Raw genomic sequence first — 57671 nt, 5'->3', positions numbered from 1 at the left:
TTCAAGTGCTCGGCGAAGTGGACGATATTCTCGTCATTGACGATTATGCTCATCACCCGACCGAGATTGAAGCCACGATCAGCGCAGCCAAATCGACAGGTAAGAAGATTATCGCCGTATTTCAGCCGCAGCGCTACACGCGCACGTACTTCCTGTTCGAGCAATTCAGCAGGGCATTCTCCGAAGCCGACGAGGTCATCATTACGGACATTTATTCTCCGGCGGGAGAGAAGCGGATCGAGGGGATATCCTCGGATAAGCTCGTAGAGCTGATTCGTCAGAACAGCAATGCGAATGTCCGCTACATTCCGACCAAGGAAGAAGTGCAGGCGGATTTGCTCGCTCGTGTGAAAAAAGGCGATCTGATCATCACGATGGGAGCAGGGGATATTTGGAAGGCAGCGGACGGATTGGCCAAAGCTCTCAAAGCCCGTGCGGGACTTTAATAGCAAAGAATGATAAAAGAACTGTGTGCAGATAAGGAGCTATCCGTTCTGGCGCGGTTCTTTTTCAGATACATAAGATTCGCTTGCAGTAGCAGTAGAAACCTGGACTAGCCGTACCTTCTCGCTACCTCAGTGTTCCGCATCTCTGTATTGACAATGATAATGATAACTATTATCATTTGAATGGAATATAGGGAGAGAAGGGAAGGCTTATGAAGAAGATCAAATACTGCTGCCGCAATTTTAAGCATGGCTCCAAGAGCGTATACAAGACGATGAAAAAGATGTTTCCCGATATTAAGCAAAAGAAGAAGGACTGCTTGGGAGAATGCAAGCTGTGCTCGAAGACCTGTATGGTCATGATAGGGAAGTCGAAAGTCGTCTGTGCGTCTTCAGCCGATAAGCTGTATGACGAGCTCTTGGATTTGATCGGGTAAATCTTCAGGGCATCTACAGATCGTACCTACATACGGGAAAGGTTGTGTTTTTGTGTTAAACGATGCATTAAGCCAAGCTCTCAACGAACAAATGAACTTCGAATTCTATTCCTCCCACGTCTATTTGGCTATGGCAGCGTACTGCTCCGGTGAAAGCCTGGACGGATTCGCAAATTTCTTTATCGTTCAGGCGGAAGAAGAACGGTTTCACGCGATGAAAATTTACAAATATCTGAACGACCGGGGAAGAAGAGCCACGCTTAGCGGCATGGAACACCCGAACAATGAGTATAAATCGGTGCTCGATGTATTCGAGCATGCCTAACATCATGAGCAAATCGTTACCAAACGGATTTACGATTTGTCCGATATTGCGTTGAACGACCGCGAACATGCGACGATCCATTTCTTGAAATGGTTTATCGATGAGCAGGTGGAGGAAGAAGCGATGTTCGACAGCATCGTGCAGAAGCTGAAACGGATCGATAAGGACAGCAACGCCTTCTTCATGCTGGATACCGAATTCTCCCAGCGCGTATTTACACCTCCGGCTAACTAAAATTCCGGTTTTACAGCCATGCAGCTGATACAGCTTGTTCTAATCGTCTACTCTCTCTCATAGTCTAGTAATACGATAATTGGACAAAGGGAGAGAAGTAGAATGAACAACAAAATGACCTTTCGATTTGATCATAGCCAGGGACGCAAACGCGGATCGGAACGGTCCGTGAAGGAAGAATCCAAGGTGATCCCGCTTCACGTCGACGAATACAAGGTGGTCGAGCCGCCGGCCAAGGACGACGATGCGATACTGATTAAAGAATGGGCTACGCCAAGCATGCAGGAGACGCCGGCGCCGGCGGCGGACGATACGAATGGTTCCAAGCAGCCGGCAAAACCGGTGCTCGTCGACGCCCAGCCGTTAAATCTGTATACGACGGATTACGGCGGCTGGCAGAGCTCTTTTGATACGGAAACGAACCGGGTGGAACGAATCATTCGTGAATCGGGCGGACGGAATACGGATATGGAAACCGGCTACATGCGTCAGCCGGACGAGCAAGATTCCCGCGATCCGCACCGCGACGAGCCGACGGAGCCGTTAAGGGATCACCGGTGGTACGTTCCGGAGGAGCCTGTCTACATAACGCATCCGAGAAAGCCTGCCACCTCGTGGATCAAAATTGCAACGTCGGTAGCGGGAGCTATCGTAACGGGCATCGCATTCGGTTTCTTCGTGCTCTCGATGTTCTCTTCGGATTCTACGGACAAAGGCAGCAACGTCGTGCCTCCGGGCCAGAACAGCACGGCGGGAACGGCGCAGACGCAGGGTGCGGTGTCCGGACAGCAAGGCGCCAATGCAGGTGTTGCAGCTCCGGTGACGGCCCAGTCGGGAACAGCGGCAGCCAGTGCGGTGAATATTCCGGCCAAAACGTACAGCTTCTTGCAAGGCGGCGTATTCAGCACGGTCCAAAGCGCAGACGCGGCGATTGCCGATTTGAAGAAAAAAGGCTTCACCGGTGTGCGTGACAGCACCGACAAATTCCCTGTGTATGTAGGGATGACCATGACTCGCGACGAAGCGCTCGGGTTAACGGAGAAGTTCAAGCAAAGCAATGTCGAGGTACTCGTAAAAAATGTGGAGCTGCCAGCCGTTACCAAAATGAAATGGAACGGGAAGGCGTCCGATGCACTCCCTAACTATATTGCTCAGGGCGACAAGCTGCTGCAGTCGATGACACCCTTGACCGTTCAGCAATTGTCGGTCTCAAAGCCTGCTGCGCTGGATGCAGCGGCGTTGCAGTCGGTCAAGACGGCCCATCAGACATGGACCGGTCTCTCCTCGGCAGCGTCCGAAGGGCTCGCGGAAGACGCAAAGGCGGCGATTCAGAAGATGAATCAGGCCATGAATACGGCTGTCGTCTCCTTGGACGAATTTAAGAAAAATGCCGCACCGTCGCTGATGTGGCAGGCTCAAAGCTCGCTGATGCAGTTTGTGGTGGCGGAAAAAGAGCTGCGCAAAGCGATTTCGGTGCAATAGCAATATCGCGCGCGCATTGCGCGCAATATACAAGAAAGCCTGGTGGTCCTCCACCAGGCTTTTTCTTTTGCAAAAAAACCGGCGAATCGCCGGCAGCTCTAAGGCTGGCGATTCGCCGGTTTGCTTTGTACATAGCGGTCGAGCAGCGCCGCCGCATCACCTCTCGCCATGCGGCGGTCCGGCATAAACCGGTCCGCCGTCATGCCGTCAATCCAGCCTGATTGCTTCAGGCTGGCGATGGCCCGTGCCGACCAGGCGTCGGTCGGCACATCCTTGAACGGCTGCTGCGCTGGCGCAGCCGAATTGCTTGCCAGCGGCAGCGCCAGCCGCTGGAACATCGCCGCCACCTCGGCGCGCGTTACGGGCCGGTCGGGACGAAGCGTCCCGTCCTCGTACCCGTTCAGCACGCCTGCGGCGACGGCTTCGGCCAAGGTCGCGCCAGCCCAATGGCCGGCCGGCACGTCCTTGAAGGCAGCGGCGGTCTTAGGGGCGCAAACCGCCCCGCCGCCGTATACCCCTCCGGCAACCGAAGCGCTCTCGCACTTGCCGGCGGCTGCAGCAGACTGGTCCTTCGACAAGTCGAAGACACGGTCCAGCAGCGTAACCCACTCCGCTCGCGTCAGCTCGCGGTCCGGCTGAAACAGCTTGCCGACGCCGTCGATAATCCCCTGCGTCTTCAGCCTCAAGATCGCCTCGCGCGCCCAGTGTCCGCGAATGTCGGTGAATACCTCCGCCTGCGAGTCCGGCGGCAGGTAAGCCTCAATGCCCTGCTGGATCGCCTTCGCCATTTGCGTTCTGACACTGTCGTTCGCAAGCAGCTCGGCATCCTTCGCATTGGACAAGAAGGCCGTTTCCACGAGGATGCTCGGAATCGTGCCCATTCGCACGACGTAGACCGAGCTTTCCATAAGTCCGAGATTAGTGGAGCCGGTAGACTGAACGAACTTGTCCAGTACGGTTTGCGCCAGCAAGCGGCTTTGCGGCGTCAATGCCGCCATCTCCGGGCTGGCGGGATAATCCGCTTGGGGAAAAGCGTTGTCGTAATAAAGCACCATAGCTCCTCTTGAATTCGGATTCGAGTAAGAGTTCGCATGGACCGAGACGAACAGTTCGGCATTTTGGGCGTTCGTGAACGCTACCCGATCGCTGAGCGACACATAAGTGTCGTCGGTTCGGGACATAGCGACCTCGTAGCCGCTTTGAACAAGCATATCTTTTAGTTTGCGTGCGATATCCAGGTTTACGGTTTTTTCTTGGAGTCCATTGACTCCGATAGCTCCAGGGTCCGAGCCGCCATGGCCGGCATCCACGACTATTTTGGCCGCCATGGATGAGGATGGAAAAGCTATCAGCATTGCTAGGATGAACATCATGATGGTATAAAGCCGGCGCATCGAAACAAATCCCTCCTCAGGTTATTGTACAAGCCTCCGATGTGTGTTGTAAGCAGGTAACATTCTCCAAATGTGTGCTATAATACGAGTTGTGTTATCTACGGATCAATACTTTGGGCAGAGGAATGGGACTATCATGAAAAAAAATACATTTACTTTTATTTTATTGCTTATCCTAGGACTAGTAGCGGGAGCGCTGGTAGGTCAGCTGTTAGCTCCGGTGCCTGCGCTGTCGTTTTTGACGAAAACCGTCCAGCTGGTCTGGCAGCCGAAAGCCGACCTGCTTGTGCTGAAATATGATCTTCACATCGAATTGAAGCTGAGCTTGATCAGCTTGCTCGGGCTTGCGGCATCGTTCTGGCTTTATCGGAAGCTGTAGCGCGAAGCTTGTCGAAATTTGCAAACAATGCATCCATACTATTCGGAATAAGGAGATTGTATATGACGATCACTATGCAAAAAAAACTGATTTTGGCTTCTTCATCGCCAAGAAGGCAAGAGCTGATAGCCTCGCTTCGGCTGCCTTTCGAAATCAAGGTTAGCGATGTAAGCGAAGATACCGAGCCGGGTCTTAGTCCTGCGGAGGTCGTGGAACAATTATCCAGTCGCAAAGCGGCGGCTGTGTGCGAAATGTATAAGGAGCAGCAGCGAAATGACGGAATCGTCATCGGATCGGATACGATTGTTGTGCTGAACGGGGAAATTCTCGGCAAACCGAAGGATAAAGCGGATGCGTTCCGGATGCTGAACGGACTTCAGGGCAGGGAGCATTACGTATATTCAGGCGTTGCGTGCATCGATTTAAGTACGGGGAAGCAGATCGTATCTCATCAGGTTACATTAGTTTACATGAAGCCGTTGACGAAGACCCAGATTGAGCGTTATATTGATACGGGCGAACCGATGGACAAGGCCGGCTCTTATGGGATCCAGGGACTGGGAGCGACGATTGTCGAGCGGATCGAAGGCGATTATTTCAATGTCGTGGGGCTTCCCGTGTCGCTGCTGAGCGACCTGCTGCAGCAGTTTGGCATTGCTGTTATTTGAGTTCCTGTCATGATATAATTAGGGTTCAACAACTTTTATAAGAAAGAGGGGAATGAATGGAATCGCCCAATTTGACATTGCGCGATGTCCCAAACGAAGAACGACCTAGAGAACGCATGATGCAGTATGGGGCTCAAGCATTAAATAACGCGGAATTGTTAGCTATTCTACTCCGCACTGGAACGGTTCAGGAATCGGCTGTACGTTTGGCCGAGCGTCTGCTGAGTCAATCCGGCGGGCTGCGGAGTCTTGTCGATATGAGCCTGCAGCAGCTAACCGAAATCAAAGGGATCGGTGCGGCCAAAGCGCTGCAGATCCAGGCTGGAATCGAGCTTGGCCGAAGGCTGGCGCGAAGCGGGACGAAGGAGACGGTAACGGTTCGTTCTCCCGAGGATGTATCCAGTTTGCTGATGGAGGACATGCGTTATTTGCAAAAAGAGCATTTTGTATGCTTGTTTTTAAATACTAAAAATCACGTCATAGGTCAGGAAACGCTGTCAATGGGAAGCTTGAACGCGTCGATCGTTCACCCGAGGGAAGTATTTCTTGCGGCGATCAAACGGAGCAGCGCCTCCATTATTTGCGTTCACAACCACCCGAGCGGCGATCCGACCCCAAGCTCCGAGGATATTCAAATGACGCAGCGTCTCGTCGAAGCAGGCGATATTATAGGTATCGATGTGCTTGATCATATCGTGATCGGAGACCGGACGTACATAAGTTTGAAGGAGCAAGGCTTGATGTAATATAATCGGAATATAGCAGTTGATTCTTTATAGAGCATGCTTTTTCCGGTGATATATAGGACTTAAAAGAATGTGAACAATCCGTTGTGGGCAAAAGTAACATTTAAGTGAGAGTTCAAAAAGTAGGGTTTTCAGCACCGAGAAGTACAAGTTTTCGTAGAAAACTAGCTTCGGAAGCATTATTTCTTCGAGGGTGAACGAAAGATTCGATGTCGAAATAGCTTCATGACCTGCTTCGTGATCAAAAGACGACTTTTTGAACAGCCTCTTTACGAAAGAAACTGGAGATTCAAGCGTCCAAAGGAAGGGAGTACCAAGCATGTTCGGTGGTTTTACAAAGGACCTGGGAATCGATCTGGGTACAGCAAATACATTGGTTTATGTCAAAGGAAAAGGGATCGTCGTTCGCGAGCCTTCGGTTGTAGCGCTCCGCACCGACACCAAATCGATAGAGGCCGTCGGGAACGATGCCAAAAAAATGATCGGCCGCACTCCCGGCAACATCCGGGCTGTACGTCCGATGAAGGACGGAGTTATCGCCGATTTCGACACGACCTCGACGATGATCAAATATTTTATCCGCCAGGCGCAAAAGGACCGCTGGCTGTTTCAGCGTCATCCGAGCGTTATGGTATGCGTGCCGTCCGGCATTACGGCCGTAGAGAAACGCGCGGTGGAGGATGCGACCCGTCAAGCGGGCGCGCGCGACGCGTTTACCATCGAGGAGCCGTTCGCAGCGGCGATCGGAGCGGACCTGCCGGTATGGGAGCCGACAGGCAGCATGGTCGTCGATATCGGAGGCGGGACGACGGAGGTTGCCGTCATTTCACTTGGCGGTATCGTAACGAGCCGTTCGATCCGGGTGGCCGGAGACGAGATGGACGACGCCATAACGCAGTACATTAAACGCACGTACAATTTGATGATCGGAGAACGTACGGCGGAATCGATCAAGATGGAGATCGGCTCGGCGCTGCCGATGGAATCCCCTGTCACATTCGAAATCCGCGGCCGGGACCTCGTGAGCGGTCTTCCGAAGACGATGACGGTAACTTCAACCGAAATTACCGAAGCGCTGGCCGATACGGTGAACAGCATCGTCGATGCGGTGAAGGTTACCCTGGAGAAATGTCCTCCAGAGCTGTCTGCGGACATTATGGATCGCGGCATTGTGCTTACAGGCGGAGGCGGTTTGCTTCGCAACCTGGACAAGCTGCTGTCGCGCGAGACAGGGATGCCGGTGCTGGTTGCGGAGAATCCGTTGGACTGCGTAGCTATAGGTACGGGAAGAGCATTGGAGAACATTCATCTGTTCAAGATGAAGTCGGGTCCGACAAGCAAATCCAGACGCTAACATAAATGCGGTAAAAGTTAGAAGGTGTGTATGCTTTGAAATTGTTGGGGAATAAGAGGCTGTTGATATTGATGCTCGGCCTCATCTTTTTTATCGCTTTAATGGGACTGACGCTCGGGAAGCGCGAGCGTATGAGCTGGCCCGAGAAGTTTATTACCGATACGGTTTCCTGGACTCAAGGACTGTTTTATAAGCCCGCTGGCTATATAGCGGGTTTCTTTGAGGATATGAAGCAAATGCGTACGATTTTTATCGAGAACAAGGTGCTGAAACAGACTTTGACGAAGTATGCGCGGGATACGACGCGTCTGAATGACTTGGAGCAGCAAAATAAACGGCTGCAGGACGCGCTCGGCTTTACCGAGCGTCAGAAGCAGGCGAACAATTACACGTTCCGCATAGCGGAGGTAGTCGCGATTAGTCCGGACTCGCTTAACAATACGGTTCGCATCAACCTGGGAGAGCAGGACGGCGTCAAGCCGAACATGGCGGTAATGTCCGTCGAGGGTCTTGTAGGGCGCGTTGTTCAGGTATCGTCCTTTTATTCCAATGTCCAGCTCTTGAAAGGGATTGACGACACAGCGAACGATTCCAAGGCGATTGCCGTCACAGTCAAGAACAAGGAGAACGAATCGTTCGGCATTATCGAGAGCTATGACAGGGATAAGCAGAAGCTGATCATGACGAAGATCGATCCGAACGACAAGCTGGAGGTCGGCGATGTCGTCATCACCTCCGGGCTGGGACAAATTTTCCCGAGAGGCATTGAGATCGGGAAAGTCATATCCAGAGAGCCGGGCAACTTCGGCATATCCCATGAAGCGGTAGTTCAGCCGTTCGCTTCGTTCGATCATCTCCGCGAAGTGTTCGTTGTTATCGTTCCGGAGCAGGGGTGAGCCAATGACTCGGAAATGGCTGTGGATCATTTTAGCCGCATTGTTCATATTGGAAGGGACCCTTCTGCAATGGCTGATTCCCGAAGCCTGGCGCTCCAAGGTATATGTCGCCCCTCATTTTATTCTCGTCATCGTCCTTTATATCGGGTTATATATTAACCGGCATACGGCGTTGGTGTACGGCCTTATTTTCGGATTGCTGCAGGATATTCTATACTCCTCGCCGATGCTCGGTCCTCTGTCCTTTTCCATGGGATTGGCGGGGTATTTGGCTGGACTGACGCATCGCCGGCTGTATTCCAATATTATCGTCAGCATGATGGTCATTGCAGTCGGCAATTTGTTCTTCGAATGGCTGCTGTATGGGCTGTACCGTCTGTTCCAAACTACGCATCTTGATCTGCAATGGGCTTTCTTCCATCAAATGCTTCCGAGCATGCTGATCAATCTATTGTTTGCTCTGGCTGTGTATGTACCTGTAAGGAAGCTGTTCGAAAGCATGAACAGCGGAGTTTCCGCCTCAGAGGAATAATTTTCAGCGCGAAAGCAGGAAAAACGCTGAAAAAAGCCGAATTGTATAGGCTAGGAGGTTGGAGGACAGTATGACCGCAGCAAAGCACCATGTGACCATTAAAGGCGTTAAGGACGGCCTCGTATTTTTGCTGGACGATACTTGCGAGTTCGGCGAAGTGATCGGAGAGCTTCAGCACAAGCTGGAGAAAACCCATCAGCAAATATTGACAGGCCCGATTATTCATGTACACGTAAAGCTAGGGTCCCGAATCGCCTCGGATGAAGAGAAGGAGCAGATCCGCTCGATCATCGGCCAGAAGGGGAATTTGCTGATCCAATCCATTGAGTCGCAAGTCATGGACCCTGCGGCGTCCGTTTTTAATATACCGGATATCAAGCTGCTTAAAGGAATGGTACGTTCCGGTCAGACGCTGTCGGAGGACGGCAATATTTTGTTCCTCGGAGATGTGAATCCGGGCGGGACGATAATCAGCTCGGGCAGCATTTATATTATGGGCTCCTTAAGAGGAATGGCCCATGCCGGCTTCGATGGAGACGAGACAGCGATTATTGCCGCTTCCCATCTGAGGCCGACGCAGCTCCGGATTGCCTCCATTATCAGCAGACCGCCGGACGAGTGGGGAATTAATGAAGCGTTCATGGAGTTTGCCTATGTGAAGGAAGGCAAGATGGAAATAGATAAAATACACCATATGCATAAATTGGTTTCAAAGCAGTAACTAGAAGGAGTGGACCGTATGGGAGAGGCAATCGTCATTACTTCGGGGAAAGGCGGCGTCGGCAAGACGACCACATCCGCTAATATTGGTACGGCGCTGGCGCTTCAGGGGAAGAAGGTATGTATGGTCGATACCGATATCGGCCTGCGTAATCTGGACGTCGTCATGGGTCTCGAGAACCGTATCATTTATGATCTGGTGGATGTGGCGGAAGGACGATGCCGGCTGCAGCAAGCTTTGGTGAAGGACAAGCGGTTCGACGAGCTGTATATGCTGCCGGCGGCGCAGACCAAGGACAAGCATGCGGTTTCCCCGGAAGCCGTGCGGGATATCGTACTGGAGCTAAAACGCGATTTCGAATTTGTTATTATCGATTGTCCTGCCGGCATCGAGCAGGGCTTCAAAAATGCGGTGGCGGGAGCGGACAAAGCGATTGTCGTTACGACGCCTGAAAATGCGGCGGTGCGGGACGCGGACCGGATCATCGGCTTGCTCGAGAACGAACGGATTGAATCGCCGAAGCTCGTCATCAACCGGATTCGCGCCAACATGGTCAAGAAGGGTGAAATGCTCGATATCGATGAGATCTGCTCCGTGTTGGCCATCGATCTGCTGGGCATCGTACCGGATGACGAATATGTCATCAAAGCGGCCAATATGGGCGAGCCGACCGTGATGAATCCGAATTCCCGGGCAGCCATCGCCTACCGCAACATTGCCCGGCGCATTCTGGGCGATACCGTGCCTTTGATGCCGATGGACGAGAAGCAGGGCGTGCTGCACAAATTCAAGAAGTTTATCGGGATAGGATGATGATTCGGTTTGCTGCATAAATTGAAAAAAATCGATATCCCCATCGTTGTCATCCTGTTAACATTCATGGTCATAAGCACGCTGCTAGTATACAGTGCGACAATCGATGATCACAACATCGAATTCGACTTGAAGAAAATGATCGTCATTTACGTCATCACCATCTTGGCTTTTATAGGCATTACGTTTATGGATTTTCGCGCATTGCTCAAAATCGCGCCTTATTTATATATTGTCGGTTTGGGGATGCTGGGTGCGGTTTACAAGTTCGGGATGGAAATCAACGGCGCCAAAAGCTGGTTCCAGCTTCCAGGCGGATTGTTGTTCCAGCCGGCGGAATTGATGAAGCTCATGCTGATCATCGCAGTGGCTGCCTTTATTGCCAGGAGGCAAGGGGAGCCGCTGTTGTTTCTTACGGATGTGTTCCCGGTAGGTCTTATTGTATTCGTTCCTTTCGTCCTGGTGCTGATTCAGCCGGACTTGGGGAACGCCATTATATTTCTTGTCATTTTCGTCGGCATGCTGTGGATCGGAAACGTGAAGTACGTGCACTTTCTTATCGGCGTCTTGATCGTGATAGCGGGTCTGATATTATTTACGTATTTGTTCACGCACTATCATGATCCGATCAAAACGTATTTTACGGAGAAGGGCAAAGGCCACTGGGTTGCGAGAATCGATACGTTCCTGGATCCGGAGAGTGCGACCAAGGACCAGAAATTCCAGGTCGACAACTCCATTAAGGCTATCGGCTCAGGTGGATTGACCGGGGAGAAATACCTGCAAGGGTCGTCGGTTCATCGCCACTTTATCCCTTATGCTTACTCGGATTCCATCTTTGTCGTTCTGGCGGAGGAATTCGGCTTCGTAGGCTCGTCCGTGCTTCTGCTGCTGTATTTCGTGCTTATTTACCGAATGATCCTTATCTCTATCCAATGCAGGGATAAGGGGGGCGTCTTTGTCATTGTCGGCGTCGTTTCCATGTTCGTGTTTCAAATCTTCGAGAACGTGGGAATGCTCATCGGCATTATGCCGCTCACCGGTATTACTTTGCCGTTTATCAGCTACGGAGGCACTTCACTACTGATCAATATGATGAGCATTGGCCTGGTGATGAGTATTCGCGTCCATCAGGAAAAAGAACCGAGCTATTGACAGCTCTGTTGAAACCAAGTAAAGAGCACGCTGCCCCGGCAGTGTGCTTTTTTGCGTTGTCTTGTCTTCGGCTGCGGGCTGCGGGTTGCCGTGAGGAATATAGTTTCATAAAGGGGTGTACAGGCTCATAAGATGAAATAGAAGTGAAGCGTTAGGACAGATCGATTTTTTAGGGCTACGCAGCCCTGAAGCGAACGGTAATAAAAGGCTTCCGCACGCCTATGATCACAGCTTTCCTGGAGGAAGGCGCCTGGGGGGTATAATGGAAATGAGTACCAAAGATAATATTCGCCAAAGAAGGCTGGAGCGGCTTCGGGCGCTTAAAGAATCGGCGGAACGGCCGCCTTTTCCGCTGCCGGAGCATTCCCGTCCTCCGCACGGCTATCCGCTGGACGAGCGCCGCAGAGCCGATGCCGATGAATCGGTACGCTGGGAGGATCCGGAATATGTCTGGAAGCAGAAGTGGAATCGCGAAATGACGCTGCATGACGATCGTTACGGTGACCTTCGCTATGGAGGGAGCGGTCAAAGACCCGGGATGAACCGGCTGCGGACGAAGCTCATTGTCAGCTGCTTTCTTTTTGCCGCCGTATGGGGGCTGTTTCAATGGGACCATCCTTTGGCTAATAAGGGGAAAGCCTATATTAGCTCTGCGCTGAACGATTCGTTCCAATTCCAATCGGTCGCTCTGTGGTACGAGCAGCGGTTCGGCGGCTCTCCGTCCTTGCTTCCTGCTTTGAATACGCTGTACCAGGAGGAAGCGCAAAAGGTGGATGTGGTGTCGAAGCATTATTTTGCTCCGGTGAAAGGAAAGATTATCGCGCCTTATGAGGCGAGCCGTCTCGGGGTCACTGTGGAGACAAGCTCCGATACGCCGGTTGCCGCAATGGACACAGGCTTGGTCGTGTATGTAGGCAATAAAGAAGATACCGGTTATACGATTATCATTCGTCATACGAACGGTCTGCAATCGGTTTACGGCTGGGTGGAGCAGGGACGGGTGGAGCTGAACGATTGGATCAAGGGCGGTGAGACGATAGGTACAGTATCCAAAAACAGCAGCAAGCCATCGGGATACTTGTATTTTGCCGTCTCCAAGGACAGCAAGTTTGTCAACCCGGCGGATGTGGTGAATTTTGATTAGACCGTTCCGTCCATTCGGGATCCTGCTGCGGTTTCATCCCCTGTTTTCCATTGTCATTCTTCTCTCGGTTTTGGCCGGCTATTTTATTGAAACGGCAACGTTGTTCTGTATCGTATTCATTCATGAGCTGGGACACGTATTGGCGGCCAAAAATTTCGGCTGGCGTGTCAAAGAGGTGCAGCTGCTGCCGTTTGGCGGCGAGGTCGTTGTCGAAGAGGTTGCAAATGTACCGGTTTGGCAGGAAATTATTGTTACGATGTCAGGACCATTGCAAAATGGTATTATGATAGTAGCGGCTTTAGGTCTGCAATCGGCGGGGCTGATCCCGGCAGAATGGAGTGTGTACTTTATCCAGGCGAACATGCTGATCGGCTTGTTCAATCTGCTTCCGATTTTGCCGTTGGACGGCGGGAAATTCATGCAATCGGTATTAAGCTTCTGGCTGCCGTATCATAGGGTTATAGCAGTCAGCTGCATCATTAGCCTCTTGTTCAGCATCCTTTTGACCGGGGCGTCGATCGTGAATGTTTTTAGCGGAGGCTTGAAGTTAAATATTCTAATTATAGGCCTGTTTTTACTGTATTCAAATTGGTATTTATATAAAGGGTTATCCTATCATTTCATGCGCTTTTTGATTAACAGGGAAATGACCTTGAACCGATTGATGCATAATGGAACATTGGCCCAGCCTATAGTGGTTCACGGCAAAAGAAAGGTAACCGACATCGTACGCTTGTTTATGCGGGAGAAGTACCATCTCGTATATGTCATGGATGAGCGCGGCACGATACGTTTCGTTCTTCCGGAACAACCGCTATTGCAATCCTATTTCAATGAAACGAAGCGGGGAAGTGCGATTTCCGAGCTTTTCATGTAAAATGAAGTCCGAGGTGGAAAAAACATGAAGCGTATTCTCGTTCAGTGCGGACAGGACCAGATCGAAGTGGCTGTAATGGAAAACGATAGATTGGTAGAGTACGACAGTGAATTCCGCGGGGCTGAGCATCTGGCCGGCAATATGTACATAGGCCGCGTAGTGAATGTGCTGCAAGGAATGCAGGCTGCTTTTTTGGATATTGGACTGGAAAAAAACGCATTTTTATATATTGATGACATTCTGCCTGCTCATCTGGAGAAGCATCCCAAGCAGAAGCCGTTAATTACGGAGCTTGTTACCGTAGGACAAGCGCTGCTTGTGCAGGTGGTCAAGGAGCCTGTAGGCTCCAAGGGAGCGCGGGTAACGACTCATTACTCGATACCCGGACGGTGGGGCGTTTATATGCCGCGCGCCGATTATGTGGGAGTTTCCCGCAAAATTGAAAACGAGGCGGAGCGGGAGCGGCTGAAGCAAGCAGCCGAACGGCAGCTGCAGCCCGGTGAAGGGTTCATAGCCCGAACGGCCGCAGAGGGCATATCGGAATCCATGATCACCGCGGATCTCGATGAGCTGCGAAGACGGTGGCAGATTGTCGAGGTGCAATCCAGCCAGCAGGGCGTTGTGCCGCGGAAAGTATATACCGACTTCGGACTGCTGCCGCGCTGGATACGCGATGTGTTCCGGGACGATGTTGGCGAGCTGCTGGTCAATGACAAGGATGCTCACGATACTATCGTCTCGCTGATCCGTCAGGTTTCTCCGGAGCTTTGCGGACGGGTCCGGCATATTCCTATTCAGACGGGCACGCTGTTCGACCGGTTTCAAGCGAACACCCAGCTGGAGAACGGCTTTAAGAGGAAAATATGGCTCGATAACGGCGGCTATGTCGTCGTCGACCATACCGAGGCATTGACCGTTTTTGACGTCAACACGGGACGGTACACGGGAAGCATCGATATGGAACAGACGGCGAAGGATACGAATCTGCTGGCCGCCAAGGAAATATCCCGGCTGCTGAGGCTGCGTGACATCGGAGGACTCATAATTATCGATTTTATTGATATGAATGCAGCGGTTCACCGGCAGCAGGTCCTCGATACGCTGGAGTCGGAAGCGAAGCGGGATCGCACGAAGACGGTGATCGAAGGCTGGACCCGGCTCGGACTTGTGGAAATGACACGTAAAAAAGTTAGGGACGGCAAAGATAAAATTACGATGACCCGCTGTGAAGTATGTGAAGGAAGCGGATGGGTTTGGAATAAATAAGCGATTCCCAGCGACTTAGGCATTGCATTCATAGGCCCGCTATGATATGATATTCGGGTATGTTGCAAAACATGCTGTAACCGCACGAAGCGGGTTTAAGTACAAGTTCCTTGCGGAACGGGTCACCTGGCTTTAGGCGAGTCTGAGACATGAGGGAGGTGCAACGAAATGTACGCAATTATCGAAACAGGTGGTAAGCAATACAAAGTTCAGGAAGGCGATGTTCTTTACATCGAGAAACTGAACGCTGGCGAAGGCGATGCCGTTACTTTTGACAAAGTATTGGCTGTTTCCAAAGAAAGCGGTTTGGTATTGGGAGCTCCAGTAGTTTCCGGTGCTTCTGTATCCGCGAAAGTGGAAAAGCACGGTAAAGGTGAGAAAATCATCGTTTACAAATACAAATCCAAAAAGAACTACCGTCGCAAGCAAGGTCACCGTCAACCTTACACTAAAGTTGTGATTGAAAAAATCCAAGCCTAAGGGATAAGGCAATGATTCGTGCAACGATCAAACGGAGGCCGGACGGCCGGATTGAGTCGTTTCGGGTGAAGGGCCACGCTCTGTATGGCGATCCAGGCAAAGATATCGTTTGTGCTGGTGTTTCCGCCGTCACCGTGGGTACCGTCAATGCGGTAGAAGCCGTACTGGGGCTGGAGCTTAAGGCGAACATGAAACATGGTTTGCTGGAGGTGGAGGTTCCCGGTCAGCTGGATGAAGCATTGAGCGAGAAGGTACAGCTGATCCTGGAATCGATGGTTGTCATGCTGCAATCGATCCAACAATCGTATGGCGCATATATAGCTTTGAAAGAAACACATTAATGAAGAAGGAGGTAGACTAACATGCTACAATTAAATCTTCAGTTGTTCGCTTCCAAGAAAGGTGTAGGTTCCACCAAGAACGGTCGTGACAGTATTGCTAAGCGTCTTGGCGTAAAACGCGCAGACGGTCAGCAAGTTACGGCAGGAAGCATCCTGGTTCGCCAACGCGGAACGAAAATTCACCCTGGTAACAACGTAGGCATCGGTTCCGATGATACGCTGTTTGCAAAGGTTGAAGGCGTTGTGAAGTTTGAGCGTCTGGGTCGCGATCGCAAGAAAGTTAGCGTCTACCCTGTGGATGCTGCTCCAGTGGCTGCGGCTGTAGAAGTGTAATAACATCATCGACGATAACCCCGGCGATCCAGTGTCGCTGGGGTTTTTTGCGTAGAATAGGAAGGTTGGCCAGCAGCAGTTGCCGATAGGAAAGTGAACTTTTGCGAACAACATGCTATACTGTTAAAGTTAGGATCAAGTGCGGAACGGAGAGGTTACGCAATGACGTCGAAAAGGCCTGATAACGGGCGGCAGGTGGAGAACACCTTGAACGCTCAAGTACGGGATACCGAGCAAAACGAACGCTTCATCCGGCTGCTTAACCATTACAGGCATGACTGGATGAATGAAATTCAAGTGCTGTTCGGCTATGTAAAGTTAAAAAAGTATGATAAATTAGAAGATCTTATGGAGAAAATAAAAGATAAGATCCAGCGGGAAAGCTATTTGGCCAAGCTGGGAGTTCCCGAGCTGGTCATTTACCTGCTTGCCTTTCAAGCGGAGGTTAAAGAAATTGCGCTCCGCATCTCGATGGAGCAAGAAATCCGGGTCAACGAGCTGTCGGTCGATACGAATCGATTACTGGGGCTTGTAGCCGATATAATGGAAGCTTGCAAAGAGAACGCGAGGCTGTTTCCGTACGCAGAGCACGCGCTGAATGTTAGCTTTGCGCAGGAAGCGGACCGGCTCGTACTCGGATTCGAGTACAGCGGTGAGATGGAATCGGCGCGTTGGTCCTCCCTCATCGGACGGCTAAGGCAGAAGCAAGAGACGGACGAGGTTTGGGAGCACGTTGAATCGGATCATAACCAGTCGGCGATACGTGTCGCACTGTTATTGAATACATAATTGAGGTGGATTCATGTTTGTAGATAAAGCGAAGATATACGTGAAGGGCGGAGACGGCGGCGACGGTCTCGTAGCATTCCGCAGGGAGAAGTATGTGCCGGAAGGCGGACCGGCAGGCGGCGACGGCGGAGATGGCGGCGACGTTATTTTCAAGGTGGACGAAGGCCTGCGTACGCTGATGGACTTTCGTTACCAGAAGCATTTTAAAGCAGACCGCGGGGAGAAGGGACGGAATAAAAGTCAGCATGGCGCCAATGCGGACGATATGATCGTTAAGGTTCCCCCTGGAACGGTTGTTATCGATGACGATACGCAGGAGATCATTGCGGATTTGACGCGTCACGATCAGCAGGTCGTTATTTCCAAGGGGGGGCGCGGCGGACGGGGCAATATCCGGTTTGCCACGCCGAACAATCCTGCTCCGGAAATCGCGGAGAACGGTGAAGAAGGACAGGAGCGCTGGGTCATACTTGAGCTCAAGGTAATGGCGGACGTCGGTCTCGTAGGCTTCCCGAGCGTCGGCAAATCTACTCTGCTGTCGGTTGTTTCCGCAGCGCAGCCTAAGATCGGAGCCTATCACTTTACGACGCTGACTCCGAACCTGGGAGTGGTTGACGTAGGGGACGGCAGAAGCTTCGTGATGGCCGATTTGCCGGGTCTCATCGAGGGCGCTCATCAGGGAGTTGGATTAGGGCACGAGTTTTTGCGGCATGTCGAGCGGACGAGAGTCATCGTGCATATTATCGATATGGCGGCGACCGAAGGCAGAGACCCGTTCGATGATTGGGTGAAAATTAACGATGAGCTGAAGCTGTATAATGCGAAGCTCGAAGAGCGGCCGCAAATTGTCGTAGCGAACAAGATGGATATGCCGGATGCCGAAGTGTATTTGGCCGAGTTCAGCGAGCGCTTGAACGAGGTTCATCCTTCCGCGCAAATCATTCCGATCTCTGCGGTGACGAAATCCGGAGTTCAGGAGCTGCTCTACAAAATCGCCGACTTGCTGGAGACGATTCCAGAGATGCCGCTCGTGGAGGAGCTGGTCGACTTGTCCGAGCGGAAAGTATACCGTCTGGAAGCGAAAGAAGACGATGACTTTACGATCCGCAGAGAAAATGACGACTTTGTAGTGGAAAGCCCGAGCATTGAGAAGCTGATCAAACGGACGAACTTCAGCACGGAAGAAGCGGTAATGCGTTTTGCACGGATATTGCGTAAAAAGGGCATCGATAAGGCATTGAGAGAAAAAGGCGCGAAGGACGGACATACGGTTCGTATCGGCGATTTCGAGTTCGAGTTTGTCGAAAGAGAATAGTTCGTTGCTGGAGCCGTACGATAAAGCATAAAGCACCAATACTCATGTTATCGTAATGTGAGATTGGTGCTTTATGCTTTTTTCATTGAAAGCGATTAATAAACGAACAATAATTATTAATTGTTTAATTAATATTCGTGATTATATCAACCTAACGGGCAAAAGGAAGAAATATCACGAAAAACATTCGCCAAAACATGAACTTTTTTCGTTAAGACCATTGAACAATTCGGATTTTGAATGTATAGTATATATGTAATCAATACTGACATGAAATAAGCGTATACAAAGAAAAAAGAGAAAATTTCGGGAGGTAGTGTGACGTGGATGTTAAAAGTTTCAAAAACTCAGGGCATTTCCCAAGCTTATTGTCAGCATTTCTCTATTTTGATGTAAGCTTTATGATTTGGGTTTTATGTGGGGCTCTTTCTTTGTATATTACGAAAGATTTCGGCTTGACGGATGCCCAGAAAGCGACGATGGTAGCGATTCCGACCTTGGGAGGATCGATCTTCCGTATTCCTATGGGTATCCTGGCCGATCGGATCGGCTCCAAGAAAGCGGGCATAATCGGGATGGTACTGACCATCATCCCGCTGTTATGGGGCTGGCTCGGCGGAACGAGCTTAAGCCAGATTCAGTCGTTAGGGTTTTTGCTCGGTATCGCGGGAGCAAGCTTCGCCGTTTCGCTGTCCCTTGCCAGCCGCTGGTATCCGCCTCAATATCAAGGCCTGGCGATGGGAATCGCAGGTGCAGGCAACAGCGGCACTGCGCTGGCCACGTTTTTCGGACCGCAGCTGGCGACAACGATGGGCTGGCACAATGTATTCGGCCTGGCTATCATTCCTTTGGTGCTAGTATTGATTGCTTACTCTCTCATGGCCAAGGATAGCCCGAACCAGCCGGAGCCGAAAAAAATCGTCGATTATTTATCTGCCTTCAAAAATGCGGATACATGGTGGTTCAGCTTATTTTATGCCGTTACGTTCGGCGGGTTTGTCGGGTTTTCCAACTATTTCAGCATCTTCTTCTACGATGTGTACGGAGATAAGGCGATGGCAGGCGGTCTGAGCAAAATCCAGATCGGCTATCTTGTAACGATAACCGTTATTGCAGGAAGCTTTTTCCGGCCGATCGGCGGTTACATTGCGGATAAAATCGGCGGGATGCGATTTATGCTCGTTTTGTATTCCGTTATTACCGTTTGTGCCTTTGCCGTATCAACCATGCCTAGTTCGTTCATGGTGATGCTCGCGATCACAAGCTTGATGATGGCATGTCTCGGGATGGGCAACGGATCGATTTTTCAGCTGGTGCCGCAGCGGTTTTCCAAGGAAATCGGCGTTGTCACGGGAATCGTCGGCGCCTTTGGCGGGCTGGGAGGATTTCTGCTGCCGAATAACATTCTCGGCCCGTTAAAGCAAGCTACGGGTACGCATGTGACCGGCTTCATTGTAGTGGCATCGATTGTGCTGATGGTCACTTTGGCGTTCTATGTTGTCACCCGGAGCTGGAGGAAGGCTTGGGCTACCTCGAACAGCGGCGTTAACTATTAAACGGAATAACGATATCCGGCAAAGAATGGACGTTTGATCCGGCTTGATTCTTCAGCGATCAGAAGCGAGGTGACATCATGAAGCAATGGATAAAAACGGTGGGCACCGGCAAAGTCGGTTCACGCCACCTGACTTATGATGAAGCGGTTGCGGCGGCCCATGCTATCGCCCGTGGAGAGTCGACCGATGCGCAGACGGCGGCGTTTTTGATGGCTATGCGAATGAAGGGCGAGGACGATGAAGAGATGATGGGCTTCATTGATGTGTTTCGCAAATATTCTCTTCCTTACCGGTCCTTCTCGGATTCTTTGAACTGTGCGGGACCGTATGACGGGCGCAATTATTTTCCGATAACGATTCCGGTCAGCCTGCTGATGGCCTCGGTCGGCTTCCGGCAGGTGCTGCACGGAAGCAATTCGCTGCCTCCAAAGCTAGGTCAGTCGATTAAGGAGCTGTTGGAAGGCCTCGGCGTCCAGATCGAGATGGAAGCTCAGGAGTGGGAATCGATATTTTCCGCATTGAATATCGGTTTCATCTGGACGGATCTGATCTGTCCGCCGTTCGGCCGCATTCGCCATGTCAGAGAGCAGATGGGCTTGAGAACCTTTTTGAATACGGTTGAGAAGGTTATCAATCCTGTCCATTCGCAAAATATCATCATCGGAGTCAATCACAAGACCGCCATGACGCATTTGATTCAGCTGCTGCCGAAGTCCGGCTTCGAGACGGCCTACATCGTTCAGGGGATTGAAGGCTCAGAGGATTTGCCGCTGTACAAAACAAGCTCGATTCGCAAAGTAACGCCTTGGGGGGACGAATCCAACAGCGTCGATCCCGCGACGTTCGGCTTCCATGGTGAGCCGCTTGAGAAGTGCGAAAAAGACGAGCAGCTGAAGCTTCTCGTCAGAGTCATTCAAGGCGACGATTCCGAGGATATCCGCAATGAACGGGAGCACGTCATTTTCAATACCGGTCTGAGGTTGTACTGGTTTGATAAGGTAGGCAGCTATGAAGAAGGCTTCCAGCTTGCCCGGTCGCTGCTGCAGCGCAAGGAAGCGCTGAAAATACTGGATCGATGGCGGGAGCTCAGCAATAAGAGCACCTTCAAGCAGCACCGGCAGGCTAATTGATACACAAACCAAAAGGAAAAAAGAGGTTGTCCGAATCCAGATGCTCCTGCTGGCTTCAGACGGCCTCTTTCTTTTGGGTTACAACTTCATCGGATCCACCATGATGGTCCAATGAACCGTTGGTATGTTACGCTCTTTGGAGCCGGCTATTCCTACCCATATATGATCGGCGGGACCGCTCGCAAAATAGTGCTCCAGAAGCTTATGATAAATGAACGGAATGTCGCGCTGCAGCACTTGCTCCCGGGGGATCCAGTGCAATGTGCCTTCTTCGGTTTGCAGAACGTCTCTGCGTAACGTATGGGCCGTATAAATGTACTGCTGGCGAATCTCCAATTGGTTCTGCCTGATGAGAATGTATTGCAGGCGCAAATCGGTGATGTCCGTTTCCCGAAGGCCGGTCTCCTCGAAAACCTCCCTCAGACAAGCCTGCTGCGGGTCGTTTAGTTCCTCAGGCTCCAGATGTCCGCCGACAGCGGCCCACATCCCCGGATTCAGCGTTCGCGTAGGGGACCGTTTCATCATCAACAGGTCATTCTCGTTGAATAACATGGCGGTAGCCATAAGTCGCGTGCGGATCAAATGCAAATCTCTCCTTTTGCAGGGCATTATAAATACAGGACTTCCCTCTCAAACCATATCATGAAACGGGACGGCCGACGGCGAACAGATGTGGAGACTTTATGAAAACGGGACATCCCTTCATAAAAGCTTTGAAAAAGCCTATTGCCGTATGCGGCCATTTTCGATATAATGTCCACTATGAAGAAACAATCGTCTTTTTGGAGAGGACTGTTATCGTGCTGGATAAAAAAGAGGCTGATACCCGGCCGGACGGCAGCGAACGGTATTATCTGGTGAGGGAAGATATTTTGCCCGAAGCGCTGGTCAAGACCGTGCATGCCAAGGAGCTGCTTGCCCGGGGAGAAGTGAAGACGATTCACGAAGCGGTCGAGCAGGTGGAGCTTAGCCGCAGTGCTTTTTACAAGTATAAGGACGGCATCTTTCCACTCAGCAAGCTGGAGCGGGAGAGGATCGTGACGATCTCGATGGATCTGGAGCACCGTTCGGGTATATTATCCCGCGTGCTTGCTATGATAGCCGGGCTGGAAGGGAACGTACTGACCATTCACCAGACCATTCCGCTGCAGGGAGTCGCGAATGTCGTCATTTCCGTCGAGACGTCGTTGATGATCGAGACGGTCGTAACGATGCTGGAGCGATTGAGGAATCAGGATGGGGTCAGCAGAGCCGTTCTGGTAGGACAAGGGTAGTCTTAACAGCAGTTTATTCCATTTTGCACATGTTCATGCACATTGAGTGCGATCAGATAAAGGAGGAGCTTGAGTATGAAATCAATCAAGGTAGGTTTACTTGGATTAGGAACGGTGGGTACAGGTGTGGTCCGCATCGTGGAAGGGCATCAGCAGGACTTGTCAAGTCAGACGGGCGCGACTATTGAGATTGCCAAGATTGTGGTGCAGGATAAAAACAAGCCCCGCAGCATTGCCATTCATCCGGATAAGCTGACGGAAAATCCTTGGGATGTTCTAGATGATCCGGAAATCAATATCGTCGTCGAAGTGATGGGCGGGATCGATCTGGCGAAGCAATATATATTGGAAGCTTTGGAGAAAGGCAAGCATATCGTCACGGCGAACAAAGATTTGATGGCGCTGCACGGTCAGGAGATTATGGCCAAAGCGTCCGAGAAGGGCTGCGACGTATTCTACGAGGCGAGCGTGGCGGGCGGCATTCCGATCATCCGCACTTTGATCGAAGGCTTCTCTTCGGACCGCATTACGAAAATTATGGGGATCGTCAACGGGACGACCAACTATATATTGACGAAAATGAGCCAGGAAGGCGCCGCGTATGCGGACGTGCTTAAGGAAGCCCAACAGCTCGGCTATGCTGAAGCGGATCCGACATCCGACGTGGAAGGCTTCGATGCCGCCCGCAAAATGACGATTCTCGGAACGCTCGGCTTCCATGCGAATGTCGCTCTGAGCGATGTGGAAGTGCGCGGCATCAGCCAAGTATCCAAGGAAGATATCGCCTACGGCAAGCGTCTCGGCTACGAAGTGAAGCTGCTCGGTATTGCAGAGCGCCAGGACGATCATATCAGCATCAGCGTCCAGCCTACGATGGTGAAGCATTCCCATCCGCTCGCATCGGTCAACGGCGTGTTCAACGCAGTTTACGTCTACGGGGAAGCGGTAGGGGAAACGATGTTCTACGGACCGGGAGCGGGAGAAATGCCGACGGCCACATCGATCGTAGCGGATCTCGTTGCCGTCGTGCGTAACCTGAAGCTCGGCATCAACGGCCAGCGCGGCTTTACTCCATATAAAGAGAAGAAGCTGAAGACCGATGAGCAAATCGCCTCCAAAAACTTTATCTTGCTTCATGTAGAAGATAAAGCGGGCGTGCTGGCGCAAATTACGCAAGTGTTCGCCGAGCATGAGGTGAGCCTGGAGTCCGTTCTTCAGCATCCGAATCAGGCGAATCCGAAGGCGGAAATTATCATTATCACTCATGATGCCAATAAGGCCGCTATGAATAAAGTGCTTAAGCAGTTTGAATCGATGGATGTCGTGCATGCGATCAAGAGCGTGTACCGTGTCGAAGGCTAACGCGCCGGCTCCATATGCAGCCGGAACGACAGCGGCAGCTGCACAGCAATACCGGATCGATTGATAAAGCTCGAAGGGTAAGGGACGATGTATGAATAGTAGCAATAACAAAGTACGCGTCAAGGTGCCGGCCAGCACGGCCAACCTGGGCCCCGGCTTCGATACGCTGGGGATGGCGCTTGACCTCTATGCTTGGATTGAAATGAGCTTGGCGGAAGAAACGCGGATTCATTTGATCGGGGATCAAATGAACGGCATTCCAACGGACAAGTCGAACCTGATCTATAAAGTCGCGCAGATGGTGTTCGAGAAAGCCGGGGTTCATCACCCGGAGCTGGAAATTTCCATGTACAGCGACATTCCGCTCACGCGCGGGCTCGGCAGCAGCGCGTCGGCCATCGTGGGCGCCCTGGCGGCCGCGAATGCACTCATCGGTAGCCCGCTGTCCGATGATGCGCTCTTCCAGATGGCGACGGCGCTGGAGCACCACCCCGACAATGTCGGGGCGGCGTTGTTCGGCGGCCTCGTCGTCGCCTTCTGGGACGGCGAGCGCGCGGAGTATATCCGCGTCGAGCCTGACGACAGGCTGGAAGTGCTGGTGGCGATCCCCCACTTCCAGCTGTCGACGGAGAAGGCGCGGCATGTGCTGCCGCGCGAGCAGAGCCTGTCGAATGCCGTGTTCAACGTCGGGCATTCGTCCGTGCTCGTAGCCGCCTTCTGCACGGGGCGGCTCGACATGATTGCCAGCGCGATGAAGGACGCGCTGCATCAGCCTTACCGGGCCGCGCTCGTGCCGGGCCTGGCCAAGATTTTGGCCGAGGCGACGGATCACGGCGCCCTCGGCGTGGCATTGAGCGGCGCGGGGCCGACGATGCTCGCGCTCGTGGACAAGAACAGCTCCCGCAAGGCGGAGCTGGAGCAGTTTCTGCTCGGCACGCTGAAGGACGAGCAGATCGAAGCCACGCTCATGTGGCTTAAGCCGGATCGCGGCGGCGTACAGGTGTTGACACACTTTGATGAACAGTGTACATTATTCGAAAACATCAAAGGAGATGTCCGCGCATGAAGCGTATTGCGCTATTAGGTCCGGGCACGTTCACCTCGGAATCGGCGATTCACTATTTGGGCGAGAGCGCCTTTGAATACGTGAACTGCAAGCTGATTGACGACGTGTTCATGTCTACAGTCAACGGCCAAACCGATTATAGTGTCATTCCAATCGAGAATACGTTCGACGGCTCCGTAAGCCTCCATCTGGACTGGCTGGTCCATGAAGTGGACCTGCCTATGCAGGCCGAATGGGTGTATCCGATCTCGATCAATTTGCTTAGTACGGAAAGCTTGGGGCCGTCTCTTGAAGCCGGCTGCAGCAGGCTCAAGAAGATCGTCTCCCACGGCGTTACGTTGACGCAATGCCGTCAGTTTCTTCGTAAATATTTGCCGCATGTCGAGCTGGAGCAGGTAGGCAGCAACGGCGAGGCCGCCCGGATGGTGAAAGAGCTGGGAAGCCCTGAGGTTGCCGCTCTATCTCCAGCGGGCGCAGGCGCTCTGTATGGCCTGAACACCTGGGCGCAAGGCGTTCAGGACCACCATAACAACTATACCCGCTTCGTTCTCGTCGGTCCGGAACCGATCCGGCTGAGCGGCCACGATGCCGCTATGACCAAGACGACGATAACCGTGACGCTGCCCGACGATTATCCGGGCGGATTGCATCAGCTGTTGTCCGCGTTCGCCTGGAGGCGCATCAACTTGTCCAAGATCGAGTCGAGGCCAACGAAGAAGAAGCTCGGTACTTATTTCTTTTATATCGATATTGAAGCTTCCATGGATTCCGTTCTGCTGCCCGCCGCCCTTCAAGAGATTGAAGCGATCGGATGCCAGGTGAGAATCATGGGCAGCTACCCGACGTACGCTTACGAACCAGTGAAATCGGGTACATTCGAATAACTTGCATCGCAGATGCATATTTATGAGCAGGAAGAACCGCCGTCTCCAAGAACGGCCCGGTGATTTCCTGCTTTTTTGCTTTTGCCGGGTTCTGTTATGTTTTTTTCCCGGGTTCATGGTCAAATGCCCACTATCCTGCATAAACTGTATTGTCATTTTGTTTTGGCACGTGTGGCGTTGAAGCAGCACCCGTCAGCAGCGGATTTAGAGCTTCTTGGGCAGTATCGTGCTATGCGAAAGCGAGCGGTCTTCTCCATGCGACCTTTACCGGTTGCAGAAATGAGGGCGGTTCAAAGAAAATGCTGAGGAGGTTTATGCAGTGAAAATCCATATGGTCAAGAAAGGCGAGTCGCTCTACCAAATCGCGCAAAAATACCACGTTGATCTGGATAAGTTGATCGAAATGAACCCGCAAATCGCCGACCCGAATGTTATTGATGTGGGCATGAAGGTGAAAATCCCGAATGCTCCCAAACCGGTGGAGCCCCCAACGGACTATCTTTACAAACATACCGTAGTACAAGGTGATACGCTGTGGAAGCTGTCCAAAGCATGGAACATCCCGTTAAATGATTTGATCGCAGCCAACCCGCAGCTGAAAAATCCGAACGTGCTGATGACGGGCGATATTGTCTACATTCCAAAATCGCATTCGCATCATCAAGGCGGACACCATATGAATCCGGGTCAACATGGCAAAAAGAGCACGGCGCCGATCCAAGAGGTACCGACTCCGCTTCCAGCTCCCGTACCGGAAATGCCTGAGCCTAATGTCGAGATGCCGGTAATGCCGAACGTAAACCAGCAGCCGTCCGTTCCCGAAATTCAGAGCATCCCGGAACAGCCGATGCCGGTAATGCCGAACGTAAATCAACAGCCGTTCGTTCCTGAAATTCAAAGCATTCCGCAGCAGCCGATGCCTGTTATGCCGAACGTGAATCAGCAGCCTTTCGTCCCTGAGATTCAAAGCATCCCTCAGATGCCGGCTATGCCCAATGTAAACCAGCAGCCGTATACTCCCGAAATTCAGAGCATTCCTCAGATGCCGGCCATGCCGAATATGAACCAGCAGCCGTATACTCCCGAAATTCAAAGCATTCCTCAAATGCCGGCTATGCCGAATATGAATGAGCATCCGTTTGTTTCCGAAGCTCAGAGCATGCCCCAAATGCCGCAGATGCCTATGATGCCAACAATGCCGAATATGAACCAACAGCCGTTCATGCCGTACTCGGCGGAGCACGAAGCGCATCCTTTCAGTGCTATGCCTTTCGGCGATAATGTATTCGGAGCCGGCCAGGAAGCTTCTCCTAACATGCCGTTTGGCCAGCAGCCATCGGCCAATCTGTTCGAGCAGTTCCAGGTTCCTGCAGCCGAGGTTATGTCCTTTGACCATCAGCCGATGAGCATGTGGCCGCAGAACGAGCCGGAAATGCCGCATATGGCTCAAATGCCTATGGCTTCTCAAATGCCGTATCAGAACTTTGCCCCGGTAACTCCATATCCGATTCATCACGCTGGAGGCTGCGGCTGCGGCGGCTATGTATCGCCTGCTCAAGTATCGCCAGCTCACGATCACGGCAAGCCATTTCCGTATGCTCAGCAGATGGAAAGCCCGTTTATGGCTCAGGCGGCTCAACAGCCTTACATGCCAATGTCTATGCCAATGTCTATGCCTATGTCTATGCCGTACTCGAACGTGCCATATCCAACTGCCGTAGGTCCTGCAGGCGAAGAGCCTTGTTATCCATATGGCTATGATCCAAGGCTGTTCGGAGCAGCTTATCCGGGTCCGGTATACCCTATGTACGGGCATCCGATGTCTCCATATGGCGATCCTTATGCCGGAATTCATGATGCAGGGCAAGCGAACTCGTTCCGTGATCTGGAGCAGGATCAGCAGGAAAATGGCGATTTGACGGCCGGCGTTTCGCAAAAAACGGAAAAACCCGCAAAACGAGTCAGTAAAAAAAAACGCTCTTCCGCTGAAGTAGCCCTCAACCGGTTGATTCAAAGTCAGCGCCGCGCACGCACCGGCTCGTTGAAGCCGAAAGCGAAAAGAAGTCCGTGGATTAACGTTTAAACCCAGTTCCTTGGTTATGGTAGACCTAAGCCGGAAGCGTCCCGTTTCCGGTTTTTTTGTTTTTGACCTTTGGATGAACCGAACGGAGACAAGCATTGTTGAGAATATGAATTTAAGCCTATTACACCTGAATAATCGCTATATTCTTCCAATTGTGAGGTGTGATACATTGATGGAAAGGAGGTGATAAAGCGTTTTCATTTTGAGGGAAGGTATGAAAAATGAATAAAGGATGGTGGCGAATGAAGTTGATCCGCAACAAAATGATGGGTATTGCGATGGTTATTTGCATGCTGGCAACCCTGCTGCCCGGGGTTGGATTCGCGGCAGACGCGAAGTTCAATCTGACGTCCTCGGCCGTAAGCGCCAGCGCCGACGACGGGAACGTGCCGGGCAACACGGTGGACGGCGATTTGAACACCCGTTGGTCCGCCAGCGGAGACGGCCAATGGATCAAGTATGATCTGGGCTCGAACAAAAAGGTTTCCTTCATCAAAATAGCATTTTTGAACAGCACCGCAAGAACATCCTCCTTCGATATTCAAACCTCCGTAGACAATACCAATTTCTCAACGGTGCAATCCAATGTAACAAGCGCTTTGGTTGACGGACTGCAGACGTTTGATTTCCCTGATGTGGATCCTGCACGCTATGTCCGTATTGTAGGCCATGGCAATTCTCTCAACGCCTGGAACAGCTATACCGAGGTGGAAATCTTCGGGGATGCTTCCTCTGGAGGCAGCGGAGGGACGATCGTCAATGTGTCTACCGCATCCGCCTTGACCTCCGCGATAAATGCAGCCACTCCGGGCACGACGATCGTGCTTGCCAACGGGACTTATAACGGGCCGTTCAATATTACGTCCAAAAACGGTACGGCAGCCAGTCCCATCGTGATCAAAGCGGCAAATCAGGGCTCGGCTACGATCGCAGGCACCGGAGGCTTTAAACTGAGCGATTCCTCTTACATTACGATCCAGGGCATGAAATTTACGAACAGCGGAACGGCTATTTCTCTCGCATCCACAGATCATGTCCGCATTACCCGAAACAAGCTGGCGCTTGCAACGAACACGGCCGCAACAAAATGGATCGTGCTCAATGGCTCGGGAAGCAACTACAACCAAATAGACCGTAATGAATTCGGTCCGAGAACCGATCTGGGGCAAATGATTTCGATCGACGGATCGGGAGATCAGGTCGCGCAGTATAACACGATCGAATATAACTACTTCCATGACGCCGCAGCACAAACGTCCAATGGCGGAGAGACGATCCGGGTCGGCTTATCCGGTTTGTCCATGTCCGACGGCTTCAATGTGATCCAGTACAATCTGTTCGTCAATCTGCACAGCGATCCCGAGGTTATTTCGGTGAAGAGCAAGAGCAACGACGTCCGCTACAATACGTTTCGGAACAACAAAGCGACCGTAACGGCAAGACACGGGCACAACGACAACTTCTACGGCAACTTCTTCTTTGGCGACGGTACGACTTCCGGCATCGGCGGCTTCCGCATTTACGGCAACGATCACAAAATTTACAACAACTACTTCGAAAACTTAACCACCGCAGCTATCAACATTGACGGCGGAGATTTCGATGCCGGCCCGAACGGCGCGAATTACACGAGTGCGGATTTGACGGCTCATTGGAGAGCGTACCGCGTTCAGGTAACTAACAATACCGTCGTCAACAGCACTGGAACCAGCATTGCTACCGGAACCAGCTACACCTACGCGCCGGTAGACACCAAGATCGCCAACAATATTGCGAAGAGCTCCAGCGGCGTTTTGTTCAACGAATACAAAACCTCCAACACCGTGTACCAAGGGAACATCGGCTTCGGCTCGACCATCAGCAACGTGTCCAGAACATCGTCTGAAATCCGCAATGTCGATCCGCTGCTTGCTGCATCGAACGGACTGCAAAAGCTGACCTCCTCCAGCCCGGCTATCGACGCTGCGGTAGGAACGTTCTCGTTCGTCACGGACGATATGGACGGTCAGACCAGATCGGTGAAGGATGTAGGGGCGGATGAATATTCGACCTCCACCATCAACCGCAAGCCTTTAACCACAGCGGATGTAGGTCCTAACGCTCCTTAGTCAGTTCACTTTGTGATCGGAAAGCCCGTGTCGGCAAGCTTTATCGGCTGATAGGGTTTTTCTCGTCCCCCGGCTAGTATTGGGTCCCATCTTATGAGACGGCAGAGTCGCAATTTCTTCGGGGCACGCTCGTTTTCGATTGGACCCGGTTCGGCCAATTGGCTGCGGTATAATCCTGAACAACCATGGGAAAAATAGTAAAACAACTATTGATTTCAAAGGGGATTCGGGGGGATACTTCTTGGGTTTGCTAAAAAAAATTAAAAAGAAGCTGCGCTGGAAGCGTCGTTGGTTGACGTTGGCGGTGCTTTTACTGCTTGCAGGAATAAGCTCGGTCACAATCGTTCTATTGCAAAACCATTCGATATCGTCCAAATGGGACGGAGAGCCGTTGGATCAGTCCGTGCTGGGCAGAAATTTAGCCGTATCGTCGCAGCCGGAGCAGGAAGTGCAGGCGATGATCGGGAAGCTGGACGGAGCACGGCAAGCTTTTGTCAAGAAAGCTTATGTATGCGGGGAAGAGCTGCAGCTGCTGGGAACGATGACGTCGTCGCAAATGATGCAGTATCACAAGGAGCATCCGGCTCTGACCGTTGTCCTTGGTGAGGGCGGAGACGTGTATTTTACGGAGCAGGTGGACGACTTGTCGCCGCAATGCAAGAACAATGCGTATTTCGGCCTCGACGCCAAAGGAAATCTGTCCTTGTTCGAGGGAGTGCCGGAAGGAAATCAGGTGATCCGGACCTTTTTCCAATTGAACATTGAGTTTCTGGAAAGCAGCCTGCCTAAGGAAACGGTGAAGCAGCTGTACCGTGGCATTCCGGTCAGCAATTTAGAGGAATACAACAGCGTGCTGTCTACGTTCGCCGATTTTGCGGTGGAAGAAGCGAGTAAACGATGACTTTGAAAACGGAATAAAAGGTATGGCAGCAAGGCGGCTTCGCTCGTATAAGAGCGGGGTCGTCTTTTGTTTTTCAATGTACTTGAGTCTTTTAGGGCGTGTTCAGGGAGGGCAATATCTGCTATAATGGCAGGTGAACACATATGTTCGGGTTTTGTTTAAGATGGGAGAGTGCGGTAGGTTGCGGATTATGGGGATTGACCCGGGGATTGCGATTGTCGGCTTCGGGTTTATTGATAAGCAAGGCTCCAAGCTAGTGCCGGTGCAGTACGGCAGCATTCAGACAGAGGCGCACACGGACGGAGCGTTAAGGCTGAAGATGGTCTATGACGCTACGGTGCAGCTGATCGAGAAATACAAGCCCGATGCGGTTGCCATTGAAAAGCTGTTTTTTAACCGCAATGTGACGACCGCCTTCACGGTAGGTCAGGCGAGAGGCGTTATGATGCTGGCTGCGGTTCAACGGGAGATCGCCATTGCGGAATATACGCCGCTTCAGGTGAAGCAGGCCGTGGTTGGCTACGGGAAAGCGGAGAAGAAGCAGGTGCAGGAAATGGTGCGGATGTTTTTAAACCTTTCGGCCGTTCCGAAGCCCGACGATGTGGCGGATGCGCTCGCTGTGGCGATTTGCCATGCTCATTCCTCGACGCTATTACAAAAAATGAACGAGGTAACGAAGCGATGATCGATTATTTACGGGGAAGCATTGTACATAGAGAAACCGAATATGTGGTCATGGACGTCCGAGGGGTAGGCTACCGCGTGTTTTGCGCCAACCCTTTCTCGGTGCAAATCAAGGAGGATGAGGAGACGACCCTCTACATCCATTACCACGTGCGCGAGGATGCGCATTTATTGTTCGGCTTTACGACAAGAGAAGAGCAGTCGCTGTTCCGGCTGCTGCTGGAGGTTAACGGAATCGGGCCTAAAGTGGCGATCGGCGTTCTGGCCGGAGGCAAGCCGGAGGTTATCGCAGCATCGATACAGCAGGAGAACATCAGCTTCCTGACGAAGCTGCCGGGGATCGGCCGCAAGACGGCGCAGCGGATGATTCTTGATTTGAAGGATAAGCTCGGCGCGATCCCTTCCAGCGTGGACTCCTTGTCCTCGTTTACAGGGCAAGCGGATTTGTTTACACCGGCGCAGGGCGGAGGCTCCGCTTGGAACGAAGCCAAGGCGGCGCTGATGTCCCTCGGCTATACCGAGGCGGAGGCAGACCGTGCCGGGCAGGCGATCAAGCCGAAGCTTCAAGGCGTAGAGACGGTCGATGCCGTAATGAAGCTGGCGCTGCAGGCGCTGTATCAGCAGTCGATGAGATAGGCTGTATGGGCTTACGCTTACGGCAATACTCAACATTCTGAGGAGGACCACCATGGAAGATCGGATCATATCCGCCAACCTGATGATGGAAGATCAGGTTATGGAGCTGAGCTTGCGTCCCAGATATTTGGCGGAATATATCGGACAGACACAAGCGAAGGAAAATTTGAAAATTTACATAGAAGCCGCCAAAATGCGCAAGGAAGCGCTCGATCACGTTCTCTTGTACGGACCGCCGGGACTTGGTAAGACGACGCTGTCGAACATCATTGCCAACGAGCTGGGCGTTAACCTGCGGACAACCTCCGGTCCGGCGATAGAGCGTCCCGGAGATTTGGCCGCCATTTTGACGAATTTGCAGGAAGGCGACGTCTTGTTTATCGATGAAATCCACCGGCTCCACCGTACGGTCGAAGAGGTGCTGTATCCCGCTATGGAGGATTATGCGCTGGACATCATCATCGGCAAGGGGCCGAGCGCGCGCTCCGTACGGCTTGATCTTCCCAAATTCACCCTGGTAGGCGCTACTACGCGCGCCGGGCTGCTATCGGCACCGCTGCGCGACCGGTTCGGGGTCGTAAGCCGGCTGGAATATTACACGGTCGACGAGCTGGCTTATATTGTCAGCAGGACGGCCGACATATTGGGAGTGCACATCGTCGGCGAGGCATCCGAAGAGATCGGCAAGCGTTCGCGGGGAACTCCGCGGATAGCTAACCGTCTGCTGAAGCGCGTGCGAGACTACGCGCAGGTCAAGGGAGACGGGATTATTACGCTCGAGATTGCAAAGCGGGCATTGCTCGGTATTCAGATCGATCATCTCGGCTTGGACGAGATCGACCATAAAATGCTGCGGGGGATCATTCTTAGCTTCCAAGGCGGTCCAGTGGGACTGGATACGATTGCCGCAACGATCGGCGAAGAGAGCCAGACGATTGAGGACGTCTACGAGCCTTATTTGCTGCAAATCGGATTTTTGCAAAGAACTCCCCGGGGGCGCGTGGCAACGCACATGGCGTATCAGCACCTCGGGCTGCCGATACCGAACGGCAACTAGCGGATCGCAGTGAGAGAATAGCGAGCTCATCAACTAGAGAGAGGGGAATGCCGGATATGAGGAGGCTTCGGCTTTCACTTGGCTGCATCCAGCCATTGGTTTTAAGCGTTTGTGTATTCAGTTCCAGCCTGACGGCGGCGGCGGTTTGGCCTGCAGAGCAGGCGTATGCAGCCGTGCCTAAGATGGATAAGATTCGGGTCGCTTTATTTATCGATACGGGCAAATACAGCGTGAACACATCGTTCGCCACGCTGTCATCCGCCAAAGGCTTGGAGTTCAAGCTGGCGGGCGCTCAAGGAGCCGGCAAGACGGCATTTGCCTTAGCGGACAAAGCTGCTGCCGCCGTTTCGTTGGACGGCTATCGCATATCCTTATGGGAGGGTGTCGATGCTGCACAGGCGAAAGCGATTGCGGACAAGCTGACCGCGGTCAACGAGGATCCGGTTATTTTCCAGCAGGCCGGTACCGTGATGCTGTTTCAGGTACAGCTTGGGCCTTATGCATCCAAGGAAGCCGCTGCGGCCGCCATGGCCAAAGTATCCGCAATGCCCGCAGTAAGCGGGCTCTTAAAAGGCTCTTCGCCTGCCGTGCACGGACCGCTTCACTTGAATGCGGGCGTCTACGCTACGGAGGCGGAAGCCGCTCAGCAGGCGGCTGCAATTCGTGCGGCCGGGCTGGAGGCCGAGGTCGCGTATATGGACGCGGCGGCCGGCGCTCCCGCTTACGCCGTATTGGCGGCGTCAGCTTCAGATGCTACGGAGCTTGCGACGGCGAAGCAGCAGCTTGCGGCGGTATTGCCGGGGGCCGCGCAGCAGCCTGTCGGGACGACGGCATCGTACGTGTTGAAGCGAGCGCAGCTGGATGCTTCGGGCGGGAGCAATTCCGCGATTCCGCACTTTATGGTCGGCGGCAGCAGCGCCAAACTGACCGTGAGCTCGGGTGAGGCTGCCGAACCGGTTACGGTGAAGGAGCGATCCGAACGGGCTTATCGCGGCGTGCTGGAGGTAACGCAGAGCAACGGCAAGCTTGCCGTTATCAATGAAGTTCCCTTCGAGCAATATGTGGCCTCTGTCATCAGCTCCGAGCTGAACAAGGATTGGCCGCTCGAGGCGCTGAAGGCTCAGGCGGTTGCAGCGCGGACGTACGCTTTGAAGCAGGGGCTTAAATATCAGATCGCCCATGTATCGGATTCCACGGTGGATCAGGCTTATTACGGGGCGGGAGCCGAATTTCCGGCAGCTTTATCGGCTGTCCAAGCCACGGCCGGAGAAGTGCTGGCCGATAAGAACGGGCTGATCTCCCCGTTATTTTATTCCAACGCCGGCGGGAAAACCGCGGAATCGACCGAGGTTTGGGGCAATAAGGTGGATTACCTGAAGAGCGTGCCGAGCCCTGACGACGGTGCGCAAAAGGGCAAGGCGGTATGGTATCGGATCGTGCTTCCTAACGGCAATTCCGGATACATTCATTCTTCCTATGCCCGTGACACGGGGCAAAAGAATGCGGCCGGCTTCCCTTACTATGAGTCGACGGGAACCGGTGTAGCCGTTCGGCCGGCGCCTTATGTTGACAATGCCGCCAATCCTGCCGGCTTCAAGGTCGATATCGGTGACCGTTTCATCGTGTTCGGACAGGAGATTGAATCGAACGCATACTCCTGGATTCGAGGGCCTTTTGACGGCGATAAATTGAAGGAGAAGGTCAATGCCGTTTTGGCCAAGCCTATTGCAGGCGCACTCAACCAATTGGAAATATCCAAACGGGGCGAATCCGGCAGAGTTACCGAGATGAAAGCGAACGGGCAAGTGATGAAGCCGGCGAATCCGGACGCTCTGCGTACGGTATTTAACGGGCTGCCGAGCACCCGGTTTGAAATTGAAGAAACAGGAAGGTATACTATACTGGGAGCGGATGGTACATTGCGTACCCAATCGTCCTCATCCTCGCCTGTTACTGTTGCGGCAGGAAGCGAGAAGCCCGCGCCAGCGCCTTCCGAGCTTTATATTATGAACGGCGATAGCAAAGCTTGGGTAGCCGATAATGAATCCCGGTTCGTGTTCAGAGGCACAGGCTTCGGCCACGGCTTGGGCATGTCCCAATGGGGTGCGCGAGGCTACGCCGAATTAGGCTATGATTACAAAAAAATATTGCAGACCTACTACGTAGGAGTCTCGATAATCAAGGAATGACGAAAACATGCAGGTAGAATGGTTTGATTACGAATTACCGGAGTCGCTGATCGCACAAACTCCTTTGAAAGACCGGACTTCGTCCAGATTGCTGACGCTGGACAAATCGACCGGAGCGATAGCCCATCAAACGTTTGAGCAATTGATCGAGTATTTGGAAGCCGGGGATGTACTCGTGTTGAACGATACGCGGGTGCTGCCAGCCCGGCTTTTTGGCGTGAAGGCGGACACCGGCGCCAAAGCCGAGGTGCTGCTGCTCAAGCAGCTGGAGGAGGACCGCTGGGAGGCGTTGGTTAAACCCGGCAAGCGCCTCAAGAAGGGCGCAACCATCCTCTTTGGAGAGGAAGGCGGTACTGCGCTTCTTACTGCGACCATTGAAGAAGAAAGCGATATGGGCGGAAGAGTGCTCCGCTTTTCCTACCAGGGTATTTTTACGGAGCTGCTGGACAAGCTGGGCCAAATGCCGCTGCCTCCTTATATTAAGGAGCAGCTCCCGGAGCGCGAGCGTTACCAGACCGTCTATGCGAAGCACGAAGGATCGGCTGCGGCTCCTACGGCGGGGCTTCATTTTACACAGGAGTATTTGAATAGGCTGGAACAAAAAGGTATACAATTAGCCTATATAACCCTTCATGTCGGACTCGGAACATTCCGTCCCGTGGCGGTTGAGGACGTCGAGTCGCACAAAATGCATGAGGAATACTATGAAGTCGGCGAAGAAGCCGCGCAGCTAATCAACGGAGCGAAAGCGAATGGACGCAGAGTCGTTGCTATCGGGACGACATCCGCAAGAACGCTGGAAACCGCTGCCCGGATGAGCGCAGAGCCTGGCAAGCTGCAGCCTTGCAGCGGCTGGACGGATATTTTTATTTTTCCCGGATTTGAATTCCTAATCGTCGATGCGCTGCTTACGAATTTTCATTTGCCGAAGTCGACCTTGCTGATGCTGATCAGCGCGTTGGCCGGCAGAGAGAACGTAATGGCGGCTTATCGGGAGGCTGTGGAGCGGGAATACCGGTTTTTCAGCTTCGGCGATGCGATGTTTATTTATTAATCAGCAGGATAGAAAGAAGTGAATGTCATTGGCAGCAGTAACTTATGAACATATAAAAACATGTAAGCAATCCGGAGCAAGGCTCGGTCGGGTTCATACGCCTCACGGCGTCATCGAGACTCCCGCATTTATGCCGGTAGGTACTCAAGCGACGGTGAAAACGATGGCTCCGGAAGAGCTGAAGCAGATGGATGCTCATATTATTTTGAGCAATACGTACCATTTGTTCTTGCGTCCCGGCCATGAGATTGTGAAGAAGGCCGGCGGGCTTCACCGCTTTATGAATTGGGACCGCCCGATCTTGACGGACAGCGGCGGCTTTCAAGTATTCAGCTTGAGCGAGATGAGAAAAATTACGGAAGAGGGAGTGGCTTTCCGCTCTCACTTGAACGGCGACAAGCTGTTCATCTCTCCCGAGAAATCGATAGAGATTCAGAATGCTCTCGGCTCCGATATTATGATGGCGTTCGACGAGTGCCCTCCGTTCCCCGCAGAGCACAGCTACGCCAAGCAATCGCTCGAGCGGACAACCCGTTGGGCGGAACGCTGCCTGCAGGCGCATGCCCGTCCGCAGGATCAAGCGCTATTCGCGATCGTTCAGGGAGGCATGTACGAGGATTTGCGCAAACAGAGCGCTGCCGAGTTGACTTCCATGGATTTCCCGGGGTATGCTATTGGTGGACTCAGCGTAGGCGAGCCGAAGCATTTGATGTATGAGGTATTGAATTATACGGTGCCGATTCTGCCTGCCAATAAACCGCGCTATTTAATGGGAGTAGGATCGCCGGATGCTCTCGTGGAAGGATCGATCCGCGGAATCGATATGTTCGATTGCGTTCTGCCGACGCGTATAGCTCGCAATGGTACATGCATGACGAGCTCGGGACGCCTTGTAGTCCGGAACGCCAAGTTTGCCGAAGATTTCGGGCCTCTGGATCCGGAATGCTCCTGCTATACTTGCCAAAATTACTCGCGCGCGTATATACGGCATTTGATCAAAGCGGACGAAACGTTCGGGATCCGTCTTACTACGTATCATAACCTGCACTTCCTGCTGGAGCTGATGCGTCAAGTACGGCAAGCGATCCGTGAAGACCGGCTTCTTGATTTCCGTGATGAATTTTTCGAAAAATACGGTATGGATGAAAACGGAAGAGGTTTTTAAACGTATATAACGTATAGTATAAGGAAAGGGGGGAAAAGGTATGTGGTTAGCGGCAGCCGAACCGGCACAAGCGGCCGGGATTGAAGGATATTTGTATACATACGGTCCATTGGTATTGATGTTTGTAGTATTGTATTTCTTATTGATTCGTCCTCAGCAAAAACGTCAAAAAACCCGCAACATGATGTTGGGCAATTTGAAAAAAGGGGACAAGGTTGTAACGATCGGCGGACTTCACGGAACGATCTTGGAAATTACAGACGATACGGTCATTTTGCGTGTCAATGATGTAACCAAGCTTACGTTCGAGCGCTCTGCTGTCAATGCAGTAACGCCAAGCCCTGCAAGCGAAGACAAGAAGTAAGCAATGGAAAATGCGAGCCTCCTTCACCGGATGGACTCGCATTTTTTTGTTCTGATAATCGTTCATTGATATGTCCTTCGGTATGCTCTCTACTTCTTCATATTAATTCCCAATATCCCGCCCAGAGCGCCGGAGCCGAAGGTCAGTCCGAGCAAATACAAGGTTTCCACCGATAGGCCTGTATCATAAGCAAGAAATCCTATCATCCACACGATGAGACAATAGAATATCCCCAGCATTCCTCCGTGATACCAGCCTCTTGTACCGCTCCGCTTGCCGGAAACGATGCCCCCGATAAACATAGCCACTCCGTGTACCGACATCGTATAACCGAATAACGATGTTTCCTGCAAATTCGTAGCCATCATCAAAAGAGAGATCAGGAACGTTCCTATCAGCATGAAAATCATGGAGTATAGTAATCCGGATAATAAAGGCGACTGTTTCATGGCCGACCTCCTCCATTTCAACGCTATCTATCATTATTGTATGGGCACGTACATAAAAATAGTACATGTTGTTCTGGACGCCATACAAAGGAATTCAGCAGGATCGTGTCGAATGCGTCGATATCACCTGTCTATTAAATGAATCAACGGAGCAACAGGATACGAATAGAAAGGATGGTAACTTACTTATGGATGTTTCTGCACATGCCCTGTGGCAGGTTGTCGCCGCAGCACTTATTTTTATCGTATGTTTCGGATTGATGATTACAGGACTCTTCAATCGATTGCTGGTCGTCTGGGCCGGCGCATTGCTTATGCTGTTGCTGGGACTCGTCAGCGGGACCGAGGTGGTTCAGACTCATATCGGCTGGCAAACGATATTTCTAATGACAGGGATCATGGTATTGTCCGGCATCACAGGCAAGACGGGATTGTATGAGTACATAACGATACGCTGTGCGCAAAAAACGGGAGGGAGGTACTTCCTGCTGCTCGTAGCTTTGGCCGTTATCGCGGCTGTCGGCTCCGCGGCTCTGGATGCTGTCACGACTATGATTGTGATGATTCCGATGACGATTCGATTGGCCAAACGGTTGAATGCGAATCCGTTCTCCTTGTTGGTTACGGTCATGGCTAGCGGAACGATAGGCGGATCGGCAACGATGATCGGCTCTATCCCGAATATGATGATCGGCTCGTCTCAGGCTGCCGGGCTGACGTTTAATGGGTTTTTGGTTCATGTCGCGCCTCTCTCCGTCCTTTGTTTTGCTGTAATTGTGCTTGTGCTGTATCGGTTGTACGCCAAGGAATGGAAACCGGATCCGGCACACATATCGGAGCTTATGGCTCTCGATGCGTCCTCTTTTCTCAGCAACCGAACCTTGCTTGTCAAAGCTTGCGCAGTGTGGGGATTGACCCTGCTGGGATTCCTATTCCAGCTTCAGCTTCGTATTCCGATAGGATTCATAGCTTTGGCGGGAGCGCTTGTGCTAGTTCTTATTAGCGTCAGAAAGAAAGAGGATCTGGTAGAAATAGGACATTCGGTGGAATGGGGGACGCTGGGGTGGCTGGCAGGCTTGTTCATTCTGGTCGGCGGCTTGGCGGATACAGGTATCATGGAAGCAATCGCGCTGAAAGGAATGGAGCTGACCTCGGGAAATCCAATGCTACTAGCTCTGCTGGTTTTATGGGTGTCGGCAATCGGCTCCGCGGTTGTAGATCAAGCGATTGTCGCTGCTTCGTCGATTCCTTTGGTCAAGCAATGGGGGATTCAATTGGAGATAACCGCCTACTGGCAGCTGAATCCGGTTTGGTGGTCGTTGTCCATCGGGGCAAGCCTTGGGGGAATGGCGACATGGCTAGGTTCTCAAGCCAGCCTCGTAGCAGCAGGACTAGCCTTGAAGGAAGGGCACGAGCTTTCGTTGAAGCGATATGTGAAGGTAGCCGTTCCCTTGACCCTTCTGGCGCTTCTTATAGCAACACTATATATCGTATTGATGTACTTCGATTAAGGATTTCCCAGCAATTCGTAGTTCGTCAAACTGCATGACGGCAATGGCTAAAGGTCAAAATACCCATGGAAACGTCCTGACTTCGCTTTGCAAAGCTGATGGGGGGATAGCGAGACCATGGAGATTTTGGCTCTTTTTTTGCGTACCCTGCTTGTCTATTTCATCGTGTTCCTGACGCTCCGGATTATGGGAAAGCGCGAGATCGGCAAGCTGTCGCTGTTTGATCTGGTTATATCGATCATGATTGCGGAAATCGCCGTGTTCGTGCTCGAGGATTTACATAAGCCGCTGCTGGAAGGCATTGTTCCGATGTTCACTTTGGTGCTTGTGCAGCTGTTTATCGCCTACTTGTCCTTGAAAAATGAAAAGCTTCGCCGCGTGTTTGAGGGAAGACCGGCCGTCGTCATCCAAAATGGCAAGCTGAACCGGGATGTCATGAAACGGCACAGGTACAATCTGGACGATTTATTGCTGCAGCTAAGGCAAAATAAAGTCGTTGACGTCGCGGATGTCGAATTTGCCATATTGGAGCCCTCGGGCAAGCTGACCGTCGTAGAGAGGGAAGAAAACGAGGCAAAGAAGCCTGCTGCCAAGCAACAGGCTACGATTCGCTATGAAGGACTGCCGTTACCGCTTATCATGGACGGAAAAGTGCAGGATGACAGCTTGGGGAAGCTGGGGAAAACCCGGTTTTGGCTGAAGAATGAGCTGCAATTGAAGGGCGTTCACGATTTTAAAGAGGTGTTCTTCTGTACGATCGATCATCGGGGGAAATGGTTTATCGACCGGAAACGATAATCATTTAAGCCATTTCTTACTTAACCAAACCAAGCGCAGCAGATCGTTGCGGTCGATCAATCTCATCATAACCGCGCTAAGCAAATACAACAGAAGACCCGCCGAACAGGAAACGAAAAAGCGTACGGTTTCATTAGAGAGCCATTCGGTATACATGATAAAGTGGCTAGCGAGCCCCGATACGGCCATGGCCATGCCGACTTTGGCAAAGTCGAGCATTTCCATATGAAACTTGAGAAGCTTGGACACACTGAGCCAATGCAAAATGGTTACGAGCATAATATTCACATTAATCGCCATTACCGCACCGAGAATGCCGAATTCGGGCTTGCTCGCCAGCCAGTAGATAAGCGACAGCTTGACGATCGAGCCGGTCAAGGTGTTCACCAAAGCGCTGCCGGGTCTCTCCAATGCCTGCAGCGTTGCTTGAAGAGGCGCCTGAAAATAAATAAACAAGGCGACGGGCGCCATCATTTTGAGCATTGAGGCGACCTGGCTTTGGCCGTAAAACAACTGGCACAGCGGCTCGGCAAGCACGAACATGATCATCGCGAACGGAGCGCCCGTGACCAATGCCAGTCTCAGCGATTGATGAAGGCGGGAGTGAATGGTCTTCATGTCATTTTGCGCAGCGGCTTCCGATAAAGAGGGAACCAGTGACACGGACAACGAATAGGTCAGCGCACTGGGCAGCATGAGAATAGGCATAACCATCCCTTGGAGCGCTCCGTACTGCGCTGTCGCGAGTTTGGTGGCTACTCCGGCCGAGGCAAGGCTCCTTACCGTGATAATCGACTCGAAGAAATAGGAGCAGGAACCGACCAGCTTGCTGCCGGTAATGGGTGTAGCCAGCTTAAGCAGCTGCTTTAAATGTTCCCAGGGTCCAGCGGTTGCTTCAGCAGCTTTATTACCGGTAAAAGGCACGGTGCGAGAACGGGTGCGGCTTGTACGAAACATAATATACAAAACCAGCAATGCGGATATTTCCCCTACAAGAACGCCTGCCATTGCCCCTGCCGCAGCATACTCGAGGCCGTAAGGAAGCATGAGGTAAGCAAATACAAGAACGGTGACGATTCGGACCAGCGTCTCGATGACCTGCGACAGCGCGGTGGGGATCATATTTTGCCGTCCCTGAAAATAACCGCGATAGACGGAGCCGATGCCGACGATGAGAATGATCGGAGTCATGACAAGAAACGTATAATATACCCGCGAATCGGTAAGCAAATGGGTGGATATCCAGCGCGCGGCAAGCAAGCTGACCAGAGTGAATACGGTGCTAAGGGATATGGACAGAAGAAGCGACAAGCGGAAAATGCGTCGTATCCGGGCTTCGTCTTCCGCTGCCTCGGCTTCTGCAACAAGCTTGGCTACGGCAATGGGAATGCCTCCCGTTATTATCGTCAAAATGACGATAAGAAACGGGTAGCCCATCTGGTACAGACCGATGCCTTCTGCTCCGATAACGCGCGGAAGCGTAATCCTGGGGATGAAGCCGAGGATGCGATTGATGATACCGGCAGCAAGCAAAATGAGCGTGCCTTGGATGAACGATTGTTTGGTCACTTGGATTGTTCTTCCTCCCTTATGGTTTACTTAATGAATATGCTGAACCTGTCCAAGTCAGACATTTTTTCTGTATAGAACGGGCTGCCGGGAAGGAAATAAGCAGACCGTAGCGAATTATTGTATAAACGATGCTGTACTGCAGGAGGATGATGGACGTGGATCAAGACGGGCTTAATAAAAAGCAGCAGCAGGCGGAAGCGTTGACGGAAGCGGAGAAAGCGGAAATGCCCGAGCCGGGGGAGCCTGTAGAGTATCCATATCCGGAGGAAGAAGGGGAAACGTTAGAGGACGATGCGAAGAGCGAGCAGGCTGCGGCAGTCGAGCTTGCTGCAGCGGATCCGGCTGAGACAGAGGGGCTGGGAGATCGTCCGGGGGATGATGAATTATTCGAAGACCAGCTTCAGAACGAGGATGAGATCGCTCCTTCCGAGTATGCTGAGCCGCTATCCGATCAAGAGCTGAACGAGATGATAGAGGAGATGTGCAACAGCAAAGCGGATGAATTCCGAATGATCGGGTATGAGCATGTGACGGGCAGGGAAATATGGGAATGTGTCAGCGAAAAGTATCAGAAGACGGGTACTCCGCCGCTGTACAAAGTGGTCAATGATATTTTGTCGCTGAAGGTAACTCAATTCATGAACTGGATGACGATGAGCATCTATAAGACCAACCCTTTCCAATGACGGAAGGGTTGTTTGTTTTCTAAATGCCGTTGTCGATAGTTTGGAAGCATCGTCAAATTGACTCGTTTTTCACACGTAGGTATAATAGGAATATTGAGTATGGAAGGAGAACGTTAACGACATGAAACGGATTATCGCATTTTTGGCAGTCGTGGTCATCAGCTTTGGCTGCATTGCCTTCTTCACTCCGGGATTAGTCCAGAACATTAAACTCGGTTTGGATCTCAAGGGTGGTTTTGAAATATTGTACGTGGCCGAGCCGGTAGAAGCAGGCAAGCCCGTCACGATGGATTCGTTGAAGCAAACCGCTAACAGCCTGATGAAACGGGCCGATAGCCTAGGTATTGCCGAGCCCGAGATTACTACAGAGGGCAAAGACCGTATTCGCGTTCGCCTTGCGGATGTAAAGAACGAAGAAGAAGTCCGCAAAATCATTAAGAAGCCTGCGGATCTGACCTTCCGCGGCCCTGACGGCACGAAAGAAATGCTCGGAAGCGATTTCGTCGAGGGCGGAGCGAAAGTAGGCTTTGACCAGGCAAATCGTCCGATGATCAACATCAAGGTGAAGGACGCAGACAAGTTTAAAAAAGTAACGGAGAAGCTGCTCGGTCAGCCTCTGGCCATTTACTTGGACGAAACTCAATTGTCGGCGCCAATCGTCAACAACGTTATTAGTGACGGAAATGCTAGCATCTCCGGCAATTACACGTTCGATGAAGCTACGAATCTGGCAAATACGATTAACCTCGGTGCGCTTCCGTTGAAGCTTACGGAGAAATATACGCAGGTAGTAGGAGCATCGCTAGGACAGCTGTCTCTGCATCAAACGGTACAAGCCGGTCTGATCGGTGCGATACTGATCCTTGTTTTCATGCTGGCGTTCTACCGTCTGCCAGGTATTGTCGCGGCGATTACGCTGATCACTTATACCTTCTTGCTCCTGGGAGCATTCTGGCTGATGAACGCTACGTTGACACTTCCGGGTATTGCAGCCTTCGTGCTGGGTATCGGTATGGCCGTCGACGCCAACATCATTACTTATGAACGGATCAAGGAAGAAATCCGCAGCGGCAAGAGCCTGCTCTCCTCTTTGAAATCCGGCTCCAAGCATTCGTTCCGCACGATCATGGATGCCAACATTACGAACCTGATCGCCGCCGCCGTTCTTTATTATGTCGGTAACGGAGCCATCCGCGGATTTGCTTTGACAACGATTATGAGTATTATTCTGAGCGTACTGACGAACGTATTCCTATCCCGCTGGTACATTCATTTGATCATCAAGAGCAATTTGTTTAAGAAATCTGCTTATTTCGGTGTAAAGGAGTCGGAAATCCGTGGACTATAAAAATCACTTTGACTTCATTAAAAACCGTAATAAGTTTTTTATCGCCTCCATCGCCATCCTGTTGATCGGATTGATCGTGCTGGTTACTATGAACCTGAATTACGGTGTCGATTTTAAAGCAGGGACATCGCTCGATATTAATATGGGACAAGCCGTAACCAAAGAAAAAGTAGAGCAAGCATTCAATAATGCCAAATTGGAGCCGGCCGTCTTAACGATAAGCGGCAATAACGATCATGTCTCGGCACGTTTCGATACGATATTGACCGATGACGAGATCAAGCTGGTCAATGCGAAAATGGTTGAGGCTTTCGGGGACAAGGTGTCCCAGGAAGTCAACACCGTATCTCCCGATATTGCCAAGGAAATGGGATATAAGGGGATGATCGCCGTTGCTATTGCAAGCGTAGCGATTTGTATATATGTAAGCTTCCGCTTTGAATGGCGTTTTGCGTTGGCTGCTATTATTGCAATTTTGCATGACGCATTTATCGTTATTGCTATGTTTGCGATCTTCCGTCTGGAGGTCAGCCTGCCATTCCTTGCCGCGGTATTGACCACCATCGGTTATTCGATCAACGATAAGATCGTTATTTTCGACCGGGTCCGCGAAAACATGCGCTTCTCCCGTCTTAAATCTAGCGAAGACGTCGCCAACATGCTGAATGCAAGTATTTGGCAGACGATGTCGCGGAATATTAATACGGTCATTACCGTTTTAATCGCGGCGCTATGCTTGTTTATTTTCGGAAGTGAATCGATCAAGCTGTTCGCTTTGGCCAAAATCATCGGGTTGACGTCCGGTGCCTATTCCTCCATATGTATCGCAACGCCATTGTGGTATGTGTTGAAGAATAAATCACTAGGTTCTAAAGCGAGAGCAACTGCAGTAAAAGAATAATAGCTGGCCGCGAGACATTCGTTTCCGCGGCCTTTCTATACAATTCACATGAGGAGTTGTCCCATGTCAGATGAGCGGTATCAGAAGGCGCGGTTCGGCGCCTGGATCGGAATAACCGGAAATATGGCGCTGGCCATGGTGACGGGTGCGATCGGCATCCTATCCGGCAGTACGGCGCTTATTGCCGATGCATTTCATTCTGTATCGAATGTGATTCGATCGGCAGCGGTATTCACGGGATTGCGGACAGCCCCGCTTCCTTCGGATAAAGATCATCCGTATGGACATGACAAAGCAGAGTCGATATCGACGATTATCGTACCTGTGCTGCTCCTGGTCGTTGGATTGGAAATCGCCATTTCGTCAGCCAGAGCGATATACAATGGAGTGGATGCTTCACCCAAGCCCATTGCTCTAGTTGCTATAGGCATAGTTATCGTTGTTAAAGAAGCTCTGTTTCAATACAAATATCGTGTAAGTAAGCAGCTTAACAGCCCGGAATTCATGGCCAGCAGCAGGGAGCATCGCTCAGACTTGTATTCATCTCTGGCCGCCTTGGCCGGCATAGTAGGAGCTCTGGCAGGCAATTATCCGGGATATACATATTTGTACTATTTGGATCCTATCGCCGGGTTGTTTGTAGCGGGACTTGTTCTGAGAACGGGATATACGTTAGTTAAGGAATCCATCCGCAACACCATGGATCGTGTGCTGTACGAGGAAGATTCCGCTGAGCTGATCGAGACGGTTCAGGAGATTAAAGGCGTTATTGCCGTTGATGGCTTGAGGGCGCGAGAGCAAGGGCATTATGTTATAGTCGATGTGAAAATTAGCGTGAATCCACGTATAACCGTGCATGAGGGACAGGACATCGCCAAACAGGCGAAGCAGGCATTAATGAAACGGTTTACGCATGTGACCGATGTTGTTATTCATGTCAATCCGTATGATGCGGGCTATCCGTACAAAAACAATATGGATTCGGATCAGAATGACCTGTCATCCATGCTGCACTGATGATAGAAACTCAGTTCGAAGAAGGCTTTCCTGCAGAAAGCCCACCAAATGCTTACGAAGTAAGTTTTCCTACGAAAAACTCAGTATATGCTTACGAAGAAGGCTTTCCTACGGAAAGCCCAGTAATTGCTTACGAAGTAAGTTTTCCTACGGAAAACTTTTAGGAGGGACAGCATGCTAAAAGCAAGAGCCAAATGGAAAATAAGCAAAACGGATGCCCGGCAAGTGGAGGAATTTGCTAACGAACTGCAAGTTTCTACTTTGGTAGCCCGTCTGCTTATAAGCCGGGGAATAACTGACAAAGAGCATGCTGCCGCTTTTTTACATGGGGGAACGGATCATGTCCACGATCCGTTCCTTTTAAGTGGAATGCAGAAAGCGGTGGAGCGAATCCGTCAGGCATTGGAACGCGGCGAAAAAATCCGCGTGTATGGCGATTACGATGCGGACGGAGTCAGCAGTACGACCTTGATGGTCCATTTGCTTAAGCAGTTGAATGCAACATTCGATTATTATATTCCGCACCGTGTCCATGAAGGCTACGGATTGAACAAGCCGGCTCTGGATTTGGCCCGTCAACAGGGAGTACAGCTTCTTATTACGGTCGATACGGGTATCAGTGCGGTTGAGGAAATCGCTTATGCCACCGAGCTCGGTATGGATGTCATCGTAACGGACCATCATGAGCCTCCCGAGCTGCTGCCGGTTGCCTACTCGGTCATTAACCCGAAGAAGCCGGATTGTCCGTATCCGTTCAAATCGCTGGCGGGAGTCGGCGTGGCGTTAAAGCTGGCGCAGGCACTGCTGGGCCGGTGGCCTGAAGAGCTGCTGGAATTCGCAGCCATCGGAACCGTCGCCGATTTGATGCCTTTACTTGGCGAGAATCGTGTTATCGTCAGGCAAGGCATTAAGAAAATGCAGAGCACCAAGAACTGGGGCATCCGCTCGCTCCTCGACGTAGCCGGAGTCAAGCTGAAGGATGTCAATGCTACGCATATCGGCTTTGCCCTGGCACCGCGCATCAATGCCAGCGGCAGACTTAACAATGCAGACGATGCCGTGAGGCTGCTTATTACGGACAGCGAGCAGGAAGCGGAGCATCTGGCGTACGACCTGGATTCATTGAACAAGGAACGGCAGCGGATTGTTGATGAAATGACCAAACAGGCGATGGCCATGGTAGAGGAACGCATGTCCTCCGGCTTGAACAAAGTGATTGTGCTAGCTCAAGTGGACTGGAATGTCGGTGTGATCGGAATAGTAGCGTCCAAGCTGCTCGATAAATATTATCGTCCTACACTGATTCTTGGAATCGATAAAGAGTCGGGAATGGCCAAAGGATCGGCACGGTCCATAGCCGGATTCGATCTGTATCAGGCGCTGACGCATTGCCACGATTTAATGGATCATTTCGGAGGTCACCAAGCAGCCGCCGGAATGACTTTGCCCAAGGAAAACCTGCCGGAGCTGGAACGCAGACTTAACGTACTGGCGGATGAGTGGCTCAGCCCGGATGATTTCATCCCGATTTTGCAAGCGGACCTGGAATGCTCGTTAGATGAGGTCGGAATCGATACCATTCAACAACTGGATCAGCTGGGGCCCTTCGGCATGGGTAATCCCGTTCCGAAATTTGTGTTTACCGATGTGCGCTGTCAGGAGCTTCGGACGATCGGCAGAGAGCAGCAGCATATTAAGATGATGCTATGCAAGGGTACTGAAGAAGCGTCGGTTGCCCTCGATGCGATCGGATTCAACAAGGGAACGGTGCTTCCGTGGATTTCTTCCACTGCTACGCTTAATGTGCTTGGCGAGCTCTCCATCAATGAATGGAACGGGGTCCGCAAGCCGCAAATGATGATTCAGGATGTTAGCGTTCCCGATGTTCAGCTGTTCGATTGGCGAGGGGCTGCCAAGCCCGAGAACAAGCTTCAGGAGCTGGCGAGATGTCTGGAGCAGCTGTATGGTAAAGTCCAGGAAGGGCGGAAATTGCCTGCGCTGTTAACGTTTCATCCGGACGATAAGCAGGTGAGGTTCCAGCTTATCAAGTCATACCCCGTCTGGAAAGTAGATACAGCGACAGGCGAATGCATACCTGCGAATGATCTCGCGCGTGGACTCACATGGTCTGACGTAACGGACGTGGTATTTTACGATATGCCGCCGCGCTTATCTTTGCTTGAGCAAGCCGTTGCCAACGCCGCTCATGCTCAGAGATGGTACGCATTATTTTCCGGGAAATTATTTGATCAGGGGACGATTCCGTCGCGGGACATGTTCAAAACGGTATATGGAGCAGTTCAGCAGCAGGGAAACCGGGCATTCCAAGGAAACGCATTTACGGATGTATTATCGAGAAGGTCCGGGTATTCCAAGGAACTGATTCAATTTATGCTTGACGTATTCACCGAGCTGGGCTTCGTACGGAAAACGGCGGAAGGCTTCATGCCTGTCGCTAATCCCGTGAAAAAAGAGCTTGGATCGTCAAGGCTGTTCCAACAAAGAAAACATAGCGCCGAAGTCGAGCAAACGCTGCTTTACTCCAGCGCACAACAGCTATATGAATTACTGAAAGGCTGTCAAAATCAAACCAAACCGTCATTGGAGGACATAATATGAATTTTAAAGAATACATTCGCGTGATCGATGATTTTCCGCAGCCGGGGATCAGCTTCAAGGACATTACGACATTGCTCAACAATGGCCCTGTCTATAGAGAAGTCATTGCCGAACTGGCGCGTCAGCTGAAGGATAAGCAAATTGACGTTATCGCCGGACCTGAGGCGAGAGGGTTCGTAATCGGCGCGCCGCTTGCCGTTCAATTGGGAGTTGGCTTCGTGCCGATTCGCAAAAGCGGTAAGCTTCCAGGCCGAACGATTGAAGCGGATTATGCGCTGGAATACGGCAAAGACAAGCTGGCTATGCACGACGATGCCATCCAGCCAGGACAAAAAGTATTGATCGCCGACGATCTGCTTGCAACTGGCGGAACCATTGCAACATCGATTAATTTGGTGAAGCAGCTGGGCGGAGAGGTTGTCGGAGCGGCATTTTTGATCGAGCTTGAAGAACTGAACGGCCGGGACAAGCTGGGAAATATCGATATTATTTCTCTTGTCCAGTATTAAGCCACTCCAATATTAAAAAAACAGCTCCTGACCCGGCAACGGATCGGGAGCTTTGTCAATTACATCGCGTATTTCCACAACAACCAGCTTAGTACGGAGCAGAACGCCGACACGATTCCGAACACCCATACGATCTTCGTCTCGCTCCAGCCGTACTTCAAGCTGTAATGGTAATGAATCGGAGACATCCGGAACAAGCGGAGTCTTGTTTTTTTGTAATACCACACCTGTAAAATAACGGAAATCTGCTCGGCGAAAAAGACAAAGAAAAGAAGCGGAATAAGGATTTCAACCTTCTCCATCACAGCAAGAAACGATAAGGAGCCGCCTATGGCCAGGGAGCCGGTATCGCCCATGAAGGCTTTGGCCGGATACATGTTGTATAGGAGTAAGCCGAGCAGGCCGGCAATCATCACGAGACAAAACAGCTGAACCTCCACCGAATCGGTTATGGCCAGGAAGAACAAGTAAGTAGGAATGGATGTGAAAATAAGCAGTCCGTCCAGACCGTCTGTAAAATTCACTGCATTGGCCGTTCCGATGATGAACAGCAGTAGCAGTATCAGGTATAACGGCAAAGGGAGGTCGAGAAAACGGCTTCCCCACAGCTCGATACCGGATTGGATCGGATGGAGCCGGCTGTAATAGTACAGGAGCACGACGGTAACAAAGCACTGCAAGAGCAGCTTCGTTATACTGCTGATTCCGTTTGGATCCTGCAGGACGGCTTTCTTCATATCGTCGATACAGCCGACCAAACTGAAAGCTAAAAAGACGATACTGAGAAACATAACGATGTCACCCGGATGATAAATGAGCAGCACGACGGTACCGGTAATAAGTACAACGCCTGCCATGAGCGGCGTGCCCCGTTTGGCTTGGTGGCTGGCCGGAAGCTGGGAACGGATCGGCTGGGTCAGGTGCAGTGTTCTAAGGCCGTAAATAATTACCGGACTAAGAGCGGCTACAATGAAAAACGTTAGACCGAATAGCATAAGACGATTCATTAACAGGGATCACTTCCTTTTTGGCATAAGGACTATTCTTATTTTTATGTCTAGAGGACAAGATTAAAAGCGAAAAATACGACTATCGGATTTCCTGTTTTGAACTTTATCATGATCAGATCGGATGTGGATAACATGAACATAAACGAATGGATTACGGATACAAGAAAAATAGTTAGTGTAGGCCCGAACTTCAGGGCTTTTCGGCATCAGAAGGGGATTTTTCATGAGGAGCCGCCGACACTGTCGTTAAAATCTCCGGAGAGCTTGACTACCTCGGCGAGCATTTATGTATCTCCGCAAATGCCGGAGTTTTTCTGTGAAGTGGAAATGGCTGTCGTCATCGGTCAGGATGCGAAGCATGTAGCCGAGAGCGAGGTCCGCTCCATTATTGCCGGATATGCCATAGCCAACGATATTACGGCAAGCACGCACTTTGAATCGGGCCGGTTTAAAATGTATGACCAGACAACGCCGATAGGCGAGCTGGTGCAAGTATCGGATCCAACGAACGTGCAGCTGGAGATGTGGGTGAACGACCGGCAAATCCAGCTTGACAATACGAGCGAGATGATATTCTCCGCCCATTGGCTTGTTGCGCATATTTCCGATATTATGACGCTGCGCAAAGGCGATATCATTTTGACGGGTACGCCGGCCAATCCGCATATTTGCAAGGTGGGCGACAGAATTGAGATGAGAAGCCCGCAGCTCGGGAGCATTCGTCATGTTCTGCATCAGGGGACGTAGGCAGGAAAAATTTTTTTGCCTAAAAAACCGGAAACCGGTCCTAATCGTCCCGTCTTATGCTAGAATAAAACGTAATTCATGTTTTCTGCGTACGGCTGCGGAAGACGGTAAAGAGGGCTGACGATGCTGACAAAACTGAATAAAACATTGGAAAAGATTATGCCGGTGCTCACTCCGGCTGCAGTCGGAGTCGGGCTGCTTAGTGCTTCGTGGCTGCACACGTTAAGCTTCCTTGTGCCGTGGATATTTGCGGTCATGACGTTCGCAGGAAGTATCGGCTCGAACTTCAAAGATTTGGGCAAGGTGATGAAGCACCCGCTCCCCATTATCGCGGTGTTTCTTATTTTGCACCTTGTGATGCCTCTGATTGGATGGGCGGCAGGCACGCTTATTTTCCCGGGTGACGATCTGACGCAAACCGGCTTCGTACTTTTATTCGTCATTCCTACCGGCGTGGTCAGCTTGGTGTGGGTCACGATCTACGGAGGAAACATTGCGCTGACGTTGGCATTGATCCTGCTGGATACGCTGCTGTCGCCATTTATTGTACCGCTTAGCCTTTCCCTGATCGTAGGAGCCAAGGTGCACATGGATGTGTGGGGAATGATGAACGGACTGCTCTGGATGGTTGTGATTCCTTCGGTCATCGGCATGCTGCTGAATCATTGGACGAAGGGGCAAATTAAGACCGTCTGGGGGCCGCGGCTGGCACCGTTTACGAAAATCGGCTTATTTGCCGTCGTAGCCATTAACAGCTCGGTTGTAGCGCCTCACCTGAGGGATATGAACGTGAAGCTGGTACAAATCATCGTTACCGCCTTAGTGTGCGCGACACTTGGTTATCTTGCCGGTTGGCTGGTCTCCCGTTCGATGAAGTGGGACCGGGACGTTACGGTTGCGCTTACGTTTAACTCAGGGATGCGCAATCTTAGCGCAGGAGCTGTGCTTGCCATCAGCTTCTTCCCGCCGCCCGTGGTGCTTCCGGTTATCGCAGGCATGCTGTTCCAGCAGCTGTTAGCCGCTCTGTACGGCTATAATCTGGATAAAAAGTACCGTCTAAAAAGCCAGCCTTCCCAAGCGGCTTGACGGTGATGTTAAGCAGCCGATAAGGCTGCTTTTTTTTCGCCACAATAGAACTTATAAGACTCCGAGATCGTCGCTTTTCTCATGGGCTTACAAAAAAATCGCAGCGGATTGATTTTTTCCCCCTTACATGTTCTATAATAGAAGCAATAGACAAAAGCCGACTTATTGTGCGGCTGTACATAAAGGGAGATAGACAAGTGAGCAGCAATTCGAAGCATACGGCAACTGTTTCACTCGGAGTCATGGCAGTTGGCTTCGCAGGAACCTTATTTCTGGATGGATCGCAGACGTGGGTGCGATTCGCGCAAAGCGGCTTTGAAGCAGGGCTGGTGGGAGGCCTGGCGGACTGGTTTGCCGTGACGGCGCTGTTCCGCCATCCGTTAGGCATACCGATACCTCACACGGCGTTATTGCCGAAAAACCGCGATAAAGTGTCCAAAGCTTTTATTTCTACCATTCAGGACGATTTGCTGAGCAAAAAAAGCATTATGGATAAGCTGTCGCAAGTTCCGTTGGTTATGCGGCTGCTCAAAGGAGCGGAGGAGCAGCTCGGAACGGATGGGGCCAAGGCGGGCATAGCGTCTTTATGCGAATACATCATCCTGCAAATTCCTTTGGACAAGCTGGCGCAGCTTGGGGAGCGCGAGGTAGAGAAGCTTCTCCAGACGCTGGATATGCGAAGCATGTTGAACAACGTGCTTGAGCATGCGTATGCGCGCAAGTACGATGAAAGAGTGTTCGATTTTGTCCTTGACTTGGCGGAGCAGCTGGTCATGAAGGAAGAGATCCGCGACCGGATGGGGCTGATGGCTGTCCAGGCGTTGTCTCAATTGAAAACGAACGGCTTCATGCAGTTCGCGATGAATGCTTTCGTCGGTTATTTCAACGAGGACAAGCTGGGCTCGTTAATTCAGCAATTCATACTGAGCGGCATCGAAGGCTTGAGAATGAAGGAGAATCCGAACCGGAAGGCCGTGCTGAATGCCCTGCGCTTTTGGCTGGACAATCCTGCGAACAAAGACGGCATTTCGTCCGAGCTTGATAATTGGAAGGAGCAGCTGCTGTCGCAATGGAATTTGAACGAGAAGCTGCTGGAGCTGCTGCAGCGGTTGCAAGAAAAAGCATTGGCGTGGGTACGCGACGAATCGTTCGCCGATGCGTATGCGATTCCTTTCGTTTCCGGAATCATAAGCAAGATGGAAGCCGATACGGAGATGATGAACAAGCTGGAATTGACCTTGCGCGAGCAAATCGCCAAATGGATCGAAAGCAACCATCATAAGATCGGTGCCCTGATCCAGGAGAACATCGACCGGTTTGATGACGAGACGCTTATTTCGCTGATGGAAGACAAGGTTGGCAAAGATTTGCAATGGATTCGAGTCAACGGAGCGATCTGCGGCTTTCTGATCGGGATCGTTCTGGCCGGCGTTAAATGGGCTATCGGCTAAAAAAGACTGCTGCAGCAGGGGTTTCCATACGCGGCGGCAGGAAATATCCATCAGTCCGTGTACAGAAATGATGTGTAACAAACAACTAAGCTCACTAGCCATTTTGCAGTTTAGCAAGCCTGCTTCCCATCGGCGAAACAGCCGAAACGGGGCGGGCTTTTTTTCGTTCCACCGGCTTGATCAAGTTTAGGGATGGAATGACCGGGCTATGTGTCTACTAGCGCTGGGAAGGTGGGGTTCGGTTTTGCGATAATCGTCTGCGGCTGATTTGATAAAATATGGTGACTTGTCAGACAAGTTTGTAGTAAAATAGGATAGAAATATTCCAGAAATATTCTCTGATTGTTGTAAGCGCTATTTTCGGTTGTTAACGTGTGCACATGATCGACGACTAATAGCTTACGCAAAGAAAGGGATGAATGGCATGAAACATATCCTCATCGTAGATGATGAACCGATAATCCGTGCCGGATTGTTGAAGTTGATCAAGCAATACAGCGAGACAGTTCATGTTCACGCAGTTCCGAACGGAGTGGAAGCCATTGCCGAAATTCGCAGGCAGAAGCCGGATATGGTGTTTACGGACATTCGCATGCCGAAAATGAACGGGCTTGAGTTGTGCAAGCAGATTGCCGAAATGAATATGAATATCCGTACCGTCGTCATTTCGGGACACAGCGACTTTAGCTACGCTCAGCAATGCTTAAGCTACGGCGTCAAAGAATATTTGCTAAAGCCGGTTACCAAGACGGACCTGTACCCGGTGCTGGATCGGCTGCTCCATATGGATAAGCCGCCTTCTATCTCGATTTCGGCTTACGGAGAGTGGCTGGATCAGGCCGAGCATGCCATTTGGTCGTCCAATATGGAAAGCATCCGGCACTTGCTTGCACGATGGAAGAGCGATGGCTTGTGCGGAGGGCTCAAGACCGAGCAAATTCAGCAGATGGTTGAGGATGCGCTAAAGATACTGGTTAAGAAGCTGAATGCGCGGCAGTTGTACCATTTTGAGTGCGAGCCATTGTTCGATTCATCGGCTAGTCAGGACGAGGTGCAGGATTACATGGAGGCCGAGCTGATTCGGCTGTGCGAGCAGCTGATTCATTGGCGGAGAGGCAGCCAGAAAAATTTGTTTGAGGAAGCCAAATCCTACATAGACGAGCACATTAGCGATGAAATCAGTCTGGAAGCGGTGGCCGACAGGGTAGGGCTTGCACCGACCTACTTTAGCTATTTTTTCAAGAAGATGACCAATGAGACGTTCGTCCAATACCGGATGAAGAAGAGGATCGAAATGGCCAAGAGGCTGCTGGAGCTGCCGCATTACAAAATCGTCGACGTCGGTATGGAGATCGGTTATCAGAATTATCCTCATTTCTCGAAGATATTCAAAAAAATGACGGGGATATCGCCTACGGAATACCGCCAAATGCTGGGAATCAAATAGCGGGATCGACTATAACGAATTTACAAAGGATTGAATCCGATAGGGAGAGTGTATTCACATGGCCAATTTGAAATGGGAGCAAGCAGCGCCAGGCATATGGAAAGTACAGGAGGGGGAAAGCTCGCCGTTATCCGCAATGTCCGTCATGGGGAAAGCTCCGAAATCGACGACGCTTGAGGCAATGACGGCAGCAGCGTTCCCGGTGGATGCGAACCAAATCAGCGTCAAAGTAACTCCCCGCCAAACGATCGTTACGCTTCCTCTGGAGCGTGAGGAGAGCCTGTACGGGCTCGGTCTGCAGCTGTTGAAGCTGAATCATCGGGGACGCACCCGTTACTTGCGGGTCAACAGCGATCCGAAGCAGGATACGGGTGAGACTCATGCACCGGTGCCTTTTTATGTATCGAGCCGGGGCTACGGCGTGATGGTAAACACATCGCGCATCGTCTCGATCTACTGCGGCTCCGCTGTGAGAGCCGATAGCGGGCTTAGCGGCGATGCAAAGGACCGGAACTCCGATCGGACCTGGAAAGCGACTCCGGTATCGGATACGGTCGAAATCGTAATCAACGAGCCCGGTGTGGAGTTGTTTGTGTTCGGCGGGCCGACTCCATTGGACGCGGTACGCAGGTACAATCTGTTCCATGGGGGCGGCGCTCTTCCGCCGAAATGGGGGCTTGGCTTCTGGCACCGCGTACCGAAATCGTACTCGGACCAGGAGGTTATGAATGAAGCTATGGCGTTTCGCGAACGCGGCTTTCCATGTGATGTCATCGGTCTCGAGCCGGGCTGGCACAGCAAGAGCTATCCTGTAACGTACGAGTGGCATAAGGAAAAATTCCCTGATCCTGCAGGCTTCGTTAAAGGGATGGCGGAGCAAGGCTTCCAGATCAATCTGTGGGAGCATCCTTATGTGTCTCCTGACGCGAGAATTTATGAGGCATTGGAGCCGCTCTCGGGTTCGCATACGGTATGGCATGGACTTGTACCGGATTACACGCTGCCGGAAGCGCGCGACATTTATATGAAGCAGCATGAGACGGATCATGTCGACATCGGTGTATCGGGCTACAAGCTGGATGAGTGCGATGGCAGCGAGCTGACACGCAACTCGTGGATTTATCCTGCGCATGCCCAGTTCCCATCCGGTGCGGACGGGGAACAAATCCGGCAATTGTACGGCTTGATGATCCAGAAGATGACCGACGAGCTGTATCGAAGCAAAAACCGCCGGACGTACGGCTTGGCTCGCGCTTCGTCGTCAGCCGCCTCCTCTTTGCCTTATGTGCTCTATTCCGATCTGTACGATCACCGGCAATTCGTAAGAGGCATGTGCAGCTCCAGCTTCAGCGGTCTGCTCTGGACGCCGGAGGTGCGTAAAGCGAAAAATGCGGAGGATTGGGTCCGCAGGATGCAGGTTGTGTGCTTCTCGCCGCTCGCGATGGTCAATGCTTGGGCTGACGGAACGAAGCCATGGTCGTTCCCTGAAGTAGAGACGATCGTCAAGAAATATATCGATCTGCGGATGAGGCTGATCCCGTATTTGTATTCCGCGTTCGCACAGTACTGCTTCGAAGGTGTACCTCCTATTCGTGCGATGCAGTTGGAAGCAGGCTCGGTACGTGCAGCTGAAGGGCAGGAGCATACTCTGGATTCGACGGACTTTGCTTATGGCGGCGTCAGTGAAACGGAAGTGGATGACCAGTTTATGGTCGGCGATTCCCTGCTTGTAGCTCCGCTATTCGAAGGGGAATCGGAACGCGACGTCTACTTGCCAGCCGGCGTATGGTACGATTTCGAAACTCACGAGCGCTGGGAGGGCGGACGTACAATCCGGGTAAGCGCAGGACTCGACCGCATTCCAGTATTTGTGAAGGATGGCGCAATCATTCCGATGATGCCGGCGCTGCAGCACGCTCCTAAAGCTGGAGAAGCCGTAGAACTGGAGCTTCATCATTATGGAACCGCTCCGGGACGTTCTCAATTGTTTGATGACGACGGGGAAAGCTTTGCGTACGAATCGGGTGGTTACCGCTGGAGAACGCTCGAAGTTAAGAAGACCGCAGACGGTACATTGTCGGGTACAGTGTCGGATGCCGGAGATGATTGGCGGTCGGCTTACAGTACGTTCACTTGGGTGTTCCATAACCGGCAAGTACAGTAAGAAGACAGGACGACATGATACTGCAAGATAACGGAGCACTTGACAAGGGTGTTCGCCAAAGCCGGCTCGTCCGGTATTCGGCTGACGGTTTCGAATCCAACGATGATGATCCGGTTGCTCCAGCGAGCTTGTATCGCTTACAGCTGGAACAGCGATTGAGTCTAGGGCGGTCAGGATCTTGGAGCCTCACAATACATGCAAGAAATAATGGGAATTTACTATACGTTGGGGAGGCAGCAAACAGATGTCAACACCATGGATAAAGCAAGGCGACAAGGTGCTGTTTCAAGGGGACAGCATAACGGATGCGAAGCGTGTTCGGGAGGATGGCAACGATCTGGGCAAAGGCTATGCACTTATGGCGGCGGCCCAGTTTTCCTCCCTTTATCCGGAGGAGCAGGTTACCTTTTTGAACCGCGGCATCAGCGGCAACAGAGTCAAGGATTTGCAAAACCGGTGGCAGGAAGACTGTCTCGATTTGAAGCCCGATGTCGTATCGATTTACATCGGCATCAACGATACTTGGAGAAGATTTGACCGCAACGATCCTACTTCAGCGGAGCAGTATGAAGAAGGGTACCGGGATCTGCTGAACCGCACCCGGCAGCTGGACGCGAAGCTCGTGTTAATCGAGCCGTTCGTTCTGCCGGTGCCGGAAGACCGGAAGCTGTGGAGAGAGGATCTCGATCCGAAAATTCACGTCGTACGAGAGCTGG

55 protein-coding genes, 1 pseudogene and 1 other annotated feature (2 of these 57 cut by a window edge) are annotated in these 57671 nt (G+C 51.7%); of the genes and pseudogenes, 51 read left to right on the top strand and 5 right to left on the bottom strand.

Features of this window, described 5'->3' with window-relative positions:
• From murC to ACFQ88_RS15730, 4 genes and pseudogenes are all read left to right on the top strand, one after another.
• Positions 1-446 carry the 3' portion of a UDP-N-acetylmuramate--L-alanine ligase gene (gene murC / locus ACFQ88_RS15745; protein ID WP_239627588.1) on the top strand. It extends 937 nt beyond the left edge of the window, so only the last 446 of its 1383 coding nucleotides appear in the window; its start codon lies off the left edge, out of view; its stop codon occupies positions 444-446.
• Positions 447-658: 212 nt separating this feature from the next.
• Positions 659-883 carry a DUF1450 domain-containing protein gene (locus ACFQ88_RS15740; protein ID WP_239627585.1) on the top strand — a complete coding sequence of 75 codons (225 nt, stop codon included), beginning with the start codon at positions 659-661 and terminating at the stop codon, positions 881-883.
• A 52-nt stretch (positions 884-935) separates the two neighbouring features.
• Positions 936-1442 (top strand): annotated as a pseudogene (locus tag ACFQ88_RS15735) (ferritin).
• Between the two features lie 102 nt (positions 1443-1544).
• On the top strand, positions 1545-2924 hold the full coding sequence (locus ACFQ88_RS15730; RefSeq protein ID WP_379454716.1) for an SPOR domain-containing protein: 1380 nt from the start codon (positions 1545-1547) through the stop codon (positions 2922-2924).
• Between the two features lie 98 nt (positions 2925-3022).
• Here ACFQ88_RS15730 and ACFQ88_RS15725 read toward each other — a convergent pair whose 3' ends face one another.
• Positions 3023-4318 (bottom strand): N-acetylmuramoyl-L-alanine amidase, encoded by a 1296-nt coding sequence (locus ACFQ88_RS15725; RefSeq protein ID WP_379454715.1) that lies wholly within the window; start codon positions 4316-4318, stop codon positions 3023-3025.
• Between the two features lie 136 nt (positions 4319-4454).
• Here ACFQ88_RS15725 and ACFQ88_RS15720 point away from each other — a divergent pair, with 136 nt between their 5' ends.
• The 19 genes from ACFQ88_RS15720 (at position 4455) to ACFQ88_RS15630 (ending at position 20813) form a co-directional block, all read left to right on the top strand.
• Entirely contained in the window at positions 4455-4697 is a 243-nt protein-coding gene (locus tag ACFQ88_RS15720) for a DUF4321 domain-containing protein (protein WP_239627577.1), read from the top strand.
• A 62-nt stretch (positions 4698-4759) separates the two neighbouring features.
• Positions 4760-5365 carry a Maf family protein gene (locus tag ACFQ88_RS15715; protein WP_239627576.1) on the top strand — a complete coding sequence of 202 codons (606 nt, stop codon included), beginning with the start codon at positions 4760-4762 and terminating at the stop codon, positions 5363-5365.
• 56 nt (positions 5366-5421) lie between these two features.
• Entirely contained in the window at positions 5422-6111 is a 690-nt protein-coding gene (gene radC, locus ACFQ88_RS15710) for a RadC family protein (protein WP_239627574.1), read from the top strand.
• Between the two features lie 319 nt (positions 6112-6430).
• Positions 6431-7465, top strand: coding sequence for a rod shape-determining protein (locus ACFQ88_RS15705; protein ID WP_239627572.1), 1035 nt, complete (start codon positions 6431-6433; stop codon positions 7463-7465).
• Between the two features lie 35 nt (positions 7466-7500).
• The gene (gene mreC / locus ACFQ88_RS15700) at positions 7501-8361 is read left to right on the top strand and encodes a rod shape-determining protein MreC (RefSeq protein ID WP_239627569.1); all 861 of its coding nucleotides are present in this window, start codon (positions 7501-7503) and stop codon (positions 8359-8361) included.
• 4 nt (positions 8362-8365) lie between these two features.
• Positions 8366-8893 carry a rod shape-determining protein MreD gene (gene mreD / locus ACFQ88_RS15695; RefSeq protein WP_379454714.1) on the top strand — a complete coding sequence of 176 codons (528 nt, stop codon included), beginning with the start codon at positions 8366-8368 and terminating at the stop codon, positions 8891-8893.
• A gap of 70 nt (positions 8894-8963) precedes the next feature.
• A complete protein-coding gene (locus tag ACFQ88_RS15690; RefSeq protein ID WP_239627565.1) occupies positions 8964-9614 on the top strand; it encodes a septum site-determining protein MinC in 651 nt (216 codons plus the stop codon).
• 18 nt (positions 9615-9632) lie between these two features.
• Entirely contained in the window at positions 9633-10427 is a 795-nt protein-coding gene (gene minD / locus ACFQ88_RS15685; protein WP_239627563.1) for a septum site-determining protein MinD, read from the top strand.
• Positions 10428-10436: 9 nt separating this feature from the next.
• Complete coding sequence (locus ACFQ88_RS15680; RefSeq protein WP_379454713.1) at positions 10437-11582, top strand: FtsW/RodA/SpoVE family cell cycle protein; 1146 nt, start codon at positions 10437-10439, stop codon at positions 11580-11582.
• Positions 11583-11850: 268 nt separating this feature from the next.
• Positions 11851-12726 (top strand): M23 family metallopeptidase, encoded by an 876-nt coding sequence (locus ACFQ88_RS15675; RefSeq protein WP_239627558.1) that lies wholly within the window; start codon positions 11851-11853, stop codon positions 12724-12726.
• Positions 12719-13603 carry a M50 family metallopeptidase gene (locus ACFQ88_RS15670; RefSeq protein WP_379454712.1) on the top strand — a complete coding sequence of 295 codons (885 nt, stop codon included), beginning with the start codon at positions 12719-12721 and terminating at the stop codon, positions 13601-13603. Before ACFQ88_RS15675 ends, ACFQ88_RS15670 begins: the two co-directional genes overlap by 8 nt.
• Before the next feature lie 24 nt (positions 13604-13627).
• Entirely contained in the window at positions 13628-14869 is a 1242-nt protein-coding gene (locus ACFQ88_RS15665; protein ID WP_379454711.1) for an Rne/Rng family ribonuclease, read from the top strand.
• Positions 14870-14937: 68 nt separating this feature from the next.
• Positions 14938-15023: a sequence feature (ribosomal protein L21 leader region), on the top strand.
• 14 nt (positions 15024-15037) lie between these two features.
• Positions 15038-15349: a 50S ribosomal protein L21 gene (gene rplU, locus ACFQ88_RS15660; protein ID WP_239627552.1), complete on the top strand. Its 312-nt coding sequence runs from the start codon at positions 15038-15040 to the stop codon at positions 15347-15349.
• Positions 15350-15360: 11 nt separating this feature from the next.
• Entirely contained in the window at positions 15361-15690 is a 330-nt protein-coding gene (locus tag ACFQ88_RS15655) for a ribosomal-processing cysteine protease Prp (RefSeq protein WP_379454710.1), read from the top strand.
• A 21-nt stretch (positions 15691-15711) separates the two neighbouring features.
• Positions 15712-16023: a 50S ribosomal protein L27 gene (gene rpmA / locus ACFQ88_RS15650; protein WP_028547689.1), complete on the top strand. Its 312-nt coding sequence runs from the start codon at positions 15712-15714 to the stop codon at positions 16021-16023.
• Between the two features lie 162 nt (positions 16024-16185).
• Complete coding sequence (locus tag ACFQ88_RS15645) at positions 16186-16812, top strand: Spo0B domain-containing protein (protein WP_379454709.1); 627 nt, start codon at positions 16186-16188, stop codon at positions 16810-16812.
• 13 nt (positions 16813-16825) lie between these two features.
• Positions 16826-18127, top strand: a complete 1302-nt coding sequence (gene obgE / locus ACFQ88_RS15640; RefSeq protein WP_379454708.1) for a GTPase ObgE — start codon at positions 16826-16828, stop codon at positions 18125-18127.
• A 323-nt stretch (positions 18128-18450) separates the two neighbouring features.
• Positions 18451-19683: an MFS transporter gene (locus ACFQ88_RS15635; protein ID WP_239627543.1), complete on the top strand. Its 1233-nt coding sequence runs from the start codon at positions 18451-18453 to the stop codon at positions 19681-19683.
• A gap of 77 nt (positions 19684-19760) precedes the next feature.
• Entirely contained in the window at positions 19761-20813 is a 1053-nt protein-coding gene (locus ACFQ88_RS15630; RefSeq protein ID WP_239627541.1) for an anthranilate phosphoribosyltransferase, read from the top strand.
• Between the two features lie 78 nt (positions 20814-20891).
• On the opposite strand, the gene ACFQ88_RS15625 is transcribed toward ACFQ88_RS15630, so the two are convergent.
• Entirely contained in the window at positions 20892-21395 is a 504-nt protein-coding gene (locus ACFQ88_RS15625; protein WP_239627539.1) for an NUDIX domain-containing protein, read from the bottom strand.
• Between the two features lie 221 nt (positions 21396-21616).
• On the opposite strand from ACFQ88_RS15625, the gene ACFQ88_RS15620 reads away from it, so the two are divergent.
• From ACFQ88_RS15620 to yajC, 14 genes are all read left to right on the top strand, one after another.
• A complete protein-coding gene (locus ACFQ88_RS15620; RefSeq protein ID WP_239635498.1) occupies positions 21617-22087 on the top strand; it encodes an ACT domain-containing protein in 471 nt (156 codons plus the stop codon).
• A gap of 75 nt (positions 22088-22162) precedes the next feature.
• Positions 22163-23449: a homoserine dehydrogenase gene (locus ACFQ88_RS15615; RefSeq protein WP_239627537.1), complete on the top strand. Its 1287-nt coding sequence runs from the start codon at positions 22163-22165 to the stop codon at positions 23447-23449.
• A 91-nt stretch (positions 23450-23540) separates the two neighbouring features.
• Positions 23541-24515, top strand: coding sequence for a homoserine kinase (gene thrB, locus ACFQ88_RS15610; RefSeq protein WP_379454707.1), 975 nt, complete (start codon positions 23541-23543; stop codon positions 24513-24515).
• Entirely contained in the window at positions 24512-25399 is an 888-nt protein-coding gene (gene pheA / locus ACFQ88_RS15605; RefSeq protein WP_239627533.1) for a prephenate dehydratase, read from the top strand. The genes thrB and pheA overlap by 4 nt, the downstream gene beginning before the upstream one ends.
• Positions 25400-25718: 319 nt before the next feature.
• A complete protein-coding gene (locus ACFQ88_RS15600) occupies positions 25719-27482 on the top strand; it encodes a LysM peptidoglycan-binding domain-containing protein (protein WP_379454706.1) in 1764 nt (587 codons plus the stop codon).
• Positions 27483-27703: 221 nt separating this feature from the next.
• Positions 27704-29590, top strand: coding sequence for a chondroitinase-B domain-containing protein (locus tag ACFQ88_RS15595; protein ID WP_379454705.1), 1887 nt, complete (start codon positions 27704-27706; stop codon positions 29588-29590).
• Between the two features lie 241 nt (positions 29591-29831).
• Positions 29832-30491 (top strand): BofC C-terminal domain-containing protein, encoded by a 660-nt coding sequence (locus ACFQ88_RS15590; RefSeq protein ID WP_379454704.1) that lies wholly within the window; start codon positions 29832-29834, stop codon positions 30489-30491.
• A gap of 181 nt (positions 30492-30672) precedes the next feature.
• The gene (gene ruvC, locus ACFQ88_RS15585; RefSeq protein WP_239627524.1) at positions 30673-31176 is read left to right on the top strand and encodes a crossover junction endodeoxyribonuclease RuvC; all 504 of its coding nucleotides are present in this window, start codon (positions 30673-30675) and stop codon (positions 31174-31176) included.
• Positions 31173-31811, top strand: coding sequence for a Holliday junction branch migration protein RuvA (gene ruvA / locus ACFQ88_RS15580; RefSeq protein ID WP_239627521.1), 639 nt, complete (start codon positions 31173-31175; stop codon positions 31809-31811). The genes ruvC and ruvA overlap by 4 nt, the downstream gene beginning before the upstream one ends.
• Positions 31812-31863: 52 nt before the next feature.
• The gene (ruvB, locus tag ACFQ88_RS15575; RefSeq protein WP_239627518.1) at positions 31864-32868 is read left to right on the top strand and encodes a Holliday junction branch migration DNA helicase RuvB; all 1005 of its coding nucleotides are present in this window, start codon (positions 31864-31866) and stop codon (positions 32866-32868) included.
• Between the two features lie 56 nt (positions 32869-32924).
• On the top strand, positions 32925-35057 hold the full coding sequence (locus tag ACFQ88_RS15570; protein WP_379454703.1) for a SpoIID/LytB domain-containing protein: 2133 nt from the start codon (positions 32925-32927) through the stop codon (positions 35055-35057).
• Positions 35058-35064: 7 nt separating this feature from the next.
• Entirely contained in the window at positions 35065-36111 is a 1047-nt protein-coding gene (queA, locus tag ACFQ88_RS15565) for a tRNA preQ1(34) S-adenosylmethionine ribosyltransferase-isomerase QueA (protein WP_379454702.1), read from the top strand.
• A gap of 28 nt (positions 36112-36139) precedes the next feature.
• On the top strand, positions 36140-37276 hold the full coding sequence (gene tgt / locus ACFQ88_RS15560; RefSeq protein WP_379454701.1) for a tRNA guanosine(34) transglycosylase Tgt: 1137 nt from the start codon (positions 36140-36142) through the stop codon (positions 37274-37276).
• A 40-nt stretch (positions 37277-37316) separates the two neighbouring features.
• Entirely contained in the window at positions 37317-37640 is a 324-nt protein-coding gene (gene yajC, locus ACFQ88_RS15555) for a preprotein translocase subunit YajC (RefSeq protein ID WP_239627508.1), read from the top strand.
• An 89-nt stretch (positions 37641-37729) separates the two neighbouring features.
• Here yajC and ACFQ88_RS15550 read toward each other — a convergent pair whose 3' ends face one another.
• Positions 37730-38089: a TIGR04086 family membrane protein gene (locus tag ACFQ88_RS15550; RefSeq protein ID WP_239627506.1), complete on the bottom strand. Its 360-nt coding sequence runs from the start codon at positions 38087-38089 to the stop codon at positions 37730-37732.
• 188 nt (positions 38090-38277) lie between these two features.
• On the opposite strand from ACFQ88_RS15550, the gene ACFQ88_RS15545 reads away from it, so the two are divergent.
• Together ACFQ88_RS15545 and ACFQ88_RS15540 are read left to right on the top strand one after the other, a co-directional pair.
• Complete coding sequence (locus ACFQ88_RS15545) at positions 38278-39600, top strand: SLC13 family permease (protein ID WP_379454700.1); 1323 nt, start codon at positions 38278-38280, stop codon at positions 39598-39600.
• Between the two features lie 117 nt (positions 39601-39717).
• Positions 39718-40398 carry a DUF421 domain-containing protein gene (locus ACFQ88_RS15540; protein ID WP_379454699.1) on the top strand — a complete coding sequence of 227 codons (681 nt, stop codon included), beginning with the start codon at positions 39718-39720 and terminating at the stop codon, positions 40396-40398.
• Here the strand turns inward: ACFQ88_RS15540 and spoVB are convergent, their stop codons facing one another.
• Entirely contained in the window at positions 40399-41967 is a 1569-nt protein-coding gene (gene spoVB / locus ACFQ88_RS15535; RefSeq protein ID WP_239627498.1) for a stage V sporulation protein B, read from the bottom strand. It abuts the gene before it with no gap.
• 158 nt (positions 41968-42125) lie between these two features.
• Between spoVB and ACFQ88_RS15530 the strand changes: the two genes are divergently transcribed.
• The 6 genes from ACFQ88_RS15530 (at position 42126) to ACFQ88_RS15505 (ending at position 49050) form a co-directional block, all read left to right on the top strand.
• Positions 42126-42656, top strand: a complete 531-nt coding sequence (locus tag ACFQ88_RS15530; RefSeq protein WP_379454698.1) for a post-transcriptional regulator — start codon at positions 42126-42128, stop codon at positions 42654-42656.
• Between the two features lie 121 nt (positions 42657-42777).
• Positions 42778-44004, top strand: coding sequence for a protein translocase subunit SecD (gene secD / locus ACFQ88_RS15525; RefSeq protein WP_239627496.1), 1227 nt, complete (start codon positions 42778-42780; stop codon positions 44002-44004).
• Entirely contained in the window at positions 43994-44905 is a 912-nt protein-coding gene (secF, locus tag ACFQ88_RS15520; RefSeq protein ID WP_239627493.1) for a protein translocase subunit SecF, read from the top strand. Before secD ends, secF begins: the two co-directional genes overlap by 11 nt.
• A gap of 63 nt (positions 44906-44968) precedes the next feature.
• Positions 44969-45922: a cation diffusion facilitator family transporter gene (locus ACFQ88_RS15515; protein WP_379454697.1), complete on the top strand. Its 954-nt coding sequence runs from the start codon at positions 44969-44971 to the stop codon at positions 45920-45922.
• A gap of 174 nt (positions 45923-46096) precedes the next feature.
• Entirely contained in the window at positions 46097-48541 is a 2445-nt protein-coding gene (gene recJ / locus ACFQ88_RS15510) for a single-stranded-DNA-specific exonuclease RecJ (protein ID WP_379454696.1), read from the top strand.
• Entirely contained in the window at positions 48538-49050 is a 513-nt protein-coding gene (locus tag ACFQ88_RS15505) for an adenine phosphoribosyltransferase (protein ID WP_239627485.1), read from the top strand. The genes recJ and ACFQ88_RS15505 overlap by 4 nt, the downstream gene beginning before the upstream one ends.
• Positions 49051-49109: 59 nt before the next feature.
• On the opposite strand, the gene mraY is transcribed toward ACFQ88_RS15505, so the two are convergent.
• On the bottom strand, positions 49110-50057 hold the full coding sequence (gene mraY / locus ACFQ88_RS15500; protein WP_379454695.1) for a phospho-N-acetylmuramoyl-pentapeptide-transferase: 948 nt from the start codon (positions 50055-50057) through the stop codon (positions 49110-49112).
• A 135-nt stretch (positions 50058-50192) separates the two neighbouring features.
• Here mraY and ACFQ88_RS15495 point away from each other — a divergent pair, with 135 nt between their 5' ends.
• The 6 genes from ACFQ88_RS15495 to ACFQ88_RS15470 all read left to right on the top strand — a co-directional run.
• On the top strand, positions 50193-50807 hold the full coding sequence (locus ACFQ88_RS15495) for a fumarylacetoacetate hydrolase family protein (protein ID WP_379454694.1): 615 nt from the start codon (positions 50193-50195) through the stop codon (positions 50805-50807).
• A gap of 123 nt (positions 50808-50930) precedes the next feature.
• Positions 50931-51893, top strand: coding sequence for a bile acid:sodium symporter family protein (locus ACFQ88_RS15490; protein WP_345774014.1), 963 nt, complete (start codon positions 50931-50933; stop codon positions 51891-51893).
• Between the two features lie 197 nt (positions 51894-52090).
• Positions 52091-53344, top strand: coding sequence for a DUF445 domain-containing protein (locus ACFQ88_RS15485; RefSeq protein ID WP_379454693.1), 1254 nt, complete (start codon positions 52091-52093; stop codon positions 53342-53344).
• A gap of 424 nt (positions 53345-53768) precedes the next feature.
• On the top strand, positions 53769-54791 hold the full coding sequence (locus tag ACFQ88_RS15480; RefSeq protein WP_379454692.1) for a response regulator: 1023 nt from the start codon (positions 53769-53771) through the stop codon (positions 54789-54791).
• Positions 54792-54849: 58 nt separating this feature from the next.
• Positions 54850-56955 carry a glycoside hydrolase family 31 protein gene (locus ACFQ88_RS15475; protein ID WP_379454691.1) on the top strand — a complete coding sequence of 702 codons (2106 nt, stop codon included), beginning with the start codon at positions 54850-54852 and terminating at the stop codon, positions 56953-56955.
• Positions 56956-57199: 244 nt separating this feature from the next.
• A protein-coding gene (locus ACFQ88_RS15470) for an SGNH/GDSL hydrolase family protein (RefSeq protein ID WP_379454690.1) crosses the window boundary here: on the top strand, positions 57200-57671 show its 5' portion. Its footprint extends 164 nt past the window's final position; the window shows 472 of its 636 coding nt (coding positions 1-472); it begins with the start codon at positions 57200-57202; its stop codon lies off the right edge, out of view.

Origin of the sequence: Paenibacillus sp. NPDC056579 (assembly GCF_042793215.1) — a bacterium.
GTDB lineage: Bacteria > Bacillota > Bacilli > Paenibacillales > NBRC-103111 > Paenibacillus_S.
The sequence above is the reverse complement of the archived record's forward strand: the minus strand, read 5'-3'. Positions and strand labels throughout refer to the sequence as shown.

Bases quoted from the DNA above. Each gene is read 5' to 3' on its own strand.
- ACFQ88_RS15645 (WP_379454709.1), top strand. From the start codon at position 16,186: ATGACGTCGAAAAGGCCTGATAACGGGCGGCAGGTGGAGAACACCTTG.
- rplU (WP_239627552.1), top strand. From the start codon at position 15,038: ATGTACGCAATTATCGAAACAGGTGGTAAGCAATACAAAGTTCAGGAA.
- ACFQ88_RS15495 (WP_379454694.1), top strand. From the start codon at position 50,193: ATGAACATAAACGAATGGATTACGGATACAAGAAAAATAGTTAGTGTA.
- recJ (WP_379454696.1), top strand. From the start codon at position 46,097: ATGCTAAAAGCAAGAGCCAAATGGAAAATAAGCAAAACGGATGCCCGG.
- ACFQ88_RS15490 (WP_345774014.1), top strand. From the start codon at position 50,931: ATGCTGACAAAACTGAATAAAACATTGGAAAAGATTATGCCGGTGCTC.
- ruvB (WP_239627518.1), top strand. From the start codon at position 31,864: ATGGAAGATCGGATCATATCCGCCAACCTGATGATGGAAGATCAGGTT.
- yajC (WP_239627508.1), top strand. From the start codon at position 37,317: ATGTGGTTAGCGGCAGCCGAACCGGCACAAGCGGCCGGGATTGAAGGA.
- ACFQ88_RS15480 (WP_379454692.1), top strand. From the start codon at position 53,769: ATGAAACATATCCTCATCGTAGATGATGAACCGATAATCCGTGCCGGA.
- ACFQ88_RS15540 (WP_379454699.1), top strand. From the start codon at position 39,718: ATGGAGATTTTGGCTCTTTTTTTGCGTACCCTGCTTGTCTATTTCATC.
- secD (WP_239627496.1), top strand. From the start codon at position 42,778: ATGAAACGGATTATCGCATTTTTGGCAGTCGTGGTCATCAGCTTTGGC.
- ACFQ88_RS15570 (WP_379454703.1), top strand. From the start codon at position 32,925: ATGAGGAGGCTTCGGCTTTCACTTGGCTGCATCCAGCCATTGGTTTTA.
- ACFQ88_RS15740 (WP_239627585.1), top strand. From the start codon at position 659: ATGAAGAAGATCAAATACTGCTGCCGCAATTTTAAGCATGGCTCCAAG.
- pheA (WP_239627533.1), top strand. From the start codon at position 24,512: ATGAAGCGTATTGCGCTATTAGGTCCGGGCACGTTCACCTCGGAATCG.
- ACFQ88_RS15675 (WP_239627558.1), top strand. From the start codon at position 11,851: ATGAGTACCAAAGATAATATTCGCCAAAGAAGGCTGGAGCGGCTTCGG.
- ACFQ88_RS15545 (WP_379454700.1), top strand. From the start codon at position 38,278: ATGGATGTTTCTGCACATGCCCTGTGGCAGGTTGTCGCCGCAGCACTT.
- ACFQ88_RS15725 (WP_379454715.1), bottom strand. From the start codon at position 4,318: ATGCGCCGGCTTTATACCATCATGATGTTCATCCTAGCAATGCTGATA.
- minD (WP_239627563.1), top strand. From the start codon at position 9,633: ATGGGAGAGGCAATCGTCATTACTTCGGGGAAAGGCGGCGTCGGCAAG.
- ACFQ88_RS15730 (WP_379454716.1), top strand. From the start codon at position 1,545: ATGAACAACAAAATGACCTTTCGATTTGATCATAGCCAGGGACGCAAA.
- ACFQ88_RS15550 (WP_239627506.1), bottom strand. From the start codon at position 38,089: ATGAAACAGTCGCCTTTATTATCCGGATTACTATACTCCATGATTTTC.
- radC (WP_239627574.1), top strand. From the start codon at position 5,422: ATGGAATCGCCCAATTTGACATTGCGCGATGTCCCAAACGAAGAACGA.
- mreD (WP_379454714.1), top strand. From the start codon at position 8,366: ATGACTCGGAAATGGCTGTGGATCATTTTAGCCGCATTGTTCATATTG.
- obgE (WP_379454708.1), top strand. From the start codon at position 16,826: ATGTTTGTAGATAAAGCGAAGATATACGTGAAGGGCGGAGACGGCGGC.
- mraY (WP_379454695.1), bottom strand. From the start codon at position 50,057: ATGAATCGTCTTATGCTATTCGGTCTAACGTTTTTCATTGTAGCCGCT.
- rpmA (WP_028547689.1), top strand. From the start codon at position 15,712: ATGCTACAATTAAATCTTCAGTTGTTCGCTTCCAAGAAAGGTGTAGGT.
- thrB (WP_379454707.1), top strand. From the start codon at position 23,541: ATGAATAGTAGCAATAACAAAGTACGCGTCAAGGTGCCGGCCAGCACG.
- ACFQ88_RS15720 (WP_239627577.1), top strand. From the start codon at position 4,455: ATGAAAAAAAATACATTTACTTTTATTTTATTGCTTATCCTAGGACTA.
- ACFQ88_RS15705 (WP_239627572.1), top strand. From the start codon at position 6,431: ATGTTCGGTGGTTTTACAAAGGACCTGGGAATCGATCTGGGTACAGCA.
- ACFQ88_RS15715 (WP_239627576.1), top strand. From the start codon at position 4,760: ATGACGATCACTATGCAAAAAAAACTGATTTTGGCTTCTTCATCGCCA.
- ACFQ88_RS15595 (WP_379454705.1), top strand. From the start codon at position 27,704: ATGAATAAAGGATGGTGGCGAATGAAGTTGATCCGCAACAAAATGATG.
- queA (WP_379454702.1), top strand. From the start codon at position 35,065: ATGCAGGTAGAATGGTTTGATTACGAATTACCGGAGTCGCTGATCGCA.
- ACFQ88_RS15615 (WP_239627537.1), top strand. From the start codon at position 22,163: ATGAAATCAATCAAGGTAGGTTTACTTGGATTAGGAACGGTGGGTACA.
- ACFQ88_RS15665 (WP_379454711.1), top strand. From the start codon at position 13,628: ATGAAGCGTATTCTCGTTCAGTGCGGACAGGACCAGATCGAAGTGGCT.
- ACFQ88_RS15515 (WP_379454697.1), top strand. From the start codon at position 44,969: ATGTCAGATGAGCGGTATCAGAAGGCGCGGTTCGGCGCCTGGATCGGA.
- ACFQ88_RS15630 (WP_239627541.1), top strand. From the start codon at position 19,761: ATGAAGCAATGGATAAAAACGGTGGGCACCGGCAAAGTCGGTTCACGC.
- ACFQ88_RS15505 (WP_239627485.1), top strand. From the start codon at position 48,538: ATGAATTTTAAAGAATACATTCGCGTGATCGATGATTTTCCGCAGCCG.
- ruvA (WP_239627521.1), top strand. From the start codon at position 31,173: ATGATCGATTATTTACGGGGAAGCATTGTACATAGAGAAACCGAATAT.
- ACFQ88_RS15475 (WP_379454691.1), top strand. From the start codon at position 54,850: ATGGCCAATTTGAAATGGGAGCAAGCAGCGCCAGGCATATGGAAAGTA.
- ACFQ88_RS15690 (WP_239627565.1), top strand. From the start codon at position 8,964: ATGACCGCAGCAAAGCACCATGTGACCATTAAAGGCGTTAAGGACGGC.
- ACFQ88_RS15655 (WP_379454710.1), top strand. From the start codon at position 15,361: ATGATTCGTGCAACGATCAAACGGAGGCCGGACGGCCGGATTGAGTCG.